We start from the raw sequence: 57,671 nt of genomic DNA on the forward strand, positions 1-57,671 counted from the left end.
CTGTACAAAATGGTGGTGTGGTAACTTCCATTTTACACGAAGCCTTCATGGGCCTTTTGTTTTTTTAGGTGTCGCACTTCATTTTACAATCCGTCTTAAGAAAAAAGAAAAACCTGCGGCTATCGCAGGCTGTTGATTAAATGAAGAACATATCCATAAACTGCGGGACCGAGGTTTCCTCGAGCCCAGCTTGATTCTGGCATAGCTCCATAATCAGTTGAGTCTGTTTGACAGGGAAACGGCTTCTTAGGTTGGCTTCGAATTTGTGCCAAAGCAATGGGATGCCTTCGCTCCTTCTTCTACTATGGCCGACAGGATAGGCGATTTCTATACGCTCTGATGAGGTGCCGTCAAGGTAAAACAGCTGAACGGCATTGGCAATTGAACGTTTATTCTCATCCAAATAATCAGCGGAGAACGATGGATCCTCTTTTGCAATCATTTTTAGGCGAAGCTGATCAATTCGTGGATCTGCAGCTGCAAGGTCTTCATAATGGTCCGCGGTCAAGCCTCCATAAAGCAGACCGATTGCAACCATGTATTGCAAGCAATGATCACGATCAGCTGGATTGTGGAGCGGTCCTTGCTTATCGATGATCCGCAATGCGGACTCATGCGTCGTCAGCATGATGTGATCCAGCTCATGAAACCGAAGAGCGGCTTCCGGATGCAGAGCGATTGCCGCTTCAACAGCTGTTTGCCCATGGAATTCAGCAGGGAATGATAGTTTAAACAAAATATTTTCCATCACATAGCTTTCGAATTTCCGTGCCTGCTGCAGCTTCTTTCCTTTGAACAGCACGTCACTGAACCCCCACTCAGGCGTGGACAACACGGAAGGATAGCCCATTTCACCGTTTAGAGCGAGTAATGCAAGCCTGACAGCACGGCTCGTTGCATCGCCGGCAGCCCAGGACTTGCGCGTTCCCGTATTGGGTGAATGCCGATAAGCTCGAAGGGAATGCCCATCAAGCCATGCATGCGAGACGGCATTGATAATTTCCGATTGCGTCCCGCCAAGCATAGCAGTGACGACGGCGGTTGAGGCGATCTTTACGAGAATAACATGGTCTAAGCCAACGCGGTTGAAGCTGTGATTGAGCGCAAGCACGCCTTGAATCTCGTGTGCTTTGATCATAGCCGTCAATACATCGCGCATCGTTAACGGTAATTTGCCTTCCGACAGGTTTCTTCTGCTTAAATAGTCCGCAGCGGCTAGAATGCCTCCAAGATTATCCGAAGGATGCCCCCATTCCGCGGCAAGCCAAGTATCATTGTAGTCCAGCCAGCGGTTGATACAACCGATATTGAAAGCCGCGGTTATGGGATCGAGCATATACGATGTACCCGGAACGCGGGCACCGTGCGGTACGACCGTACCGGGAACGACAGGTCCGAGCAGCTTTGTGCATTCCGGATACCGCAGGGCAAGCAGGCCGCAGCCTAACGTATCCATGAGGCAGTAGCGTGCCGTCTCGTAAGCTGCATCACTCTCAATCTTGTACGCAGAAGCATATGAGGCAATATCCACTAACAGCTGATCCGGCTCAGGCTTAGCGTTGAAGACCGGCGACGACATCGGTGCATCAGCCTCCCTTTCTTCACGATCGATGATCAATAGGCAGCCAACTAGCTGTCTCCGGACCTATATAATCGGCATTCGGGCGAATAAGTCGGTTATGGCTGCGCTGTTCTACTAGATGAGCCATCCAGCCGCTAATGCGTGAAATGACAAATATAGGCGTAAACAGAGAGGTTGGAATGCCCAATAAGCGATAAGCGGATGCGCTGTAGAAATCCAAATTGGGGAATAGCTGCTTCTCCTTGCGCATAATTTGCTCGATTCGCTCAGACACATCATATAAAACCCAGTCCTGTGCATCATCGGATAGCTTTTTGGACCAGCGCTTAATAATATCCGACCTGGGATCACGGACTGCATAGACACGATGACCGAAGCCCATTATTAATTTCTTCTCTTGCAGCATGTGCCTAACGGCGGCTTCGGCTTTGGCAGGATTCGGGAAAGCTTCAATCAGCGCCATGGCAGCCTCATTGGCGCCTCCATGTAGATTGCCTCGTAAGGTGCCGATACCGGTGGTAACTGAAGAATAAGCATCAGACAAAGTCGAAGCCGTCACTCTTGCGGCAAAGGTTGAGGCATTGAACTCATGTTCAGCATAAAGAGTCAACGATACATCAAGTGCCTTTTCGTGCAGCTTGCTTGGAGAATGGCCATGGAGCAGCTGAAGGAAATGTTCGGCGATGCTGTCACAGTCCGACTCGGTATCAACACGGATGCCCTGGGAGTGGTAATGATGCCAGTACAAGAGCATGGAAGCAGAGCAGGCAAGCAGCCGATCGGTCACGGCATGGTGATCAGTTGCGGAACTCTCAGGCTCAAACGTGCCAAGCGCCGAGACGCCTGTGCGCAGCACATCCATCGGATGTGCGGCAGCGGGCAGCTGCTCCAGAATATGAAGCAGCCCTGCCGGAAGCTTACGCAGCTTGCGGAGTTTGATCTTGTATGCCTGCAATTCCGGCAGAGTTGGAAGCTTTCCGTAGTTGAGCAAATATGCCGTTTCTTCAAACACGGCGTTTGCAGCGAGATCTTCGATCGAATAGCCCCGATAAGTAAGCCCCATCCCTGCTTTACCAACCGTCGAAATGGAGGTTTGCCCGGCAACCACATCGGCGAGCCCGCCACTTTTTTTAACCGTCATCGCTGCTTCCCCCCTTATTGAAGCCGTACAGCTGATCCAGCTTTTTTTCGAAGTCGTAGTAGTTGAGGTAATCGTATAGATCGGCTCTTGTCTGCATGCGGTCCATTACGTTCCTTTGGGTCCCTTCGCTTCTTATTGCCTGATATACATTCAGTGCCGCTGCGTTCATCGCTCGAAATGCGGACAGCGGATAAAGCGCCAAGCCAACACCGGCTTTGCCAAGCTCCTCTACCGTGAATAAAGGCGTCTGTCCGAACTCTGTCATGTTGGCAAGGATGGGAACTTGAACCGCATTCGCAAAAGCTCGGTAATCATCAAGCGAAGTGACGGCCTCTGGGAAGATCATGTCCGCTCCGGCCTCCACGCAAGCACAGGCGCGTTCAATCGCAGCTTGCAAGCCTTCTACGGCAATTGCATCGGTCCTCGCCATTATGACAAATGACGAATCCATTCTGGCATCCGCTGCGGCTTTGATGCGGTCGACCATCTCCTCCTGCTTTACGATCGTTTTGCCTGGGCGGTGACCGCATCGTTTGTCTGATATTTGATCTTCAATATGAATGCCAGCTGCGCCGGCTCGATTCATTTCCTTCATCATTCTTGCGATTTGGAAAGCTCCGCCAAACCCCGTATCGACATCTACGAGCAAAGGTAGCTCCGTCACGCTTGTTATGCGCCTCGTTTCCTCCAAACAATCCGACAGTGTCGTCATACCAAGGTCCGGAAGCCCGAATGAAGCGTTGGCTACGCCTGCGCCAGACAAATACAATGATCGGAAGCCCACTCGTTCAGCCATTATCGCGGAATAGGCATGTATAGCACCTGCAACCTGAAGCGGCACTTCAGCCTGAATGGCTTCCCGCAGCCGCTGGCCTGGAGCAGCAGACATTTCACCACCGCCTTTCATCGTAGAAACATTATTTCAACAATTGGCCGCTAATAACGATTCTATGGATTTCATTTGTCCCTTCATATATTTGCGTAGCTTTAGCATCACGAAACATTCGTTCAATTCCAGAGCCACTCAAGCAGCCGTCCATATCCAAGATAGCCATCGACTCATTTGTAACCCTGACTGCGGTATCGGCTGCATACATTTTGGCAGCGGAAGCCTCCTTCGTGCAGGGAAGTCCTTGTTGTCGCAAATATGCAGCGCGGTATACGAGCATTCTTGCAGCTTCGACTTGAACGGATAGCTCAGCCCATTTAGCTTTGTAATTGCGATGCAACGGAGCGGTTCTTCCAAACGGCATGAAACCTTGATTCATTCTATCAATTGTAAGTTGCAGTGCCGCCTCCGCGATGCCGAGCGCCTGCGCCGCAATGCCGATTCTGCCGCCGTCTAGCGCTCCCAGTGCTATCTCAAAACCACTTCCTTCAGTGCCAAGGCGCTGAGCAACTGGAAGCTGGACCTGATCAAACATGATCTCGCACGTATTGGAGCCATGAAGCCCCAGCTTCCTCTCTTTCCTTCCGATTGCAAAGCCGGTTGTATCCTGCTCAACGATAAATGCACTGATTCCATAGGAGCCTTTCGCGGCGTCCGTTATTGCAAAGGTCACATACGTTTGGGCGACACCTGCATTCGTTATAAAAAGCTTGCTACCATTCAGTATATAATGATCGCCGACCAAATCGGCTGAGGTACGAATTGCGGCTGCATCCGAACCAGCCTGCGGCTCCGTCAAAGCGAATGCGCCCAAGGCTTCCCCAGCGGCTAGTGAAGGCACGAATTTTGCGATTTGTTCGTCGTTCCCATACTTTAAAATGGGCATGGTTCCTACTGAGGTATGAACGGATAGGATTACGCCGACAGCCGCGCTCACTTTGGATATCTCATGGATAGCTATAATATAGGAAATAAAATCGAGTCCGGCTCCTTTCCATTTTTTCGGTATAGGAATGCCCATCAATCCTTCTTGCGCCATATTTGCTAAAAGCGAGGACGGGAATTGATCGGTTTCTTCCATCTCATGTACGACCGGTGCGATTTCTTGCTCTGCAAACTGCCTGACTGCATCCTGCAGGTCTACTTGTTCCCGCGTAAAACGGAGCTCCATCGCCATGCACCCTCTCCGATGCAGCTTTTGTCATGCTATGGATAGATATAAAAGCCGCGTCCTGTTTTCCGGCCAAGCCAGCCTGCCTTTACATGTTGGCTAAGCAAGGGGCATGGTCGATATTTGGAGTCGCCAAATCCATGATGGAGTGTCTCCATAATCGCCAGGCATGTATCCAATCCGATGAAATCGGCCAGCGCAATCGGTCCCATTGGATGCTTCATGCCAAGCTTCATCACTTCATCTACCGCTTCAGGAGTGGCTACCCCTTCATAAACCGTAAATATGGCCTCATTAATCATGAGCATGAGAATACGGTTGGATACAAAGCCGGGAAAATCTCTGACTTCGACCGGCGTTTTGCCGATCGCGAGCGAGAGCTGTCTAATTTGATCATAAGTGGCATCGGAGGTTTCCAATCCGCGGATAATTTCAACGAGCGGCATCACGGGTACCGGATTCATAAAGTGCATGCCAATGACGAGTGATGGTCTGCCGGTTGCGGACGCCAGCTCCGTAATGGAGAGAGAAGAAGTATTCGTTGCCAATATGGTATGAGGCGAGCAGACACGGTCAAGCTCGGCGAGTAGTTCTTTTTTGATAGCCATTCGCTCGGGTGCTGCTTCAATGACAAGATCCGCAGCTTGCGCATCGGCAAGCTCTGTGGAGATCGTGATCCTGGACAAAAGCAGGCTGCGCTGCTTATCTTCCATCTTTCCTTTGCCGATGAGCAGGTTTAACGAGTCGCCAATCCTTTTTAGACCAAGCGCTGCGGCATTCCGATTCAGATCATATAGCAAAACAGCAATGCCGCTTCCAGCAAGCGTCTGCGCGATGCCGCTTCCCATCTGGCCTGCACCCAGTACCGCTGCTGTCTGAATGCCCATACTTGATCTCCTCCCTTCGCTTCATTACCGAACCTCGATGAGAATCGCGTCACCTTGCGCGCCTCCGCTGCAGATCGCTGCTATGCCGAGACCGCCGCCTCTTCGACGCAGCTGGTGCATCAAGGTGAGCACAATTCTTGCCCCGCTTGCACCGATGGGATGACCAAGCGCGATGGCTCCGCCGGCAACATTGACCTTGCCGTCATCCCATCCGAGAATATCTCCGCATATGAGCGGAACCGCCGCGAAAGCCTCGTTCACTTCGAACAAATCAATATCCTTCAGCGAGAGGCTCTGCTTGTGCAGCAGCTTCTGTATGGCGAGTGCAGGCGCTGCCGCTAAATGGGGGGCCCTCGTTCCGATCGAGGCATGTGCCGCTATTCGCGCTAACGGTTTGCAGCCCTTCCGTGCAGCCGCTTCCGCTGACATCAATACTAAAGAAGCTGCTCCGTCATTCACGCCTGGCGCATTGCCAGCCGTAATCGTTCCGTAAGCGCCTGCAATAGATTGGAGCATGGCCAGCTTGCGTGCACTCGTGTCGCGGCGGGGACATTCATCTTGGTCGATCATAACGCTCCCAAGCGTGGCAAATGCTTCGATTTCCTCCGCTAACAATCCAGCGTCCATGGCCGAGCACGCCCGGGCGTGGCTCCTTAAAGCCCATTCGTCCTGCTCGGTTCTGCTTATGCCATATTCCGCAGCTGCTTGATTGCCATGAACCGCCATCAGAACGTCATGAAACGGGCAGAGAAGTCCATCATGTATCATTAAATCGGTCAGCTCCGCATGCCCAAGCTTATTCCCCCATCTTGCTATACGCGCAGCGAACGGGGTTTGGCTCATGCTCTCCATTCCTCCGGCAATCATCACCTCCGCATCGCCCGCGCGTATCAACTGCTCAGCAAGTGTAATGGCCCGCATGCCTGAAGCACACACCTTATTGATAGTGTCCGCTTGGATACTCCAGTCCAGTCCCGCACGAATCGCGGCTTGGCGCGCTGGATTTTGCCCATTCCCGGCTTGAAGCACCATTCCCATTATGATGCCGTCAATCTCGGCTGATGCCAATTTGCATTGCTGCATGGAACCGCGGATAGCTGATGCGCCTAGCTGGACACCGTCTACATTTTTGAATGTTCCGCCAAGTTTTCCGAATGGCGTTCGTTTCCCGCCGACGATAACCGCATGGGCCATCCTGTATCACTCCTTATGCCATGACGATATGTGAGAAGCAATCGATGTCCATACCGCCGGTCCCGAGCTTGGATGCCAAACATTTCGCATCCCGCAAATAACGTTCCATGCGGAACTCCTGCATGTAGCCGTAGCCTCCTAATATTTGAATGGCTTCAATGGCAGCTTCTACCGCACAGTCCGCTGAATATTTCCGTGCTATTGCCGCTTCCCTGCTGCAGCTAAGACCTTCGTCTCTCCGCCATGCGGCTTGATAGACAAGCAGCCTGGCCGCTTCAATTCGCGTCCACATATTCGCGAGCTTGAAGGAAATGCCTTGATGCTTTCCAATGAGAATTCCGAATTGTTTGCGCTGCTTGGCATAGGCTGCCGCAGCTTCGTAAGCGCCTTGCGCCATGCCGACCGCTTGCGCTGCAGCGCTAATATGCGCCAGCTGCGAGAGGGAGGTGAGGAATTCGGACATCTCTTCCGATTTGCTGAGCAAGCATGCTTCCGCTGCCGAGCAATGCGCAAGATGCATGGAATTAAACATGAGCGATCGAAGCCCCATTTTATGAATGTTTTCACCAATGAATAAGCCAGGCGAATTCCGCTCGACAATAAAGGCAAGCGATTCGTCCTTGCGCTTCTGCCTGCGCGATTGAGCGAAAACGAGCAACAGGTCTGCGACGCCTGCCTGCAAAACCGTGCTATGGCGCCCGTTAAGCTCCCTTCTGTTCTTGCTGCCGCTGTACGCAAGGGTGTAATCGTTTATCGCGCCATGCCGCTTCACGCTGGGCAAAGCGCAGCCGCCGAGCAGCTGTCCGCTGGTAAGCCTGCTCAAGTAAGACTCCTTCAAGCCTTCATTGCCGAATGCATAAATCGGCCAAGCCGCAAATAACGTATGAGCTGCCAACGCTGCAGCGGCGGATGCGCATACTCGGGACACTTCTTCTATCACAATGGCAAACGTCAACCAATCTCCGCCTGCGCCTCCATATTGCTCACTGATCGGGATAGCTGCCAAGCCCAGACTAGCCATTTGTTCAAACAGCTTGCGATCGAACCGTTCATGCACATCTCTGTCCGAGGCATGCGGCGCAACCTCGCACTCTGCGAACTCACGAACGAACGCCCGCGTCATGTCCTGTTCCGTACTTAACGAAAACTGCATCGCCCTCCCCCTTTACGCTTGAACGGAAGCAAGTGGACAAAGTTCGACGGTATCCGCATTTGCTGTAGTATATGTGCACGACTTCGATAATAATGCCAGTTAGCATTCATTTGTAATTGCCATCCGATTCTAAACAAAAAGAGGCTGCTCCGTGTCATTTTGAATGACATGCGGAGCAGCCTCTTAAGTTTAAGTCGTTCGGTAAACGTAAGGATCCTTTGGCGCATCGATTGCACGCCATTCATTAACCTTCAGCACGGGAATCGTTTGTTTAAATGGCTGGTAATATTCCCATGTGAGCTTGCCTGATACGCGGACCCAATCATCGTCCTTGATTTCGGTATTTTTCGGAAATTCAACTAACATGCCAAAGACGCCGGAATCCGCCACGCAGTGGATAAAGCCAAAGCGGAAGACGAAAAAATGATTGCCGTCCACTTGCTGCCCTTTATAGGCGAACCCGTCGAAGCTAATTGTTTTCCCCATGAAAGCTTCTGGCGTATTGTAGATGACCTCCATGCCCTTTAAATAATCGGCATCCGTTAAGGCAACGCTAGGGCGGTTGATGTACTCTGCCAATTGTTTGTTTTTTACGTTGTCGTAATCGTCCTTGCGGTAAAAAACGCTGGAATCCGGCTTCAAAAACTGATGAGCTCCTGGGTTATTTGCAATGTTTTCTTCAAAAGAAGGAAACGAGAAGCCTTTTGCCTTCACAAAACTTGAGTCCAGCGCGTAAGCCGGAAGAAACAGGCCCGTCATAATGGGCACAAACAGAATGAAATAGCTGACAAACCGTTTCGTTCTCGTATTGTTGCCGTGCGCATGATCATGTCCATGATGGGAATGCGAATGTTCACGCTGCTCATGATCATGGCAGGAGCAGTCAGGGGGTGAGTCCTCTGCTGCCAGCTTCTTCTCTGCTGCGATTTGCTCACGGGATACACGCACAAATTCAAAAATACTAAGCAGTCCCATGATGACAACAGCGCTTATCGACAAATAAGCATATTTCATATTGATAAATTTATTAATGTCTCCGGTGTAGTGAAGCATAAAAAACATGAAAGAAAATCCGAATAAAATGATGAATCGAATCATCCGAATAACCTCCCGACCAGCAATGAGCCTACTAATGTAAATACCGTAACGAGCGCAATAAGTGTAAAGACAAACTTGCTGCGGTAGGTTCCAAGCAGCATGAGCGTGTTTTTAATATCAATCATCGGCCCGAATACGAGAAAGGCTGATAGAGAGCCAACCGTGAACGTGCTTCTGAACGATGCGGCAATGAATGCGTCCGCTTCCGAACAAAGTGAAATGAGAAACGCTAATGCGATCATGACGAGAGAAGATGTTACCGGATTGCTTCCAAGATGAAGCAGATACGAAGTCGGAACGAACGTCTGCATGCAAGCCGCGATAAAAGCACCCAAAACTAAATATTTGCCGACCGAGAAAAATTCATCAACGGCATGTACAATCACTTCGTACAGTCGCTTGCGCATCGGAATGCGTACCGATGCGATACCGCTGGCATGCTCGTGTGCAGCCGCAGCTTGACCGTCCTGTATGCGGAACGGAAGATCCTTGAACAGAAAGGAAACGATGATCGACACCGAAAAAGCAACAGCGATGGCTAAACCTGCACGTATGCCGACCATTTCCCAATCGTTCCCGAACGCGATATACGTCGAGAACAAGACAATCGGATTAATAATCGGACCCGTCAGCATAAAGGCGATGCCGGCATGCAGCGGCATGCCCTTGTTGATCAAGCGTTTCGTGATCGGTACGATTCCGCATTCGCAGGAAGGGAAAAAAATCCCGATCCCGCAGCCGAATATCGTTGCGAGAAATCGGTTTTTGGGCATGATCCTAGCAATCCATTGATCCTTCACGAAAGTCTGGATCAATCCGGAAATGAGCACGCCAACCAGCACAAACGGGATCGCTTCCATCACCATGCTGATAAAGATGGTATTCATTTGGTATAAGGTAGTCCAAGTCAACCCTGCTCATCTCCAGAACATAATGTGAAACGGGATTACAGGAGCGCCAGCAATCAGTGAGGCTATACGCTCTGTTGAACGATGCTGCCGCCGGCTTCGTACGTTAGCAGCTTTGTGGCGATTTTATCGATAAAGAATCGGTCATGGCTTACGGTTACGACCGCGCCGGGAAAATGAATCAGCGCCTGCTCCATCACTTGTATGCTCGTCAAATCAAGATGGTTGGTCGGTTCATCCAGAATGATAATCTCCGCACCTGACAAAAGGCATTTGGCTAATGCAACCCGTGCCTGCTGACCGCCAGACAAGCTTCCGATTACCTTCTGAAGATCGGCTTCCGAGAATTGCAGCATGGATAAAAACTTAGTAACCTTCTTGCGAGGAGCATCGAGACCTAGGCCAAATACATTTACGGCATGACTGACTGTGTCCTTCTGATCCAGCTCATCCCACATCCGGTTGAAATACGCATAGCTTACGCCTTTCCCGAATCGAACGACGCCGGCATCCGGTTCTTCTTGCCCGGTCAGCACTTTGATTAAAGTCGACTTTCCGCTTCCGTTTGGGCCAATGATCGCAATCCGGTCCTCTTTCTGTATATCAAAGCTAACGTTGTGGAAGATCTGCCTGTCCCCATAGCTCTTGTGGATAGCTTCGACCGAACATAAATTGTCTGGAAACCGTAAATTCTCATAAATATCCGTAATAAGAACATTCACCGGATGAGGCTCGATCCTTTTCTTCATATCTGCAAGCTTGCGCGACAGGCGATCTTTGCCCGATTTTCGTTTGGAACGGTTATCGAGCTCCTCGGATTCCATAAGAAGAAGCTCTTCTTCCCATTCGAATTGCCGATCAAGCTCTTTCTTGCGCAGCTTCTTCTTGCGGATATAATCGGTATAGTTGCCTTCGTATTCCTGAAAATGATAGTTTTCAATCTCGATCGTACGCGTAACGACTCTATCGATAAATTGCCTATCATGTGAAACGAGCACCATCGTCCCGCTGAATCGGTTCAGCCACTGCTCGAGCCAAGCCAGCCCGTCCAAATCCAAAAAGTTCGTCGGCTCATCAAGCAATACGACATCCGGCAGCTCGATTAGCAGCTTCGCCAGCGCAGCGCGGTTGCGCCAGCCGCCCGAGAGTTGATCCACGGGCTGCTGTCGAGCATGCTCATCGAACCCTAGCTTCGTCAGTACCGTATCGATTTCTACCGCGGCATTCCAGCCGTCATGATGCTCCATTTCCTCGAACAGCTCAGCCTGCCGATTGAGCAGCTTTTCCATTTCCGTGTCGTCGGTTGCGTAGCCTAGCTTTTCTCCGATTACGCTTAGTTCACGCTCAATCTTCCAAATATGCTCATAACACAGCTCCAGCTCCTCACGGACCGATCTGTTGCCGCTTAGCTCCGAGAACTGGGAAAAGTAGCTTACCTTTACTTTCGGGTCGACCTCAACCTTGCCGTTTGTTGGCTCTTCCCTGCCTAGAATCAACTTGAACACGGTCGACTTTCCTGCACCGTTTCTACCAATGAGACCAATTCGCTCTCCCTTGCTTATCCGAAAATAAATATCGCGGAATATAAGAGTATCTTCGTATTTTTTCGTAACATTCTCCAACCGAATAACGCTCATGTCTTTCACCTCTGTATATGGTTGTAAACCACGAGCAGGCTCTATGTCAAGCCGGGACGCGCGAGAGGACCGATCCACATCGCTGCAGCGACATGTATCGGTCCTCTCATTAGGGATAATGAATGCCTTAATCTCACAATTACGGCATCAAATCATAAGGTGTGCCAATGGCTTGAGTCGCAAAGGCGTTATCGACACCGTCGAGGTTTTGAAGCCAGGCATCTTGCAATTCGGGTCGAGCTCGGGGCTCGTTGCTTTATTTACGTTTTGTATGCCGCCCCAGTGCATGGGCACGAATAGCGTATCTTCCCTGATTTTGTCAGAGAACCGGCTGCGAACGCTGAAGCTGCCTCTCCGCGATGTAACCTCGACCCATTCACCATCGATGATATGATGCCTTTTCGCCGTTTTAGGATGAATTTCGATGTAGTTCTCAACATTTCGGGCTGCCAATGTATGGCTTCTTCGCGTTTGGACACCGGTTAAATAATGCGACAGTACACGGCCGTTCGTCATGGTTAATGGGAATTCCTCGTTCGGCGTTTCTTGAGGGGTCCGGCTGGCAACAGGAAAAAATATAGCTTTACCATCGGAGTGGGCAAACGCATGCTCGAACATCATGCCTTGATTCCCATCCTCTTCCGTTGAGGTGCAAGGCCAATAAATACCGCCTGACGTTCTTAACCGATCGTAAGTAATCCCGTAATAATCGGCTAATCCCCCTTTGCTTGCTACCCTTAGCTCATTGAATATTTGCTCTGCATTCACGAAGGGGAAATATTTCTTTTTCCCAAGCCGTTCAGCGATATCGCATAAGATTTGCCAATCATGCTTCGTTTCGCCTGGCGGCTCGATTGTCGATTCCCGCAATAATACCCGCCCTTCCAAATTGGTCAAGGTGCCGTCATTTTCCAAATATGCAGTGACGGGCAACACGACATCCGCCATGACGGCAGTCTCGGATAGAAACATATCGGCAACGACAAGAAAATCCAAGTTGCGAAGCGCTTCTTCTACCAAATCTGCATTCGGATTGGATACAACCGGATTCGAACCCATGACAAGCAGCGTCCGGATTTCGCGATGATGAACGAGCTCCATCATCTCATAGGCTGATACGCCTTTGCGCGGAAGCTCGTCAGGATGGATGTCCCATACGCTGGCGACATAAGCACGGTCGTTCTCGTCTTCAATATTGCGATAGCCGGGCAATTGGTCGCTCTTCTGCCCATGCTCCCGTCCGCCTTGCCCATTTCCTTGTCCGGTTACAGCACCATAGCCGCAGCCCGGTTTTCCGATTTTACCAGTCGCTATCACCATATTCAAAAAATTCCGGACCGCGACATGCCCATCGGTCTGCTGTTCAACGCCTCTTGCCGTAAGCACGATGCCTGTTTCCGCGGCGCCGTAAGCTCTTGCGGCATTGCGGATCAAGTTTTCCTCAACCCCGGTTAGCTCGGCAATGTCTTTGAGCTCCACTGCTGCCAAATGCGCTGCAAGCTCAGCAAATCCATTCGTCCGCTCTGCAATAAACGCTTCATCGATCAGATTTTCTTCCAGAAGCACCTTCAGCATGCCGTTAGCCAGGGCAGCGTCGGTTCCGGTCTTCAGCTGTAGATGCATATCCGCAATGGCGGCCGTTGCAGTAGCACGCGGGTCAATTACGATTATGGTGGCGCCGTTCTCTTTCGCTTTGTTGAAATAGGGCATTAAGGTTGGCTGGCATTCCGCGATATTAGTGCCGGCCATAATAATGCAGCGCGCTAGAGGAATATCGGCAAGCCTGCACGTAAGCCCCCGGTCAATGCCAAACGTTTTGTTGCCTGCCGAAGCAGCGGCAGACATGCAGAATCTGCCGTTGTAATCGATATATTTGGTACCCAGTGCCACTCTGGCGAATTTGCCAAGCAGATAGGCGGATTCATTCGTCAGCGAGCCGCCTCCATAAACACCCAGCGAATGAGGGCCGAAAGCCCTGCTGCCTTCTTGGAAGCGCTCCTCGATGAGTGACATCGCTTCCTCCCAAGTGGAGGGTACGAGCTCACCGTTTTTTTTGATTAACGGCTGCATAAGGCGTTCCTTGCTCGTTGCATGCTGGTGCGCATTCATTCCTTTCACGCATAAACGTCCCTCAGAAGCCGCATTCGGAATCCCTTCGATCGAATAAGCAAATCGCCGTGAGCCCGGAATCGGCAGTTCCTTCGTAATGCGCATTTTGCATTGAACGCTGCAAAATGGGCACTGCGTATCCATCGTGTAGCCTGCATTCACCTCAGTCGCTGCTAGCAGTTGCCGCATATTCCTCACCTTGCCTTTCGTCTGTTCTTACCCTAAGGGATGATGCTTCAGCCCGTTCTACCAGCTCATCCCGGTATTCGGGGTCGAGCACCCTCTCCCGTATTTCCATAAGGCCTTCTCGCTCGATCCACTTCCACATCGATTCGCCGTACTCTGCTTTTTCGCGGTACAGCTGAAGCAGGGAAACGGATAAGGATAGGGCAAGCCCGTCAGTGTCGGCTATTCCGATCAGATGTGCCTGCTTGACCGGGTGCTCGGAATGACCGCCGGCATAGATTTCCCATCCGGCAGGTGCTCCGGTAATGCCAAGATCATGAACCAAAACGCCTGCTGGCTGATGTAGGCCGGATGCTATGGCCGTCCTTACGACAGCAGGGTATGACAATTCACTGCAAGAAGCTTGGAGCAAGCTGCCCATTGATTGTGCATCATAGGTCGAGCTGCTACGAATGCCAAGCTCATCATGTGTGTTAACATGCAGCCGATTGGCATGACCGATCCATGCATCTGCCTTACCGTCCATCATCGCCTTTTGGTTGTGGAGCGAAGCATAATATTGAATGGCAGCTCTGCAAATGGTGCAGCCGGAAGTTCGGCTCCATCCCAGCATAGCCATATGTTCGTTAGGCGCGGAGTCCGGATCGGCAGCGATAGCCGCTTTTAGCGTCTCGTGACTGGTCTCTGTACAGCTGCAAATAGGATCAGCTTGTATGGTCATGCCTGCTTTCCCATGTTGGAGCGCATACTGCACAATTGCGTCTACCATTGGGCGACAGCCGCCGCAGGAGCTCGATGCCTTTGTACAATCCTTCACTTGGTCGGTCGTTTGCAAGCCTTCCTCTAGAACCGCACACATGATCGCTCCTTTGCTTACCGCGTTGCATGCACAAACCGTTTCGCGATCGGGCATATTTGCGATGAGCTCTTCATTCGCGCTGTTCCCGCCCGAAGTCGCTTTCGAAGCCAGCTCGGTGATCGATGCCTGCTTTTTAACGAGATTCAATAGCTGCGTGCCTTCTGAGGAATCGCCGAACAATATGGCACCTTTTACGATTCCATCCTTCATTGTAATCTTCTTATAAGTGCCTCTTATTCCGTCGTAGATTTGGACAGCGGTCTCTGCTTGGTCGGATTGGATGTCTCCTGCGGAAAAAACCTCAACGCCTGACACTTTTAGCTGCGCATAGGGGACCGAGCCTTGGTATGGCTCCGTTGACTGTCCGCATAATGTACTAGCGAGCACCTTTCCTTGTTCGTATAGCGGCGCTACCAGCCCATATGCAACACCGCGATGCTCTGCACATTCACCTACTGCATATACATTTCGCATACTTGTTCGCATATAGTCATCCACGACAATGGCGCGGTTCGTTTCAATTCCGCTTTTTTTGGCAAGCTCAGTATTCGGGCGAATCCCGACAGAAACGACGATGAGATCAGCGTCAAGCGTGTTCCCGTTTGTGAATCGAATGCCTTTGGCACGATTTAAACCGATAATGCTGTCGGTTTCTTTGCTCAGCCAGAACCTCATGCCCTGATCTTCCAATTCCTTGCGCAATAAGTCTGCCGACATTCGGTCAAGCTGCCTATTCATTAAATAAGGCGCATTATGAATGACATCGGTTTCCATTCCTAAGTTAAGCAAGCCTCTCGCGGCCTCTAAACCCAGCAATCCGCCGCCGATGACAGCAGCTTTCTTATACTTTTTGGCATATGCCATCATCGTTTGGCAATCGTTTATATTTCGGAAGGAGATAACCCCTTGTTTATGGATACCGGCAATTGGCGGGATAAATGCGGAAGAACCTGTCGCTATAATGAGATGATCATAATCTGTTCGGATGCCCGATACGGTTTTGACAAATTGCGAATCTGTATTGATTTGGGCGACGGTTTCGCTCGTGTACAAGCGAATCCCCTTTTCCTCATACCATGACCAATCATTGATGACAATGCTCTCTATAGATGAATCGCCTTGAAGAACCTTAGACAACAATATTCGATTATAATTGGGATGCGGCTCATTGCCAAACACCGTAATTTGATATTTGAGAGGAGCTAGCTTGATTATTTCCTCCACGCATCTGATACCCGCCATGCCGTTTCCGATAACGACTAATTTTTCTCTACTCATGTATGTTCACATCCACTCGCATGTTTTTGCTAAATCGTTAGAGAAACAAATCGGACTTCTTGACCTGCTTCGGTACCTGCCCCGCCGGCCTCTATAATGACGAGCGCATTCGCTCTCGCAAACGCGGCAACATTGCCCGACTTGTCGTTGCGCAGCGGTTCAACCATCCACTCTTTTTCCCCTCGATATACGAATGCACGCGCATATCTCGGGTATGGCGAAGGCTTCTGGATGCCATCGATCAACCGGCCATCTAACCATACGGATCGGTATTCATTTCTGCCTGCCGCTTTCAATACGACGGGACGAAGGAGAAGCTCAAGTCCCGCGAAGCAAGCTGATGGATTGCCAGATAAGCAGACCAGCAGCTTGGATCCGAATTGGTACGCTGATGTCGGAGTGCCTGGTCTCATTACTACTTTGGTGAATAAGGGAATGCCGCCAAGATTTTCTGCGACAAACTTTACATAATCATAATCCCCAACTGACACCCCGCCTGTAGTGACTACGATATCGGCTTGCTCCAGAGCATTAGCAAGATAAGCTTCCAACGTTTGCGGGCAATCCTGCACCGGATTGTGCCGGATGACTTTGGCGCCGAGCTCGCGGAGCCTTGCCGAGACCATAAAACCGTTCGCGTCATATATTTGTCCTGTGCTTCTTTGATCGCCGGGAATAGTCAATTCATCTCCCACAGGTATGACAGCAATGACAGGCTGTTTATATACCGTTACCTCCGTTTGTCCAAAAGAGGCTAGCACGGCGATTTCCTTCGCTCTAATCGCTGCGCCGCGATATAGTACCTTCATTCCTTGAGGGACGTCCTCTCCTCTTTCGGCGATATGCTGGCCGCGCGGATACGGGCGATCGATTTGTACGGAAGGTTTGCCAATGATACTTTTTCGTTCAACAACTGTTTCCTGCATAACGACGCAATCATAGCTTAGCGGTACCGGTGCTCCCGTGAATATTCGAACAGCATTCATGATGCCGTCATCCATCGCATAATCCGTTTCAACATACCCTGCGCGAATCTCGTCTCTTACTTGCAGCAATACCGGCCGCTCTTTGCTGGCGCCTGTTGAGGCTGATGCGCAAATCGCATAGCCGTCCATGGCCGCTCGGCGAAATGGGGGAAGCGGAAACGGGCTTTCAAAGTCGGATGCAAGCACCCTTGATAAGGCTTCTTCTAATGGAACCTTCTCGAACGACGGTTCTTTTCTATCTCGTGTCAACTTCATGACGGCTATGGAAACAGAAGCTGTAAGCGGGTTTTGCACGCTAATGACCGACATTTAATCCCCCCCAGCCCGTTGTTTATTAAAAATGAACAGAAAAAACCCTTTCCCGCGTTTGGGGAAAAGGCATCGTTGCCGTTTGAGCTCGCACGCCACTGTGCATGACTCGTTCTATAGAATATAGATTAGTTGATGACTGAGTATATGTCAATATATATAACACCAAATCTCGAATTTGCGATGCCGCGAAAAATAATTGTGTAAGGTATATTGACATGCACATTACGTGATCTTATAATTCGAGTTGGGATTACAATTTTGTGATCCGATCATAAACAGTAATTAGGTCGCACAATGACGTGTAACCAATGGCAATGAGGCCGCATTTCGTTCCTATTCAAGGACGATTTGCGGCTTTTTAGGTTTTATTACAGAGAATAAGGGAGAGATTGGGATGGAGAAAAAAGGATTTTGGCAAAGCGGGCATAAACCTACGTTATTCAGTGCATTTCTTTATTTTGACATGAGCTTCATGATTTGGGTGTTAATCGGACCACTAGCCGTTATAATTGCAGCTGACTACCCTATGGATCCCGTTCAGAAAGCGAACCTTGTTGCGCTTCCTATATTAGGAGGCTCCATTCTAAGATTGGTGTTAGGTTTCATGACCGATTATATCGGACCGAAACGAACGGCTCAGTTCGGTATGCTGTTTACCCTTGTCCCATTGATTATGGGCTGGAAATTTGTTGATTCCCTAGATCAACTCTATGTCGTTGCTTTGTTGCTCGGGGTTGCTGGCGCTTCATTTGCTGCTGCCTTGCCTTTGGCTAGTCAATGGTATTCAAAGGAGCATCAAGGACTCGCGATGGGTATCGCAGGAGCCGGCAACAGCGGTACCGTTATTTCAACTTTGTTTGCGAATCGGATCGCGCAGCATTATGGAAGCTGGGAGGTTGTATTCGGACTAGCCATCATTCCGATCGTTCTAGTATTTATCATATTCACGATATTTGCGAAAAACAGCCCCAATCGTCCTGCTCCAAAAAAGCTTTCACAATATGCTCAGGTGCTTAAGCAAGGTGATGCATGGGTATTCTGCGCATTCTATTGTGTAACATTTGGAGGTTTTGTAGGACTGTCAAATTACTTAACCATTTTCTTTAATACGCAGTACGGTCTCTCCCCTGTTCGGGCAGCCGACTTTACTACCTTTTGCGTGATCGCAGGCAGCTTCTTCCGCCCTGTTGGCGGCTATTTGTCAGACAAAATCGGCGGCGCGAAAATGTTAACCATCCTTTATGCAGGAGCCGGCTTGATGCTCGCAGCCGTTGCTTCCCTGCCTGCATTGCCGATCGTGATTACGATGCTGTTCATCGGCATGATGTGCCTCGGAGCCGGCAACGGTTCGGTATTCCAGCTCGTTCCGCAGCGCTTTGGCAGCGAACTTGGCCTCATGACCGGCATTATCGGCGCAGCAGGCGGACTTGGCGGTTATGCTTTGCCTCTCATACTCGGTCAGCTGTATCAATCCACCGGTTCCTACACATCCGGTTTCCTCATATTAAGTGCGGTGACGTTAGGATCACTCGTCTTGTTAACTGTCATGCAAGCGAGATGGAAAAACAAATGGATGGCGAGAGGCGGAAAAGCTCAGATGGACGGCATGTCTGACGTTTCTCATGTTAATGTGTAACGGTAACAAAATGTTTAAGTAGCATACCAAATACCCTTAGACTTGGAACGACTAGTCTAGGGGTATTTTATTTTCCTCTAAAAATTGCTTCATGAAAAGTCGTTTTGGGTTTTGCAGCAGCTTCGACATGGATTCGGTCCAGCGGTCATTTCGCGCTCCATTCGTTCTCTCGGCATAATAACTGGATATGTCTCGATCGTAGTCGCGCAGCTGCTGATCGAGTTGTTCTTGATTCTGAATGTAGCTGTTCTCGTGATACACATTTAATAAGGGCAATCGCGGCTTTATGTCTGAAAGGTTTGCCGGGTATCCCACGCTTAATCCGAACAATGGGATGACGCGCTTCGGCGTTTGAAGCAGCTTGGCTACTGCGGGCAGCTCATTTCTTAATCCGCCGATATAGCAAATGCCCAGTCCGATTGACTCTGCGGCAACTGCCGCGTTCTGGGCTGCCAAAGCGGTATCGATAAGACCAACCATAAACATTTCAGTGGAACCCAAGGTTTGCTCCGCCTTTTCTGTTAACTCGCCATTCAGCTTGGCAGCTAGCTCCAGTCGATGCAGGTCCAAGCAGAACACGAAAAAATGCCCGTTCTTGGCTACATAAGCTTGATTCCCTGACAGCTCAGCCAGCTTATCTTTCACCTGTTGGTCTGTAATGCCGATGATGGTGTAGGCCTGCACGTAACTGGAGGTTGCCGCAGCTTGCGCGCTTTGCACGATTGCATGTATTTGTTCCTCTGTTAGTGGCTTGTCTAAGTAGGAACGAATGGAGCGGTGATTCAATAACAGCTCGATGGTTGCGTTCACCTGATCACGTCCTTTTTATTGAAAGATTATTTCTGACATCATTAGAATACTCCCAATAATGATACTAAACCAACCTAAAAATTTTGAAACTTTACGCTCTTTGTTTAGGCCAGCTATTTCAAAGCTGCGGACATCTATAACAAGGATCAAAATCCCGCTCAGCAAACAGAGCAATATGACGTAATTTAAATAACTCATCGTATAACTCTCGCTAATCATCCCGTAACGCCTCCCTTTTTTATGGATATTATTGGGCTTTCATTCCAATGCGTCGAATTTTCAACGAAACTTTGACTTCGAATTTGCTTTCCTTGTACATGCTTCGCCAACCTTCTGCTGTCTTGACATGTGCATGCCAGAATTGAGGCTTGAAGGCCCGGACATATTCGCCAAAGCCGAATATATCGGCCCCCTTCACCTGCGTTTTCTTAATTAAATTCGAATAAAACAGAACCGATAATCCCTCTTGCTTTTTTTCGATCGACTGCAAGATTCGGGGATCATTGATCTTTACATTTTCGTTTAGCTTCGCTTCTAAATTAAGCTCGATGGCAATATCAATCGTAAACTGCGGAACGTTATCAATAATGCTCACTTTAATTTTTGATCTTCGATGCGTCGCATTGGTCATGACGCTTTCCTGTGCGCCGTCCAGCTGGATGTACACGCGGTATCCTGCTGGATTCACGCCTTTCACACCTAAATATCCGGCAATTTCCAGCGGTTTGGTCGCGCCAACCATCTTGGCATCATTGAAGTAAGCAAGCCCGATAATCCCGACATTCTGTTCCTTTTTCATTTCCACGTATGGCAAAAAACCTTCCTGGCCTTTTTTGGATACGTTGCTCCAGAATATACCGATGTAGTCCTTTGGAAATTTCCCCATCCGAATGCCTTCATCCAAGGTGGACATGAGATAGAGAGCAGGAACCCTCTCTAGCTGCGGAGTCGCGGTCATAAACTTAATCGCATTCCCTTTCGCTACCATCAGCCACGCCATACGTCTTACTTCGGGGTTTCTGCGAAAATAATCGTTTACATTTTCAAGCCCTCTTCGCGCTAATTTCTCAGAGACCACGATTACGCGCAAATGTCCGAAAAACAGCTTGCTGGAAACTTGCTGTTGTAAATTCATGAACGCATCATCAATGCTATGGCCAACCACGTCGATTACCCATACGGTCTCGCCTGCAGAGCCCTTTCCACCGCCGCCTTCACCTGGTCCGAGCGGTATTCTGCCAGGCAAGGCGATTTGTACCGCAACGCGCACCATTCCCTTTGATGGTGCCGGGATCGATCCGCTGATATGGCTAACCTCATCTTCTTCCTCATTGGCATCATCGGATGAAACGGCATCGATGGACACACCTAACACAACTGCTCTTTCCTCTATTTCGAGCCGATCCCAGCAGCCGGTCAGGAATGGAACAACTAGGCATAAGCAGCAAATTGCTTTAACGATTGGGATCCACCATTTGATTCGCAATGGGATTACCTCTCTTCTTGCGAAGGATTGAAATGAATAGCAGCAATGTAGGATAAACGATCGTAATATACAAGCCGATTCGGCCGACGCTTTCGATAATTTCATACATTTGAACGATGTTTTGCGGGAGCATCGCCGTGACGAATACAAAAGGCAGGAGAAAATACGAGAATTGCTTGTGCTCGCGCAAACGGAATAGATGGCTGATGAAATAAATCGTTAAATAATAACTGGAAAAGAGAGTCGTAAATACAGCGGTTACCCAAACGGCCAAAAAGGCAGCGTCCAGCCTCTCCAAAATATTCGCCGGCAATGATGTCGCTTTGGCTAATTCAAGCGTCGGCCACAATAGCTGCTTAATTTCCTCTGAACCAAATACGCTGACGGCTGCAGCTACAATGATGACATAAAGACCACCTGCAATCAGAATGCCCCATAAGCTTGCTTTCATTGCTTTGCTTGGTTTTTTCATCGCGGGAATGACCGCTGTCAACACGAAGGTACCCTGAAACAAGGCTGCTATCGTAAGCATTCCTTTTAACATCTTTTTAGGATCAGTCCCCCAAACCGGCAATAAATTAATCACTTCTGCGTTTTTCAAGGAAAGAGCAGCAATTAGCAGCACAGGCACGAGGAGCAATGGGAAATAGAAAGTATGGATGTAGGCAAAAGTGATGATGTTATTCCGTGTCGATATGGCAGCGAGCAGCAGCATGACGATTACCGTAACCTCTACTGGCGTTGATCTTAAGACGGAAGTTACGACAACTTCTCCAAACTCTCGTGCCGTAAGCGAGGTCAGTATGGAGAAGAATATAATAATGAGCACACTGCCAATTCGAGCCAAGCTTTTGCCGATAATCAGCTCGCTATATTGAATGAAGGTATGGTTTGGAAATCTCATGCTTAGCAAGGTTACTAGAACCAAGCCGATAACCGCGAGCAGCACACCAAGCATCGTAACTAACGGGGCGCCTGAATCCGCTGCTTGCACGGCAAAAAGCGGAAGCGCCAGCACCCCGACGCCAATGATCGTACTAACGAGAATTGCCGCCGCTTGAATGACGGTTATTTGACGAGACTCCATTTCGTTATCCTCCCTGCTGGTTTTTATCATTCTTCGGATCAAGCGCATTCGTAGTGGACGCTTCAAGCTCTTCAAATGATTGCTTATTGACCCGATCCGTATCCACGGGCTGTAGAAATGACGGCCGTTTGTTCATCCACCATAACGGACCTCTTATCAATAAATCCTTCATGCCTTGGAACTCGGCAGGCACAAGCGGGCTCAAATAAGGGACTCCGAACGATTTCAGCGACAAGAGATGATTGGCGATTAAGATTAGCCCAATCATGACGCCGTATAGTCCGAATATGCCAGCCATTATAATCAGCGGAAAACGCAGCAGCCTAAGTGCCAATGCAGCGTTATAAGCTGGCGTAGCGAACGATCCAATTGTCGTTAGGGCAATAATCACGATCGTAATCGGACTGGAAAAGCCCGCAGATACTGCGGCCTGCCCGATAACGAGGACCCCTACAATTGAAAGGGCTCCGCCGACCTGCTGCGGAAGCCGAATCGTAGCTTCGCGCAAAATTTCCATGGAGATTTCAATAATTAATACTTCAACGACCGCCGGAAAAGGTACTCCTGCTCTTCCTCCTGCTACGGCAACGGCAAATTCTGTCGGAATCAGCTCCGGGTTGAAGGAAATGATGGATACATATATAGCAGGGAAGATAAGCGAGAACATCAACGCGATAAGCCTAGCCAACCGGATTGAGCTCATAAGCAGGAATCGTTCTGTGTAATCTTCAATCGTTTGATAAAATTGGCTAAATACGGTAGGTACAAGCAAAGCTAAAGGCGATCCATCCACGAGGATGGATACTCTGCCCTCAAGCAGATTAGCAACAACCTTATCCGGGCGTTCCGTATATTGCACCTGCGGGAAAGGCGAATAATGATTGTCCTCGATAAATTGTTCAATATAGCCAGAGTCTAGTATGCCGTCTATATCGATTTTTGATAATCGCGCATTCACTTCCTTGACAAGCTCTGGATTTGTAAGGCCTTCCATGTAACAAACGGCAACCTTCGATTTCGTTCGCAATCCGAGCTCCATCGTCTCAATTCGGAGATCAGGCGATTGCAGTCGATATCGAATTAACGATATATTCGTTCCTAGCGGCTCGATAAACCCTTCACGTGGTCCTCTAATGACCTGTTCGGTTGCCGGCTGGTCAATAGATCGTTTGTCGATGCTTCTCGTTTCAAATAGAAATACTTCTTCAAGCCCATCTACCGCTACTAAGGTTCCTCCTCTTAGAATACTTTCGATCAGCATCGAGAGATAAGACTCGTATTTGCAATCGCTGTGGTAAAGCGCGTCATTATGCAGCACGTCTTTAAGCTGATCAATTGGAATGTGTTTGCCCTGCAAATGAGGTGGCATATACATAAGCGGTTTCAGAATATCAAGATTAATGACGTTTGGATTAACCATATTGCAGAAATAGATGATGACTGCATCATATTGGCCAAAAACATGGAATTTACGAATTGTAAGATCTACGTTTACGCCTAGTATTTCATCAATAAAGGCAATCGTCTTATCGATGTCGGCAGTTATTTTTCTATCTTTCAACTTTTCCAGCGTCTGGCTTGGACCTTTCTTAATAGGCATAGCCTGCTTTTTCTTGTTCCCGCGTGTAGGCATGTTTCACCAACCGATCTTTGTAAGATGACTTTAGGCAAAATGAGATTGGTAATATTGCTCACTTTTGTAGCTTTTACCATTCGTTTCGAAATTAGTCATCGCTTTTTATACGGCTCAAATGCAACAAAAAAAGCCCGGAGAGACCGATTGGTCGGTCTCTCCGGGCTTTAATGCAACAGTTTTACTTTTCTAATTGCTTGGCAGTACCGTTCATATAGCCGACAATGACTTGACTAGCCATTCCGATAAACAATCCATTATCCACTACTCCTGGTATAAGCTGCAGCGCGGAATGAAGCTCCTCGGCATTCGGTATGCTGCCGATATGGCAATCGGCGATATAGTTGCCGTTATCGGTTACGTAGGGCTTAACGCCGGCTTGCCGCAAGATTGGTTGACAACCAAGCTTCTCCAGCTTGCGCATCGTTATCTCAAAACCAAAGGTTATGATTTCTACGGGCAAAGGGAATCGTCCCAATTCAGCAACTACCTTGCTCTCATCAACGACAATAATGAGCTGCTTGCTGGCTGAAGCTACGATTTTCTCGCGCAGGAGTGCCCCTCCACCGCCTTTAATTAGATTCCAACGGGAATCGACCTCGTCAGCGCCGTCAATCGTTATGTCGATGTAATCGATATCCGATGCCGCAATCAGCGGAATGCCAAGGCTTACGGCGAGCTCCTCTGATTGCTTGGATGTCGCGATGGCTTGAATAGCAAGTCCTTCTTGGACTCTTTGTCCGATTTTTTGAATGGCATAATAGGCGGTTGAACCGGTTCCTAAACCAATAATCATTCCGTCAGCAATAGATTCCGTCGCTTTCTCAGCAGCCAGTTTCTTCGATTCCATTACTTATCCCCTCTTCTTCCGATTACAACGTTAAATAGTAGTGAAAATACGTTTCATCCTTCTCATAGCCGTTGCGCTCATACAGACGCTGCGCAATGGCGTTGTCGCACGCCGTACTGAGTTCTAAGCCCTTCGCGCCGTTCTCTAGCGCGTAAGTCTTGGCGCGATCGAGAAGCAGCTCTGCGACGCCTTGCCCTCTATCGCTCTCAATGACATAGAGATCATTCAATATGAAAGCTTTTTTCATCGACACGGATGAAAAAATCGGATATAGCTGAGTGAAGGCGATCATCTTCGAGCTTTCGGGCTTGATCGCTTTAAAAATAATCGATTGCTCCAATTGAATCCTATCCGCTAAAAATTGTTGGGCTCTAAGTACGTCGGACAACTGCTTATAAAAGATTCGATATTCATTAAATAAGGTTGCCAATTGTTCAACATCCTTAATCGTCGCTCTTGAAATTTCAATATCCAATGCTGCACCTCCAGCCCAATCTATTGTACCCATTAGTATAGCAGTCCTAATTCAGGTTGAATACTAGAAAATCAAAGCGCTATTTATGTCGTTAATTATTAGGGTGATGCTACCAATAACCGACAAACATCACATCTTCTATCTGCTAGAATTTTTAATAGGTTATCCCATCACAGACTAGGAGCGCTGATCATGAATACGATATCGAACGAGCATTTCCAGAACGAAACGATTGCATTTGATGGTTTTAGCTTTATCGGCTGTACGTTCACTAACTGCGTAATCATAATAACGACATTGGATTTCAATTTCGAACACTGTTCCTTTTTCGAGTCCTCACTGCATGTCAATCCGAATCTATCGATATTCTCTATCTCGCATAAGCTCTCTCAATCGACTTACGATTCAGATACGACCTGTGTTCGCAATGATTACAAATATCCGCAAACCGTAGTTGAATTGCCAGCGGCAATAACTCAGCTGTAATCCATCCAAAGAGGCTGCCGCAAAAATCGGTTTTGGAAATGCGAGTTACCGCGTGTTGTGAAATGTCAGGCTAAAAAGAACCATCAGCGCCATTTTTGAAAGTGGCGCTGATGGTTCTTTTTGTGCATTTTAAGGGATAGGCTTGCTTTGCTTACCCTTTTTGGACAACTTTGCTGCAGCTAATCGTTCATCATTCGGCTTGCCAAGCGTTCAATTCTCAGCATCAATTCCTGCATATGGAACGGTTTAACGACGTAATCGTCTGCGCCGATTTCCAAAGCTTGAATGATGTCCTCCTTTTGATTGCGGGCTGTCAGCATGACAATAAGCAGCTGCTGCTCGGGATAGCTTTCGCGCAGCTCTCGCAGGACATCCAAACCATCAAGCTCAGGCATGGATCCATCCAGAAGTATAATATACTTCTCGCCATCTCTATACCACTCTGAGGACAAGAACGTCTTGCCGTCTTCGAACCCAAAAGCATTAACTTTCGTATGGGTTGTCGGCCTCCAATCAGAGAACCGACTAATGAGAATATCTCTAATCAGCGGATCATCATCTACAACGACAAGATTAAGCAAAGCTTCCGATTTCTTTTCTTGCATATCCGTTGAATAGACGATAGTTTGGTTTCGGCCAGCCCTTTTGGCACTATAAAGCGCGTGGTCTGCTTGTTCGATCCATTTTTCAGGCTGACTGTTGTTTTCTGCTAGCTGTGCGATGCCTGACGAGAAAGTAACTTGAAAAGTTTCTTCCCCGGCCTGGAATTTAATGCTGTTAAATGGTTTGCGGAGCTTATCGACTACGCTGGCCGCTCCAATGCTGTCTAAGTGAGGTAGTATGAGCGCAAACTCCTCACCGCCATACCTGCAAAATATCCCTTTGCCTGCGGTGGCTTCCCGAGCCGTTGCAGCAAAAGCCTGCAGTACTTCGTCTCCTTTTAAATGGCCGTATTCGTCGTTGACATGCTTGAAATAATCCAAATCAAGCATAACTAGCGAAAATAGATCTTTTTTGTGATTGAAAGCATCAATTTGTTGTTTGATCACATGATTGAAATGTTTGCGGTTGAACGCACCGGTTAACTCATCGAGCGTGATAGACCGATCCCAGTCCATTTTCATCATGAAACGATTATCAATGAGCGCTGTCAGCAAGTCTACATCAAATGGCTTCGCAAGGAAGTCCATTGCACCTGATCGATATGCGTTGATCTGGTTTTCAACGGTAAAATTACCGCTAACCATCATGATTGGAATATGCTCAAGCTTTGCTTTCTCAACGATCTGAAGAAGCACTTCCATCCCACTTTGATCAGGCAGCACAATATCCAGAAGGAGGAGACATGGTTTCCATTGATAGAACAATTTCAAACCGCGTTCGGCAGTTAGCGCAATGGACACCTGGTAGTCGCTTTTTTCCAAAACCTCTTTGACATAGGTGACAAATTCCACATCGTCGTCTATGACCAGCACACGTTTGTGATCGTTCAGGCTATCTTGGCTGGTTTTCAAGTAAACGTCATTCACATTGCTGTGATTGAGGAGCTCTACCTTTGCTTGCACAGGTGTGATCATGCTTTTTAAAGGAAAAAGATGCTCAGACCATTCCGTGCGCGAAAATGTTTTATCGCTTTTTTCAGCGAATAGATGTTCTTTGGACTCCGAGAACTTTTCTATCTCTACTAATCCAAGCGTTCCGCTCGTTCCCTTAAGATTATGAAAAAAACGATGGATTTCCTGTTCCTCCACGACCGTCTGGCTCGTCCATTCATCAATGGTTTGGATGATTCGTTGCTGAATGAGCTGTATATATTTTTCCGTTTTCATAGCCTTAAGCTCCTTCAATTATCGCAGCAAGCGTGAAATAGCAGCACTTAGTCTTCCCGGCAAATAGGGCTTCACTAAAAATTCTGTAATTCCCCATTGCGAGGCTTTGTCTTTTTCTTCGAATGCGCTTGATATGATGATCGGTAAATTCAATAAGAGATCCGTTTTTTTTATTTTGCTAATCAAATCCCAACCGGTTACGCCGGATTCAAGCATGAGATCCACGACTACAATATCAGGGTTCAGCTCTTCAATGGCTTCGATAGCTAATGCACCTTCTTTGAATAAATGAACCATATAACCACTTGCGAGAAGCTCATCGCTAAGAAGCGTTGCTAAATTATTGTCATTCTCAACAAGCATGACTTGTATGGAGGTTTCATCCCATGCGGCTATGTTACTCTCTTCGCTTATAATTGGGTTTGGCTGCTCGGCAATGGGCAGTGTAACGGTAAAGATGCTTCCTTTGCCGAATTCGGATTGCACCTCGATTTTACCCTCATGCTTCGTGACGATTTCCTTTACGATAGCCAATCCTAATCCCGTTCCTCCAATTTCCCGGCGATCGGTATTATCCACTCTATAAAATTTATTGAATAGATTTTTCATTGCTTCTGTCGGGATGCCCAGTCCATGATCCTCGATTCGAATATAAAATTGATTATGATTAATGCCGCTAACAATATCGATTTGACCGCCGTTTGGCGAATACTTGATGGCGTTGCTAAGCAAATTAATGATAACCTGGTGCATTTTATCACGATCTGCAAGCACTATAGTGCTCGGTGCCTCATGTCTCACTTGTATGTGATGGTTTGGCGCCGATAACTGCTGCATGTCAACCGCTTCGGTTATTAACGCCGTTAATGATAATAGCTTAAGCTCATAGGTTTGTTTGCCCGACTCCATCCGCTGCAAGTCTAGAAAATCGTTAATTAATGTCGTTAACCTTCTTGCTTCCTGATGAATCGTGGTCATGTATTTGCGCTGGCGTTCTGGTTTGAGCTCCCTATGCAGCAAAAGCTCGGCAAATCCGAGTACGCTGGCAAGCGGCGTTCTAAGTTCATGGCTTACGGTGCTCACGAACTCGGATTTCATCCGGTCGACCTCATATTCCTTCGTAATATCCCGGTGTACGAGCAGCAGCCCGAATTTTATGCCATTGCGGTAAAGCGGTTCGCAATATAGCTGGATAAACCGTCTTTCCGGCTCGATCACTTCATAGGTAATGCTGCGCATACCCTGGTAATGACCGGATTGGACCAGACCCTCGATAAACGGAATAAGCATTTCCGGTTGAGCGACAACGGTGCGAATATGGTTTTTTAATTGTTCATCCGTCATCATCACCGTTTGCTCTGCATCTGTGAAAAAAGGCAAAATATCAGACATTTTACGGTTAATTTGGCGCGTTGTACCATCCAAATCAAGCAATTGAATACCTTCTTGAATCGTATCGAGCATGTCGCTGGTCATTAAACGCTGCTTCTCCGATATTTCGTAAAGCTGAAGCTTGTCAAAGGCTAAGGACACTTGCGTCATCAACCCTGCGATCTCGACCTCTTCCTGCATGGATATTTCGCGATTCACTTTCGTAATGACAACGCATGCTACGATTTCTTGGCTTGCATTCAGAATAGGCAGCACAAGATCAGTCGCCTTCATCGGATTATCATGGTATCCTTTTTCGCCGGCATAACAATCCCTCGTAATGCTGTACGACTTTTTCGTTTGCAATGCTCTCAGCAATATGCCATCATTCCTGTTTTCAATGAACTGCAACGCCGCATCCTCAGATATGCCGACGGATGCATATTCATGCTCTCTATCCAATTTAACGATGATGCCTTTTTCGCTTTCGGTAATGGAGACGATATTGGTAATAATGCTTTCTAGAAGCTCAGTCTGATCAAGCGTACTTGAGAGCGATTGAATGAATTTATTTCGCTTCAGCAAATATTTTTCATTCTGCTCCATCACTTCAACAGCTAACTGCAGTTCTTCCTGCTGAGCCTGCAGCTCATCCTGCTGGGCAATAAGCTCCTCATTCTGTGCAACAAGCTCTTCTTCATTGCTTTGAATTTGAGTCAGCATCATATGGAATGTACGTGCCAGCTCGCCTAGTTCATCTGCTCGATCTTTCAGATCGACTTCGGTATATTCCCCGTTAGCAAAGTTGCGAGCTTGGCTTGTCAGCGTCAATAAAGGAACGCCGATTGCCTTCGCAACCCTTCTCGTCAACAATGAGGATAGCACTAATATAAATACAATATAGGCAATGAATAATAATGCTTGATACGATAGCCGTTCGATCAATTGATCATTTTTTTGTTCGGCAATAAGCCTTACTTGGGATTCCAGATCATGCGAATATGTAATGAGCTTATTCACAGGATTATCCTCGCCTGCGGATATAAGGACTCGCAACGCTTGATAATCCTGAGACTTCGAATATTCAATCGCTTTGGGTAAAAGTTCATCAAAATAATTAGTGAAAAAGTCTTCGATGTTCCGCATGACTTCTTCTTCCGAAGCGGTTAGCTTCAGTTTTTTTATGTCCACCAAATTTTTATCCAATAGCACTTTTTCAGCAAATATTTGATCATACTCATAATCCGATAAATAAACATAATAACCTCGGGCTCTTAATATAACTTCGTTGGAATGATCGGCGATTTCCGAGACGAGCTCTTGCTTCTGTCTTAGCAATGTTGTTTCAGCTGTATAACTCTTCAAGGTTAATACTGCGCTTACCAAAACAAACACGGCGCCAAACAGTATTAGAGACAATGAGAGCACCATCATGGCCACAAATTGTCTTGTAATTCGTTTATTCAAATAGCGGCGCAGCTTTCCCACGAAGCATCTCCTCTACTTTGTCGATAAGCTCCAAAGGGCTGAAGGGCTTGGACATGAAGCCATCTGCGCCTGCATGAAGCACCTTCTCCTGCTCTGACTGCTGACTCTTCGCGGATAACATTAATATTTTGGCGTTCTGCCTGTTCTCTAGCCGCCTTGTATGTTCGATTACTTCGATCCCGGTCATTTTTGGCATCATGTAATCCAAAATGATCAGATCAAACTTTGTATCACTTATTTTTTGCAGCGCTTCTTCCCCGTCCGCCGCTTCTTCAAGCTTATAGCCTTCATCTTCGAGCGTATCTGCTATGAGCATCCGTAAGATCGGCTCATCCTCAGCAATAAGCAATGTTTTCATTTTGGTATCCTCCGCTATTTTCTCGTTCGTTTTTCGACATATCACGCCAAATTACAACAATCTCATACTCATTCGACATTTGGTCGTGAATTCCTTCGTTTTTCACTTCCTTACTTGCAGGAATCCGTAAAACTCCTCCAACATAAGAAAAAACAGGCCGTCATGACGGCCTGTTTTCAATCATTCAGCGGACTCCACTTGTTCGTCACCTGGATTTCACGATAATCTTGCGGATGCTCTCGCCTGACAAATGATATTTCCGCTCCAAGTCAGCGACTGACCATCCGTTTGAGTAATAAAGATAAATTTCCTTATTTCGCTCCGCCAGAAGCTTGCGTGTTCCGCTCACCTCGCCCCAATGGGCTCTTTGCTCCGCGAGCTTAGGTACATAGATCAAGTCGCCTTGAATGTATTTTTGCAGCTCTTGCAATAAGCTAGGGGGAAGCACATCTCTCCCATTTTTGTAGTTCACTATAAACGTCCTCCTTGAAGATGCTCATCTTTGTAAGATTATTGGATTTCGTTGTCATCAACATTTTTTACTTCCTCCCTTCGATTTTTGGTAAACCTCATCTACATATAAACAAAAAAAGCGATGGATGACGATCCCGTCCTCTCAGCTTTTTTCGCCTTGCACTCTGTCATTATATTGTAAGCCTTTTCGGTTGACAAGAAATGTTTTCCAAACTTTCCATCCAAGCGCGATAACGAAATAAAAGGAGACCTTTCGGTCTCCTTCGTATGGGTGATCTCCGTCTAAACGGAGATCACCTCCATGTTGTTAATCAATTCGATCAGCTCCTTTCCTATTCATTTGTCGGCCCGACTTCATCAGTATATATCCTTATGACCAGCTCTCGATAGTGAAAAAACAGCTATAAATAATCTTTACCAGCGATCCCGCTGTCAAGTTAAAAATTGCCGTTTATTTATCATCACTTTTTAATAAATACGATTTTTATCAGTAATAGCAAGGCTTTGTTTCCTCATAGGTAATTGTTGGGTTTTTAATCTATGTTATGGTATTTCTAGTCGATTCACTAGATTCACAATCCAAGGAGGAACAACATGATTAACTTGACGAACAACCGTATGAAGAAAGCCGTCGCAGGTATAGGAATTAGCTTGTCTATCGCTATATGCGCAGGATCCATTGCAATGCCCCAATCGGCGCACGCAGCGACAGCATCAAGCTCCTCGAAAGTAAGCAGCGTGGTTTCCATCGGGAAAAAATATATCGGCGTGCCTTATAAATTCGGAGCCAAATCAGGCATAACAAGCTCCTTTGATTGCTCATCCTTTACGCAGTACGTGTACAAGAAAGTAGGAGTCAGCCTGCCTAGATCCTCTAAGCAGCAAGCGAAGTCGGGCTCTTACGTGTCTAAAAGCAATCTGAAAGCCGGAGATCTTATATTCACCGACACGAACCGTGACGGCATTATTAATCACGTCAGCATTTATATTGGCAGCGGCAAGCTTCTGCACACGTATAGAGTCGGTGTAGGCGTTACGATCTCCAATTTCAAGGGCAGTACATGGGACAAGACCTATGTAACGGCGAGAAGAGTCATTAGATAGGTTAAGAGGGTGCTCTCCCAGCGGACAGCACCCTCTTGGTCTACGATTTAAGCAAGCCGAGCATTCTTAATCCATACATAATTCCGTCTTCCGTTACATCCTTTGTTACATAACGGGCAGCCTGCTTCACTTCATCCGGAGCATTCCCCATCGCGACGCTATGATGAACATGCTGCAGCATCTCCAGGTCATTGATTCCGTCGCCAAATGCATAGATATCTTCGCTTTTAAAGCCGGATTTTTCAACCAGTGCCTGAATGCCAATGGCTTTCGAGCCTCCTGGAGGGAGAACATCGCTCCCAAACCTATGCCAGCGAATGAAGCCAAGCTCTGCAAAGCCTTCTTTGTAGCAGCCTTCATCCTCCTCTTTGCAATAAAGGAGACATTGGTAAATGGATTTATCAATGTGGTAATCCGGCTCCAGTGGCGGCAGTCTCTTACGCAAGCCCTCGTCAGCTTCGTACGGATAGGCTGTTTGATGCGTGCTTGAGCGCATGCCTTCCGGCGTCATATAGACCAAAGGGTGATTATTTTCTAGCGAAAGCTTGGTAAGCTCTACAATTCTGGCGGGATCAATGGGGTGGCTGTATACGACTTCGCCATTGTAAACGGCGTACGAACCGTTAAAGCTAACATATGATTCGATTTTTAATTCTTCGGAAACAGACTTTAACATAAAAGGTCCTCTGCCCGTGGCAATAACCAGCTCATGTCCCGCCGATTGCAATTGCTCAATCGCATCCTTGGTTGAAGGCGGGATTTTTTTTTCGTGATCAACCAAAGTACCGTCTATGTCAAAAAAAATCAGCTTTTTATTCATCCTATTTGCCTCAGCTCTCGTTTGCTTTTGTTCTATTATAGCTTATTTCATGTAAACGGATGAATCCGAGGCAAACAAAAAGCTGATGCCTGCATGCATCAGCTACTTCGATAGAGAGACATGATCACGCTGCGTACGACATGAATGAGCTTTTTAGGTATTGCGGCTGCGGCTTTTGGCGAGCCGTTTTATTGCGTGTCGTTTTGCCCATTAACAAAGGTGCTTCCGCAATATCTCTTTGAACCAGCTCGATTAATAACGCAATGTCACCGGCATGATAAGCTATTGTCATTACGCGCAGCCATTGCGTCCACTCCTCTTCCTTAGGAAGCGATATTTTACCGGACTCAAGCTCGGCTCTTGCTGCTGTTAATGCATCACGAGCCCGAAATAAAGCAGCTTTTACGGCACCATCCGTTGTGCTCAGCATCTCAGCGGTCTCTGCTATGGAATAATGAAACACCTCGCGAAGCAGAAATACCTTCCGCTGTATGGGGGACAAATGCCGAATCAATGCATATAGCGGTACTTCGCAATCCGTTAAATATTGATCCTTTATAGCATCCGAATTTATTATTCGCTCTATAGTCATCCGATACGAATGATTTCGCCGCCATTGATCCGTCCAAACATTTTTGGCAATACGCAGAAGAAACGCTTCCGGATTGGCATGCGTGGCATTTAAAAGAGTGGGCATGCCCCTTAACCATGTCTCCTGTACGAGATCATCGGCATCCCAGCTTGATTTCGTAAGTGAGAGGCAATAGCGATGCAAAGTCGTATATAACGCTTCTAATATGCTTTTTTGTTCATTCACTTCGATCGTCGGCGAACCATCCGCTACCTTCATACACCTGCCTCCTTCTATTAACGTTATTTCCATCCAACGGATAGAAACGTGCTTATGATGTAAACGAATGAAACGGCCGAAAGGATACGCAATCCGTGAAAAAAAAGCCGTATCTTTTAGCTGCCATTGATCGTTTACCTTACGAGTGCAAATGCAACCAAGGAGGAACAACGAATGAACAACTTTATTCCTTATGTAGTCGAACAGTCCAGCAGAGGTGAAAGATCCTATGATATTTATTCCAGATTGCTGCGGGATCGTATCATTTTTCTCGGTTCAGCGATTGATGACTCTGTTGCGAACAGTATCGTTGCCCAACTGCTGTTTCTGGCTGCCGAGGAGCCGGATAAAGAAATATCGATGTACATTAACAGCCCCGGCGGCTCTACTTCGGCTGGCTTTGCTATTCTGGACACGATGCAGTTCGTTAAACCGCCAGTTCACACAATCTGTACGGGGTTTGCTGCTTCCTTCGCGGCAATTCTGCTGCTAGCCGGTGAAAAAGGACATCGCTCTGCGCTGCCGAATAGTGAAATTATGATTCATCAGCCGCATGGCGGCGTTCAAGGGCAAGCAAGCGATATTGCGATCAGCGCTGCCCGTATTTTGAAGATTCGCGCGAAGCTGAACCGGATTAGTTCGGAACGCACAGGTCAGCCGATTGAAAAAATCGAAAAGGATATGGATCGAGACTATTATATGTCATCGGAGGAGGCGTTGGAATACGGGATCATCGATAAAATCGTTACTTCGATGTAGCAATCAGGCTCTTATGGATCCAGACGGCAGCCTGACTCCCGTCTCCCATCGCTAACGTGACCATTTCGGAGTGGGCAATGACATCGCCTGCTGCCCAAACATTGTTAACGTTAGTCTGCTTCGTACGAGGGTCAACGATAATGTGGTTGTTTTTCATGAGCTGAACACCCAGCTGCTTGGCCAAACTGGAGCGGACCTCATTGCCGCCGAATGCGAGGAAGCAGCGAGACCGCAGGATGATGGAGCCGTCTTGAAGGGCTACTCCGTTGAATTGCTCATCGTTTGCCAGCACCTCAAGAATGGCTTGATTATGATAAGTAATGCCTCTCTCCTTCAGCTTCGCCAGCAGCGAGTCATCAATCGGTGCCAGCTCATGATTCACATAGATGATGTCGGCCGTCCAGTGCGTAAGCACGAGAGCCATTCTCGCGCCTGCATTGCCAGAGCCAAGCACCAATATGGCCGAATCGCTTACCTCATACCCATCGCAATCCGGACATACAAAAACACTGATTCCCATGCATGGAATCAGCATGGGGAAATCAGGGATGCGGTCTTTAACGCCTGTAGCAAGCAATATTCGTTCTCCACGGAACGAACGACCGTCTGCTGTTTCTAATATCCAATCATCGCCATCGCGCATTGCTTGAGAAACCTTGCCTTGTATGAACACCGTTCCAAGCTGCTCTGCTTGCAGTTTCCCGGAAGCAAGCAGCTCAGGTCCACTCACGCCTTTTGGAAATCCGATTAGATTATGATAGTTTTTGCAAAGGGAAGATCTGCCGTCGCCAGCATCGATGATTGCAACAAGGTGACGATATCTTCCCAATTGTATGGCTGCCTGGAGACCGGCTATCCCTCCGCCTATGATAATGCACTCGAACTTCATCGGTTCCCTCCATTCCCCTCGAAGCCCTGGGTAAGATGATATCAGTAGATCCATCTAGTATCCATGCGAATGCAGTCCCTTATTCAAGAAAAGCCGTTTATCCTTAAACAGAAATCCCTGTACGACGATTTAACCCGTTTTTTCTTCGTTTAATCAGCTCCGGCAGTGCCACACCGACTAACACTACGATCACACCGATCCATTGGAGTGCGCTAACATGCTCGTTAAGTACGAAGGATGACAGCAAAACTGCTACCGGCAGCTCTGAAGCTCCTAGGATACCTGCCATGCCTTCTCCGATATGAGGAACGCCAATCGCAAACAGGACAGGCGGAATAAAGGCTCCGAACATGCCGAGCAGAAAGCCATACAGCAGCAAATCTCCCCATAACTGGCCGTTAAATAAAAATGTCGGCGGGAATACAATAAACACAAGAACCAATCCGCCTGTAATCATCCAAGCGCTGCGATATGCAGGGTGGACGGAAGGTACTGCTTTGCCGCTGAACAAAATAAACATGGAGTAGCTAACTGCTGACAACAGGCCTAGGACGACACCCATAACATTAAAGTTTCCCGTTCCCTGCTCCATAATGCCAGCTGCAAGCATCGTTCCTCCAAATAAGATGGCAATGGTGAAAAACATGACGCCGCTTGGACGTTTCCGCTGTCCGATCGCTTGGATCAAAACGCCGATCCATGTAAATTGGAACAACAATATAATAGCGAGCGACGCCGGGATATAACGCAGTGACTGATAATATAGCAGACCTGTAATCGCTGTAGGTGCTCCTGCTGCCATTAGAAGCAGCCTCTGTTTCCAGGTTAAACGGGTGGAAACCGCTGTAGGCTTAACGCGCGACTCCATCCTTTTGCTGATGTTCCTTTTCTCGCGCCATTTCATGATGAAGGTGAGAATCCAGGCAAGGATAAAGCCAGTCAGCAATTGACTTCCGACTACTTCTCCAAGCTCATAACCTTTACCATATGCAAGCACTACGATTGTGGATAAAATCCCGTAGCTTGCCGCTCCCATAAATACAGATAAAATATACTTCATCTTGCTGTCAACACCTCTCTTGTTCGCTTGAATCAATGACTTAAACGCAAAAAATCCTAACTAGGAATACAAGATCATCGCGTAATGATCGCATATTCGTAGTTAGGAAGTTAAGGCTCCCCGTAGAAACCCTCACCCTGCTTGATCCAAAAATGTCGTGAGGTTATACGAAGCTATTCAGTTGGTAATCGATTTCTTAAGCACTATGAATGTTACATGACAAGTAAGGTTAAGTCAATAGGTGTTTCACTGGAAAAGCTATGTTCCCTCTCGATCCGCCAAAATTAACGGCATGACCACCCGCTTCTTATGCTATGATAGGAAAACATAATTTCGGATATCGGATGGAGTGAGATTGCATGAGTACTATTGTTCAGAATGGAACAGTTCGTTCTGTTTGCCCCTTTGATTGCCCGGATACATGCGGGCTCAGCGTAACGATCGAAGAAGGAAAAATAACGAAAATTACTGGCGATGCGGCACATCCTGTGACTCGCGGCGCTATATGCAATAAAGTCAGGCAGCTAAACGACCGCGTGTACCACCCTGAACGGCTTCTTTACCCGATGCGGCGCAAAGGGCCAAAAGGAAATATGGACTTCGAGAGAATAACTTGGGAAGAAGCCTACGATGAAATCAACATCCGCATGACAGCCATTATTGCGAAGGATGGGCCGCAAGCGATATTGCCGTATAGCTTCTATGGCAATATGGGCGTATTGAATGCAGAAGGAATGGATCGGCGTTTTTTCCATCGAGTCGGCGCAAGCAGGCTTGACCGGACCATTTGCAATGCGGCAGGATCAGCAGGTTATGCTTATACGATGGGTGGCTCCATCGGAATTGACCCGGAAGAAACGGTTCATGCGAAACTATTTCTTATCTGGGGCTGCAACTTAGTATCAACGAATATGCATCAAGCCATGCTGGCAACCGAAGCACGAAAGAACGGCGCTACGATCATTCATATAGACGTTCATCGCAACCGAACCTCGGCGTGGGCAGATCAGTTCATCCATTTGCGCCCCGGAACAGACGCTGCGCTCGCACTCGGAATGATGCATGTCATTATTCGAGACGGGCTTGCGGATCAAGCATTTCTAGAACAGCACGCCATAGGATACCATGAGCTTGCAGCTCAAGCATTGGCATATACGCCTGAATACGTTGCAGGGATTACTGGTGTACCAGCTGAGCAGATCGAGGAGCTTAGCCGCTTGTACGGGAAGACCACTCCTTCTTTTATTCGAATCGGCAACGGCCTGCAGCATCATGACAATGGCGGCATGGCTATAAGAACGATAGCATGCTTGCCTGCTCTGACGGGCCAATGGGGTGTTCGCGGCGGCGGCGCAATAAAGGGCAACAGCTGGTATTCACGACTTAACGCCGACCAAATCGAAAGGCCGGACTTAATGCCGGATCCTGGCGTGAGAACGATAAGCATGAATCAGCTTGGCGATGCCCTTCTAGATTCCGCATCCCCGGTCAACTTGCTGTTTGTCTATAACAGCAATCCAGCAGTCGTGGCTCCCGATCAGAACCGGGTTCGCAAAGGTCTTATGCGTAACGACCTATTTACCGTCACGCATGATTTATTTCTGACCGACACCTGCAAATATTCGGATATCGTGCTGCCGGCTACATCCCATTTCGAGAATCTGGATTTATACACCTCCTATTGGCATCTCTATTTACAGCTTCACGAGCCAATAATGGAGCCTATGGGAGAATGCAAGTCCAACTTTACGCTGTTCAAGGAGCTGGGGCTGCGATTGGGCTTTGAACATGAGGCGTTTGATATTACGGAGGAACAAATGATTCGAGAAGCGTTGGACAGTAAGCATAATTCATTCCTTTCGGGGATTACGTTCGAAGCGCTGCAGTCGCATTCTTGGATGAAGGCCGGCGGGAAATCGTTGCCTGCTGTAACCTCTGTCATTCCAACGCCGTCTGGCAGAATCGAGCTTTATTCCGAGCAGATGCTGCAGGACGGTTATTCCCCCCTTCCAACGCACTCACCCTTGAAAGAGCCTGAAATCTATCCTTTCTTGCTTATGACGGGACCGAACCATAGCTTTATCAACTCGACCTTCGCGAACCAAGAACGGCTACAGAAGCTGGAGAAGGAGCCGCTGCTGCATATGCATAGCGGCGACGCAGAAGCTTTGGGCTTGCTGGACGGAGAGCGGGTGAAAGTACGAAACGGCCGTGGCGAGGTCGAGATCAGGCTGCGCATAGGAAGTGACGTGCTTCCCGGCGTTCTCGTAACACAAGGACTTTGGTGGGATGATCATCGAAAAGGACATCAAGCCGTCAATGCACTCACGCCTCAACGTCTGGCGGATATGGGCGGTGGAGCTACTTTCTTCTCCAATCGCGTCGCAGTTGTCAGACTGAAGGCAACTTAATGGGACAATAATCGATGTCACCAAACAAACAACCTGTATGCCGCATTCATGCGGCATACAGGTTGTTTGTTTCGATCTCATTCAGTAAGCAATGCCTACACGCTCGCGGATGTGCTTCTCATTCATATAAACATCAACCGCAAATGCAGCTGTGTCGGCAAACGAAATAGCAGTCCCGCCAGTTGGCAATACATCCTTGCGAACACGGTATTCTCCTGTACGCTCTTCTTCTACGAGCCTAGTTGGACAAATGACTGTCCAGTCTAATTGCTCCGATTGAAGGAGCATGTTATAGACGGATTCATGCTCTATTGCCGCTTCGTGGTGGATCCGTTTATTTTCAACAGATAGATATCTATACAGATGGGGCTGTACTTCACTTTGAAGGATACCCGCGGTTCCAATCGTAATGAGCCTTCTGATCTTATGCTTCTTCATTGCCTCGATTATATGCCCCAGTCCAGATGCTAATGTGCCGTTTCCTTCGGTATTGAGTGCGCAAATGACGCATGTAACGCCGGTCATCGCTTGATCTACGTCTTGCGGAATACGTACATCCCCTAAAAAGCTTCCAGGCAGCATCTGCTCCGCAGAGCGCACAAACCTTCGATATGAAACCTGCTGCTCCGTCAAATAACGTGCGATATATTGCCCGGTTTTACCAGTAGCGCCAAATAATAAAAGCTCAATAGTAACCAATCCTCTTTTCTATCCCTTGGATGAACCATTCCTATCGTATCATCATGATCAGCCAAAGCCAAAAAGTAAAGCTTGAATGAGTATGAGCATGAGTATAAGTATGAGTACTGGAGCTGCACCATAAGGGTTATGCAGATCTGGCCAATCTCATTACATGGACAAAAAACCTTCAACGCTACTGTAAAAATGGCGCTGAAGGCAGTTTTAAACCTATCTCACGTAAATGAATCGGAACTGAATTTCCACAACTAATTTGGAAGTAGTCCTATTTTATTCACATTTCCACGGATTGAGCTTCATACTGGATCGGATTGACGATTTTTCTCAATAGATGCATAGGACCGTCCCCGTTTTCAAAGTCAAAAACATGCAGCCTTTCATACCCTCGCCTCTCGTACATCGCAAGAAGCCATGGATGCTTCTCGGCAGTTGCAAGCGTTACTGCGGCAGCTCCGACTTTCTCCTTTATTATGGTTTGCTCAAGCCAGCTAAGCAGTTTGTTGCCGATGCCCACTCCTTGATAGGCGGGGTCAACGGCAAACCATTTAATAAACGGAAATGGCGTAATCGACTTAACCTCATCGCCTTTAGATAAAGTAACCGTCGCAGCAATTTCACCGTCAACATCCAGAACATAACACTCATTTGAAATAATATTATCTTGAATCAATGCCAGATCGGCATGAGCAGCCGGCCAATGCAGATCAAGCTCTCTAATCGTTACATAAGCCTCATATACTACATGAAGAAGTCTCTCTGCATCTTCTAATTGAGCTAATCGATATACCTCGCTCATCATGCCACCTCTTTGTTCAATGAAATTCATAAATCCCGATTCGAATAATCGGAATGACGATGAATTCACTTTATCACTTCATTGGATGAGTAGCAAATAGAGATCTTCTATACGTAAATAAACAATATGAATGCGAATAAGAAGTTTATCGAAGCTCGGCGACAGTATTAGTCGGGGTTTGTCCCGTTAACGCATGCACAAGATTCCGAGCGGCCAGCATCGCCATGTTAGCTCTAGTCGCTTCGGTTGCAGATCCGATATGCGGAAGCGTAAGGACATTATTCATGGTCAAAAAGGGATGGTTCTCTGGAATAGGCTCCTGCTCGAACACATCAAGGCCAGCAGCCGTTATCGTTCCAGCTTGCAGCGCTTCGATCAAAGCAGCTTCATCAATCGTTTGCCCACGCGAAACATTAATAAAAATCGCTGTCGGCTTCATTAGCTTAAATTGTTCTTGTCCGATTAGCTTGTTGGTCTCAGTCGTTAATGGCGCCAGCATAACGATAAAATCCGATTCAGCGAGCAGATCATTAAGAGATAAGTAGCGGACGCCTAATTGCGCTTCAGCCTCCGGCTTGCGGCTGCGATTGAAATAGGCGACATCCATGTCGAAGCCAAACCTCGCCCTGCGCGCCACGGCTTCGCCAATTCGGCCCATACCGATTATTCCGAGCTTAGCATGATGAACATCTTGTCCAAACCATGTATTCCCTATACCAGCTTTCCATTGACCTTCCTTTACATACCGATCCAGTTCGGCAACTCGTCTTGCCGTACCCAGCATAAGAGCCAGAGCTAGGTCTGCAACCGTATCATCAAGAACATGTGGCGTATGCGTCCCAATAATACCGTTCTCCCTCATCGCGTCTAAATCGAAATGGTTGTAACCTACACTGATGCTGCTTACGGCTTTTAGCCGAGGTGCATTTTCTATCAGTTCGGCGTCTACTTGGGTTCCGGCAGTCAAGAGCCCTTCCGCATTCTCCAGCTTCTTCAGCAAAATTTCGCGAGGTATAGGGGAAGACTCTTCCCATTTGTCGACCGTGCAGTATTGAGCCAGGTAGGCCTCTACCTCGCTAGACACATTTCGGTCAATAAAAACGTTTGGTTTCATGGATGGTCTCCTCTCGTGCGCGTTATTATAAATAATCATAACATAACAAGAGTTTCCGAGCACCAAGCTCGGTTTATTTCAGCATTCGGTCAATCCTGCCATTTCTAGAATGTAATGCTCATGCTTATGCTCATGCATGCATAGCTGCTTGACGCTTCAATAAATCCTCGACAACGATACAAGCCATCGCTTCTACGACAGGAATAATGCGCGGGCAAATGCATGGATCATGCCTGCCAATGGTTTCAATCATTTTTTCGTTGCCGTGGATGTCAACAGTATGCTGAGGCAACGAAATCGAAGAGGTAGGCTTAACCGCGATCCGGAATACAATCTCCTCCCCCGTACTAATGCCGCCTATAATGCCACCTGCAAAATTGCTAAGGAATCCTTCTTTATTCATCTCATCGTTATGCTCGCTGCCAAGCATGCCCGCAGCAGCAAAGCCAGCTCCGAATTCAATGCCTTTAACCGCCCCGATAGAGAGCATTGCTTTGGCAAGCTCCGCATCGAGCTTATCGAAGACAGGTTCGCCGATGCCGGGTTGCACGCCTCTTATACGGCACTCTACGATCCCGCCGCAGCTGTCGCCAATCTCCGCCAAACGCTCGATTTTTTCGATCATCTTTACGGCAGCCTCGGGGTCACATGCTCTCACGGCATTTTGTTCAATTGATTCCTCCACGAACGTTTCGCATTTAATGCCGCCGATTTCGGTCGTGTAAGCAACGACGCTGATTCCCTTTGCTTCAAGCAGCTTGCGGGCTACTGCACCTCCTGCAACTCTTCCCGCCGTTTCGCGTCCGGATGCTCGCCCGCTTCCCCTGTGGTCACGGATGCCGTATTTCTGCAAATACGTGTAATCCGCATGACCTGGCCGGAACGAATATTGAATATCACTGTACGCATCCGGCCTCATATCTTTATTGTGCAGCATAATAAAGAGCGGTGTTCCTGTCGTTTTTCCTTCGAACATTCCCGAAAGTATGCTGATGACATCATACTCCTTGCGTGGAGACGTGACGGATGATTGGCCAGGCTTGCGTCTGTCCATCTGGGTTTGTATGTATTTTTCATCCAGCTCTACCCCTGGGGTGACGCCATCGACGATAACCCCGACGGCTTCTCCATGTGATTCTCCAAAGGTCGTAATTTTAAAACTTTCGCCATAGGTATTCCCTGCCATGCTAATTCCTCCCGAATGAATGCATTGACGCATTCTTTATCTGTCCATTATAATTTCGTTAATGAAATAAATGAAATCAAAAAAAAACACTCTTGCCATAGAGAGGGATTATATCATGCAAGCTAACACGGATTGGTATCGCATATTTATGCATACCGCGAAACTCGGCAATTTAACGAAGGCGGCCCAAGATCTCCATATCACACAGCCTTCCGTTAGCTATGCGATCAAGCAATTAGAAGCGCAGCTTGAGGTGAAGCTGTTCGATCGGCTCTCCAAAGGAGTGAAACTTACCCCTGAGGGTGCAGCCGTACTTGAGTATGCTGAGAAATCATTCGCTATCCTGCAGCAAGGGGAGGCGAAATTACTGGCGCTCAAGCAAATGAGCGCAGGCGAATTAAAAATTGGAGCCAGCGGTCCCGTCATTAAGCATCTGCTGCTCCCTCTACTTGATTCTTTCCAGGCGGAATATCCGGCCGTTCGCATTCGCTTACTTCAAGGCAAAACGGCTGACATTCGGCAAAGGCTAAAAGCGGGGATCATCGACATCGGCTTCGTACATTTGCCATTCTCAGACCCTGAGCTGACCGTGCAGCATGTGACAGACATTCAAGAATGCTTTGTCGTAGGCACCGCGTATCAGCATCTGTCCGGCCAAACGATCACGGTGGAACAGCTGGCAGATACCCCGCTTCTGCTTCTATCCGAAGGAAGCAGTACGCGAATGTTCGTGGATCAATGGTTTTTGTCGCAAGGGATAAAGGCCGAGGCCGATATGGAGCTAAGCAGTATGGACATGTTGGTCGAGCTCGCCATTCGAGGTTACGGCGCAGCATTTGTCACTCAAACCTTCATACAGGAACTATTGAATGATGCGAAGCTCTTTGCGCTTAAACCAAGCGAAACCGTGCCGATCCGTTCCATCGGGTTAGCCTTCAAACGTGAGACTTCATTATCAATTGCCGCCAAACGATTCGTAGAGCTGTTGTTTTAATGCCAAGGAGCATCTCCTTTGCCTGAGAGGCTCAAATACATGTTTTGCTGGTTAACGGATTAGTATGCGCACTCAAAATGCTTAGGCGCTCAGATTCACCCAATGCACCCTGAGCTGAAGCGTTTTGGACATCTGATTTCATAAGTCTTTCTATTGAAATTATGATACCAGTCAACTATAATATAGTATGCTTTTATTTGTTTACCGGAAAGGAACGACTATGATGAACGAAGCTAAACCCTATCGCGTTTTATTGTATTATAAATTCGTAGCTGTACCCGATGCTGAGCAGTTTGCCGCAGAGCATCTCGCATATTGCAAGGAATTAAACGTGAAGGGCCGCATTCTTATTGCTGACGAAGGCATAAATGGCACCCTTTCGGGAACCGTTGAGCAGACGGAGCAATATATCGAGCATATGCATGCCAACCCTTTGTTTGCGGATATGGTGTTCAAAATCGACGACGTAGATCAGCATGCGTTCAAGAAGATCTTCGTAAGATACAAAAAAGAGCTCGTAACCCTTCGTTACGACAAACCGCTTGATCCGAATACATTAAGCGGCACTCGTCTCTCCCCGAAGGAATTCCATGAGTACTTGCAGCGGGAAGATGTTATTGTGCTGGATGGCCGCAGCGACTATGAATATGATTTGGGCCACTTCCGCAACGCGATCCGCCCAGATCTTGAGACATTCAAGGAGTTTCCGGAATGGCTTCGCGAGAACATGGCCGCATTTAAAGACAAGCCTATTCTTACGTATTGCACGGGCGGCATCCGCTGCGAGAAGCTGACCGGCGTCATGATGAGCGAGGGCTTTAATGATGTCTATCAGCTTGATGGCGGGATCGTAACCTACGGCAAGGACGAGGAAGTGCAAGGCAAGCTGTTCGATGGCAAGTGTTATGTTTTCGATGAGCGTACCTCCGTTGTCATCAATCAGACCGATGAAGCGGTTGTCGTAGGCAAATGCCATCATTGCAGCGAGCCTGCTGACACGTATATCAATTGCGCGGATGATTCCTGCCATTTGCAGCATATCGTATGCACGGATTGTCAAGAAACGAAGCACGGCTATTGCTCTACAGCTTGCGAGGAGCATGTTGTCGGCGTTAAATAAGGATACCGTAATTCATACTAAGCTTGGCTTCCTCTTTAAGGAAGCCAAGCTTAGTTTTATGTTTGATTCATTTTAAACCGCAGTTTCATTCGAGCAACGAAAAAAATGCATAACGGAAAAATCAAATTGCCGGCGAGGATATACAGCGTTCCGGATACCGCTATGAAATCCCCTACCGTCTGAAAATCCTTGGCGAGCCAGAAGGTTGATGTAAACAAGAGCACACACACGGGCAGGACCAATGCTTCAGGCTTGGATACCCTACAGGTTTCTTCAAGTCCTTTACAGATCGCGTAGTAATAGAAGCTGATTTTAAAAAACTCTCCAAGCACCCATACCATCATGACGACAGCTTCAACATGCTCGAAGAATTCGGCGTAAGCAATATAGCGTGAAGCGGTTAACAAGGGATAGTTGAAAAAAGCGGTGCTCTCCCCCATCAGCAAAAAAGCGGTAAGGTTAGCTATCAGCATCATCAGCATAATTCCCGTCACGGCAAGGTAACCCCATTTGCGTACTTCCTTTACGTCTTTCACTAGTGGCAAAATGAACAGAATGAGCGAAAGCTGGCAGAACCATCCTGCCACGACGACCGTTCCCTTTGCAATCGGGGCGGCCCCTCGTTCGAATATAGGCAGAATCTCGGTGGGGTCAAGCTCCGGTATTAGCAATATACAAATAACCAATGTACATAAAGTAATAACTGGGATGAATATTTGACCGGTTCTTGCCATCACTTCGATACCGCTCTTCACGACCCAAGCGCACAAAAGCAGCATAGCGCCAATGATCACTTGGACAGGTGTTTTCAAAAAGAAATTCGTAACGATAAATTCGCCGTAATCTCTAATTGTAATAGCTACAATATGAATTTGGAAAAGAATAAAAGCTAAACTGAAGCATTTGCCTACCCATCGCCCACATGTTGTCTCCAGCAGCTCTAAAAACGATCCATTAGGAGAGATTTCATGAATTTTAAGCACCATCCAGATTGTAAAGAAACCAAGTGCCGAGCTGAGAATCGGTGTCATCCACATATCCTTGCCCGAAAGAGCAGTAGAAATCGATGGCATCAATAAAACAGAGGAGCTCAGTATAAGCTGAAACATCAGAATTGATAATTGAAAGGCGGATATCCTGCCCTGTACCATAGCATCCATCTCCTTATCTGAACCGTCAATTCGTATCCATTCGTAAAAGCATTTATTTTAGCTTACGGTGTTAACCAGCTTTTAAAGGGGCTAAGCAGTGCATTTACCCCTTCTGTTAACCCAGGAAGCTTCGGGTTTATGCCGAGACAAACAGATAAAAGCAATGATAAGCCAAGTAGGCTGAAGATGAGCAACTTATCATGCCTTGTGTGCTTCTTCCATGACTGGTTCACCAAGCCGTATACACCGATCGTTCCCCATACAATTGCTATTGTTGTCCAAGGCATTTATTTGCTCACATCTTTCATTTGAACGATCGATTTATTTAGAAATCCAGGTCGCGGGATATCAACCATGACATCTAATTCAAGCTGCACCTGCTGGAAGGCTGTACTCCAATTGGGCTTCACTTTTTTCCATTGCTTCGGGTATTTTTTGCGGAATTCATCGCCGAATTGAACGACATCTACCTTGTATTTTTTTTGTAAAATTCGCATCGTATTCGTAATGCTGAATTTTACCTCTTCATTAGCAAGCTTGACCATTTCTGCATGCTGCTTCGGACTCATGAAATCAATGGCGGACGTATTTTGCAGCAGATTGCCTTCGCTGCGAACCTTAACCTTCATTATCCATTTCCCATCTGCGGTAATCCGCGGTGTTAACGTCGTTTTACTTCCCGTGAGAAGGATGGCAATCGTTTCGTGGTGAGGCATGTCGAGCGCAATAATCGTATTGCCTTTAATATTATTCGTCATCCAGAAATATCCCCAAGTAACGTCCGTATTCAAGCTTCCGATCATCTTTGTCTTTTTAAAAAGACTGACGCCCTGAAAATAAGAAACGTTTGGGTTTCGATTATGTTTTTTGTCCGTAACAAGCGTGCCACGGTTGATATAGGGTATAGAAAAGGATTCGTCAGGCGTTTCTACGATCTGCTGGACCACTTGTTTTAAATCGACAGTCGTGCTGATTTCCGTTTTAGAAAGCTCGCTTAACGCTTCCATCGAATTCGGTTCGAGCTTAGGGATAATGCCGAGAATGTCGAATGCTTTTCCTTCCGCGACATACACATTGGCTCTCTCGCGCATCCGAACATATCGTAGAATGAAGTCAAGGTCATCCTGAATGCCTTTCTCTGCGCGTTTTTGCCCAAATACGAAAATATCATTATGGCCCCAATAGAGCTTTCGCGATAAACGCTCTTGCAGCTTGTACATGGCTTCAGCCATCGAGGAGCCTGTAGCGCTTGAAACGAATGTTTTGCCATTTCCGCTATTCGTAGTGACTCCTCCCCCGCTCTGAGACTCCGAATTATTCTCCTCGGGAATATAGATCTCAGCGGAGAGCTTCACCTGATTCGTACTTGCTTGATCGATGCCAGCCCCGACAATAATCGCAATATCGTTGACTTCCATCCGATCCCAGCAGCCGGTTAGCTGCACCATGCTTAAGAAGCATAGGCAGCATAGAAACACATGAGTTCGGAAACGATTCATCGCTGTTTACTCACTCCTTATTGCTTGCAGTGCCTATATTTTTGCGTCTTGCTCCTTTACGAAAGCCTCCCCCGCTTCTTGTGAATTTTGGCCTTTGCCTCGAAACCCAGCCAGGAGGCCGCATGACGACGTCTTTCCATTCACCGACCATCATTGGCGCTATCGGCGACAGGTACGGGACACCGAAAGAGCGCAGGCCGCTCAGGTGGATAACTATTCCGATCACGCCGAGCAATAAGCCAAGCAATCCCAAAACACCGGCCATAAGCATGATCGGAAATCTTAGCAAACGTATGGATATCCCAATCGAATAATGAGGCAGCAGAAAAGAGGCAATGCCTGTAATCGCCACAACCATAACCATTGGCGAGGAGACCAATCCTGCCGAGGTAGCAGCCTGTCCAATTACAAGCGCGCCAACAATACTGACAGCAGCGCCAACCTGCTTCGGAAGTCTCACACCCGCTTCCCGCAGCGCCTCGAACATCGTTTCCATAATGAAGGCCTCAACCAGCGCGGGGAAAGGTATCGATTCTCGTGATTTCGCTATGCTGAGTAGAAGTGCAGAAGGAATCATTTCTTGATGGTAGGTAAGCAGAGCAACGTAAGCAGACGGAACTAGCAGTGCAACCAAAAAGAACAAATAACGCAGCCAACGGATAAATGTAGAGATTAGAAAGCGTTGGTAATAATCCTCTGGTGATTGAAGCAGTGAAAATAAGCTGATTGGCGCCACCAATGCAAAAGGCGTATTGTCCGTGAAGATGACGGCTCGTCCTTCAAGCAAACCCGCAGCTACCGTATCTGGACGTTCAGTCGAGATCATTTGCGGAAACGGCGAATACGGCTCATCTTCAATATATTCTTCAATATTGCCGCTCTCCAGTATGCCGTCCACCTTAATGGCTGACAGCCTCTCTTCGATTTCTTTAATTAGCTCCGGGGCGGCAAGCTCCTCAATATAACCGATTACGATCCTTGTTTTGGTGAAATCACCAATTACCATCCCTTTCATTTTCAAGGATGATTTGCGAATTCGCCTCCTTAGCATCGCCATATTATCATCAAGGGACTCCGTAAAACCTTCCCGCGGTCCTCGGATGACGGATTCCGCAACCGGATCCTCGATCGCCCGTTTCCGCCAATCCGACAGCGAGAATACAAAGCCGAAATCAAAACCGTCGACCAGTAGAATCGAATTGCCAAGCGTCATTTGATCCATCATATCGGTAAACGATTCCATTCTTGTGCAACTGAAAGACGTGACTTCCTGCTCCACTGACTCCAACCATTTCTCCGCATTCCCGATATCCCAATCTGACATTTCAAATCTAATTTCATTCAATCGTTCTTCATTCGTTAGACCGTTGAAGTAACAAAATATGCCTTTTACTTGCCCGCCAAGCTTGCATTCCAAATAAGCGGCATCGCTGCAGTCTTTCAGCAAAGCCTCCATTTGAACGCGTGACTTCTCGATATGCGGTGAAATAGTCTGATCATGATCAAAGGCTATTGCATTCATTTCATAGGTTCCCTTTCATGGAACTAGGTTGGATTATTATTTTCCAGTCCTTCGTTTTCTATCCAATCAGCGATTCCTGCAAATGAAATCCACCGAACATGGTTAACCTATGTTTGCTTTCTAAGACGAGCATATGAACAAGTGGAGGTTATCAAATGGCAAAGCACAAAAACCAATCCATACCTGCAAAAAACGAGGCTTACGCAGCAAGCTCAAGCGAAGCTGAGAATAACACAGCTGCTTCGACTGAAGAAAACCGAAATCAGAAAGGCCATGTGCCAAACAGTCCATCAACTGGCTAGAATTTTGTTGCATAAGAAGAAACGCCTGTCGGCGTCCTTTCAATAGACGCCATCGTTTCAGCGAAACGTATAGAGAAAGTAGGAGCAAACCCATATACTTTCCTATACGTCAAAAAAAGAGCTGTCCGCGACGATGTCTGCGGGCAGCTCTTTTCTATTTTTTCACAATGGATTCCCATCTATGCTTGTTTGCGATCAGCTTCGGATGCAAGCTGGAGGGCTCTTCCGTTAGCAGCAATCTGATTTTGATGATCCATTCATCGAAGGATGAATAGGATGCGAACAAATTAGCCAACTCGCCCGTCATGAGCAAAAACAATGGTTTCGGATAAGTCTCTGCCAAATGTCTCAGTGCCGAATCGATCGGCGTATATTTTTTTCGTTTAATCTCCAGTCTTTCAACGACAACATCGGCTGCTCCGCGCTCCTGTTTCCATAAATGCAGTCGATCCTCCCTTTTGTAGAAGGGCTTAACTTCCTCTTTGGACATCCGTTTCATGCTTTGCTCGTGCAGGGGATAAAGCACCAGCTTGCGAAAAGAACGCTCCTTGGCAATCGAAGCTGCGAGGTCCAGCTCTCGATCTGTTGTATGCTCGAAGGAATCATAATATACGATTGTGCCTTTCCGCTCATCTACTGGCGGTTCATAGCCGAAGGGCATTTTTTGAACCATATCGCTCATAGCGGCAGCCTCCTTTGGTCAATGATCTTATTCAATCACCTAGAAGTTGAAAATACCATATTGGCTGTAAAATTGCCATGCTACAGCTTTCGATAATCGCTTTTCATAATGGTTTTGACTAAACTCGACCACTTGGAGTTGGCAGGACAATATTTCCGAGCCACCTTCTCGATGGTGGTAAGACCTTTGCCTACGTAGTTTTTGGAGAGCAGTTGGCCGAATTTGCGTACGCTGTCCCCTTTCGTTTCGAAGCTGAACGCTTTGTTGTACTTATCTCCATCAATGGCGTTTAAGCCAAACAAGTTATTTTTGCTTTTAGCCAAACGGCTTTTTCCGTTCCCGCTCTCCAGCTTCATAACAGCGATCGTAAAGTAAGCATTGATGCCGTATTCATCCTCGATTTCTAGGATAGCTTGTTCCAAATCATGCCCCGATAGCGCCGTCCCTTCAAATATGGTAGCGATATGCTCCTCCGTTAGACCGGAATCGGATTCGACGATCGAGGTTGGCGCGTTCAGCTTCTCTTCAGCGCTCTCCTCGTTCTTTGATTCAATGCTCTCATCTATGCTTTCAGACTGCTGCGCAATTTGCGCGCCGTTGTCTAGGATTGCGATTGTTGGCTGTCTGTTGCTTGAATCTGGGACAGACAGAATGGAAACTTCTTTTTTCATTTTTTTGGCATACCCGCCATGGACGAATCCGCCGTCTTTCAGCGCTAACCAACCATTTGCTGTTTCTTTTGTAATCATCAATGGCGTTCCCTGTTTCACGACGCTTAGAATTTCGGATTTGGCATTCGGCTCTTTCCGTATGTTTAAGTAAAAGGCAGTAACTTCATATGTAGGCAGCGGCTTTTCAATAATGTCCGCCGAGACTGGCTTGTTTTCGGTAGTTTGCTTTGGCTCAGGAGGACTGGTCATGGAAAGGGTTGGTTTAATGACTGATGCATGATGCTGTGTGGAGGGTGGCGTATATGCGGGGATTAAAGCTGGAGATGGTTCAATCGCCGGAATCTCAAGTACGGGCTCCGATACGGCAATCAGCGTTTCCTCCGCCGGCAAGGTGCTGCTGACAGGCGCTTTAGCATCATTATTCAAAGGTTGCACGTACATACCCAATGTGACGATTAACGACAATATAAGAAAATAAACAAATAAATGCTGACTCAACTTTTTTCGCATGATTATACCTCTCCCTTAAGTTAATGAAGTATACCTGTTACGATATAAGTTAGATCACGATTATAAGCAGGCATCGAGAAAAAGTGGACGGTCTGTGATGAGTATATGTCGGTCCGTCCATCAAAAGACGAGGTTTCGGCCATATTTTCCGTGAATTGCGAATTATGAGGAAATTTTCAGTAAATGATCCAAGCTATTTTCTTCATTCCTGAGGGTAGATTCAAACGCAAAAAAGCTCCTATTCCCTAAGGAATAAGAGCTTTTTTCAAATATGGACAGACGTTTGCGCTTTATTTTTTAAAGCCGGATTCATGTGCAGCGATAATGGCATCCATCTGTAGGTTCCATGCTTCATCCTCCGTACACCGGCTCGGATGGGCCTCAAACCAAGCAACGGTACGCTTGATTCCTTCTGCAAAGGATAACGCAGCATCGAAATCAGGAACCAGTGCTTTAATCTTGCTATTGTCAAATACGCTCGTAACTGATTTGTCCCCGAGCAATCCGCCTTCCAGGTCCGGATCATGGGAGATCAGAAACGAAGACGCGATATGAACGAGCTTAGGCGCTTCACCGGCAGCTGCCCCTATTGCTTCATAGATCTGGTTCCAGGTTAATACTTCATCCGATGTAATATGATAGGCTTGTCCAATGGCTTCTTCTTTGCCTAATAGTCCGACAAAACCTTTTGCAAAATCCGTATTATGTGTCATGGTCCATAACGACGAACCATCGCCGTGTACGATTATAGGCTTGCCTGCACGAATTCTAGCAACGATTGACCAAGGATGCTGCCAGCTGTTAAGAGAAGCCGGAATCATCGTATCCCCATACGTATAGGATGGCCTAACAATGGTGACGGGATAGCCGCTACTAGCTTGCTCTTCCATTAAGAGCTTCTCGCATGCGATTTTGTCGCGCGAATATTGCCAATACGGATTTTCAAGCGGCGTTGACTCCTCCGTAATGATATAATGCTGCGGAGGTTTTTGATAGGCGGAAGCGGAGCTAATAAATACGTATTGTTTCGTACGCCCACGGAACAGCTCGATGTCAACGCTTACATGCTCCGGCGTGAAAGCGATCCAGTCTACGACAACGTCGAACTGCATATTCCCGAGTGCTTCGGCGGCCCCTTTCGAGTCTCTTATATCACCTGTAATGACTTGGGCCCCTTCTGGCACGAATTCATCGCGCTTGCCCCTATTAAACAGAAATAGCTCTATGCCTCGCGCAATCGCCAGCTTGGAAACGGCTTCGCTAATTAATCCAGTTCCTCCAATAAATAATACCTTCATCGTTTATCGCTCCTTATCGTTTTGGGTATTTGAGACGATGCCATGGAATCAATGCCTATACGCTGAAACGGCGGATCTTACATCCATAGTAGCATAAGAAGCATATTTTTAATATTTTCATATTACCTGTTTCTTTGAAAAGATGAATGCTGCATGATTCATGCATTCGTCCAGTGTACGGTTTGCAAAAAAACAAACAAAATCATAACTTTACGGCATCGCCACCCGAGGGGCAAACTCACTAAGATTAAGCTATGATTTCATCTCGTTTTCCAGTATGCATGTTGGAGGGGATCTATGCTCTTGTCTACTTATGTTGTTTTTATTACAGATTCGGATAGCGCCAGCGGCAAAGCGGCTATTCGCAGATTCATTGCTGAAGGGGCGCACTTCCTATTGAACAGTGAATCCGGAGGCGCAGCCCTCTCTGCAGAGCTGAAGCTCGTCGAGGAATCGGGTAAACAAGCGATTGTCGTCAATATTGATCTTTGCAAGCATGCTGATGTAATGGATATGCTGCAATACGCCGAGCAGCAGATTGGTACGGTAACCACTCTTGTCCATAACAGCAAAGTGGTTTTACCAAGCTCAATCGAGTATGCGGATGAGGAACAGTTCTCCCAAAGTATAGCTGTCAATGCCAAATCAGCGTTTATTTGTACGCAAGCCGCCGGGAAGCTCATGAAGGAGAAGCAAGCAGGAACGATCATTTACGTCTCTTCCATTCATGCGGAGAAACCTACCGGCTCAGCATTTACCTACAGCATCGCCAAGGGAGCTGTCAACATGCTGGCGAAGGAAGCCGCTCTTGTCCTTGGCCGATTCGGCATCCGCGTAAATACGATTGAAACAGGACCGATCGAAGGAGATTCGCAGCTATTCGATAGCACGATTTCGACGCTATATAACGACTATGAATACAAGGTTCCGAATGCTGTCCTTGGGACGCAGGAAGATCTAGCCGAGCTCATCTACTTTCTCTCGTCTGATGCCTCCACGTATATAAATGGCGCGGATATTAGACTGGATGGCGGCTTTCTGCTCCATTATATGAATGTCAAAATGAAAAAACCTTAACCGCCGTTCTGGAGGTGTAGCATGAGTATCGCAGGCAAAATCGCATTAGTTACAGGCGCCGGTACAGGTATCGGCAAGGGCGTAGCCGTTGAACTGGCTAGGCGCGGCGTTCAAGTCGCCGTGCATTACAACCAAAGCGATGCTGGCGCGCTCCATACCAAGCAAATGATTGACGAGTTAGGCGGAAGCTGCCTGCTCGTGCAGGCTAACGTTGCCAATAAGCTGGAAATAGAGCGAATGGTCAGCCGTATAGCTGAACATTATGGCGGTGTCGATCTTTTAGTCAACAACGCTGCGCTTCAGCTTAACCATCCTTTATTCGACTATAGTGAAGCTGATTTTGACCGCATGTTCAATATTAATCTAAAAGGATACTGGCAGTGCATACAGGCTGTCGTTCCTTATATGAAGGCAAAGCAGTTCGGCCGGATTATTCTGATGTCTTCGGTTCATAGCAAGCGGCCTACCGACTTCGATGTGGTCTACTCCATGACGAAAGGCGGCATTCGCATGCTGGGTAGAGAAAGCGCGATTGAGCTGGCCCAATATGGCATTACGGTTAATACGATCGAACCTGGCGCAGTCGACGTAGGCAAGCAAAGCGCGCGTGAATCGAAACCATTCATGACAGCTGAGGAAATGGATAAGCACAAAAGGCAGTCTCGTCCCATCCGCGAGAAATTCCCGCTCGGACGCGTGGGCCGCCCGCTCGATGTTGCCCAGCTCGTTTGCTTTCTCGCATCCGATGAAAGCGAATTCATGACTGGCTCTGCTATCAGGCTTGACGGCGGCAGTATGCTGCTTTAGCCCGAGCATTTTAGAACAATCCCATTCTACTTACCAAGGAGTGACCTTTGTGTCCAATAATCCGTCTTTTGAGGAAACGCTTGCCCATGTCAGCAATTTTTCCAGCCCTTCCACGCTTCGCATTACCGATATTCGGTTTACGGACATCGTTGGCGGCCCTTTCCACAGCAGCTTGATCAAAGTGTATACCAATCAGGGGTTGGTTGGTTTTGGAGAGGTACGCGATGGTGCGGATAAAGTGTATGCGCAAATTTTAAAAGGACGTTTATTAGGTGAAAATCCTTGCAATATTGATAAAATCTTTAGGCGTATCAAGCAGTTTGGCGGCCATGCCCGACAAGGCGGCGGTGTCAGCGGCCTTGAGATCGCGCTTTGGGATTTGGCAGGCAAAGCATACGGTATACCGGTATATCAAATGCTAGGCGGTAAATTCCGCGAAAAAATCCGTATGTACTGCGATACGGAGGTTGTTGGCAAGGACACGGGAACCGCAATGGGGTTAGCCCTTAAGAAACGAATGGAGCAGGGCTTCTCCTTTCTCAAAATGGATTTGGGCATCGGTCAAATTATAAATGAACCGGGCACCTTAAGCGCACCAGTCGGTTTTATCGACGAAATGCGGAACGCCTCTAAAAACAGGTACAGCAATAATCACGATACACTGACCGACGAAGAAATTCGCGATATCCGCAATCAGCACTACGATATTCACAATATTCCCCATCCGTTCACGGCGATCCACGTGACGGAGAAAGGATTGGATATGCTGGAGCAGTATGTAGCGGATGTTCGTGCCGTAATCGGTTATGAGGTTCCGCTGGCAGTCGACCATTTCGGTCACATTGGACTTGAGGATTGCATTAAGCTTGGCAGGCGAGTCGACAAATTCAACCTTGCGTGGATGGAGGATATGCTCCCTTGGCAGTATACTGATCAATATGCCAAGCTTTCACGAGCCGTGGCCACTCCGATTTGTACCGGCGAGGATATCTATTTGAAGGAAAATTTCCGCCCACTTCTTCAAGCCGGCGGCGTATCGGTCATTCATCCAGATGTGCTCACGACTGGCGGTATATTGGAAACAAAGAAAATCGGAGATATGGCGCAGGAGTATGGCGTGGCGATGGCTATTCATATGGCGGAGAGCCCTATTGCCTGCCTAGCCGCCGCACATGTTGCTGCAGCTACAGAAAACTTCCTTGCTCTCGAATTCCATTCCTGCGAGGTGCCTTGGTGGGATGATATCATCATCAGCAGCAAGCTCCCGAAGAAGCTCGTCCAGAATGGCTTTATTCATATGAGTGACGCCCCGGGTCTCGGCATAGACGATCTGAACGACGAGGTTCTTGCGCAGCATCTGCATCCAAAAATTCCTGGTCTATGGGAGTCCACCGATCAATGGAATCACTATCATTCCAATGACCGTCTATGGAGTTAGTCAAAGGACATGCATGACAGAAAGAGGAGCGCTTTCCGGCGCTCCTCTTTTCTTATGTCTTTTTGGAGCTATCATCCTATAGCCATCATATACCTGTAAATGCCAATATCCCGACAAATGTCTTAATCTTGAATGACTACTCAAATCATTTTTCAGATGACACATAGAATCGTAAAGAGCATCCTCCGCCGCCCCGCATGCAGGGAAGCAGAAGATGCTCATTTGAAATGCGATATTCTGCAAGGCCTTTAGATCGAAAGGCTTCCCGCGATTACTTTCACAGCCTTATCCGACGAAGCAGCCTCCATTAAGCCTCGAATATATCCGATGCCATACAGCCGGCCAAGCAGCTCATAGCCCGGATTTGCATTATCCTCGCCTTCCATCGTAGGGACATGATCCGGTCTAGCAGGACCATTGAAACCGACGTCGTAATAAGTACGCATAGCTTGCAGCATATCGGTTTTACCGTCATCATGGAAGGTTTCCTCGAACTTTTCAGGCGTGCCGAGTACATCGCGAAAGTGTACGAAGAACATTTTGTTCTGTTTGGAGAATGAACGAATGACGCTTGGAATGTCCTCCCCTGCCGTAGCAAGCGTGCCTTGGCATAAGGTAATGCCATTATACTCGCTAGGGACAAGGTCAATGGCCCGCTGCAGCGCCGCTGCGCTCGTAAGAATACGGGATATGCCGCGAATCGGTGTAATCGGCGGATCATCCGGATGAAGCGCCAGCCTTACTCCTGCCTTCTCCGCTGCTGGAACGATTCTCTCCATAAAATATTGCAGGTTCTCCCACAGCAGCTCCTCGCTTACCAGTCCCGCATCCGTCAACGGGGCATCCTTCATCAGACTGTGGTCATAACTGGAGACGAGCGCTCCGCCGCGCGTACGAGTCGTCGTCGAGGTACGGAACCAGTTGAACTGCGCCATAAAGTTATAGCAAAGTACGGGAATACCCGCAGCTCCCATATTTGTAATGAATTGCTCGAACACTTCGATTTCCTGATCGCGTCCCGCCGTACCGAGCTTGATCTCATTGCTTGGCGGCATGGATTCAATGACCGAAAGGGTAAGGCCGGCGTCGGCGTAACGCTGCTTCATACGAATAAGCGGCATAAGATCCCAAGGTTTTTCATGCTTCTCCTCCCATGGCAATCCTCCCACTGCATGGTTTACGCCAAGCTGCTTGGCAAGCGTCCATAATCGATTGGGCTGGGAAGAAAAAAATTCTGCAAGCTGCATGCTATGAGCACCTCTTTCTACTTGTATTATTTGCTGCCAGCCTTAGAGGCAAGCTCCTGGCCCATTTTTTCGAGCTTATTAAATGCATCTTCAATGGATTGCTGACCGAATGTAACAGCCTCCATTTCTTTCTTGTACGTGTCGACCCATTCCGAGAAACCAGCTGCTGGCGGATAGAATGGCAGCGCCTTATCGAGCGACAGATCATAAAGTTCTTTGCCCAGCTTATCCTTGTTCTCGAGGGTCGGCTCAAGCTCCTTATAAATGTCGGGATTAATCGGAATGCCTCGCG

At 47.6% G+C, this 57,671-nt stretch carries 51 protein-coding genes and 1 riboswitch (1 of these 52 running past the window's edge); of the genes, 11 read left to right on the top strand and 40 right to left on the bottom strand.

What is annotated here, in order from left to right; all coding sequences use genetic code 11:
- Nucleotides 1-136 precede the first annotated feature (136 nt).
- From FHS16_RS07560 to FHS16_RS07620, 13 genes are all read right to left on the bottom strand, one after another.
- Nucleotides 137-1,579 carry a bifunctional 2-methylcitrate dehydratase/aconitate hydratase gene (locus FHS16_RS07560; protein WP_183560564.1) on the bottom strand — a complete coding sequence of 481 codons (1,443 nt, stop codon included), beginning with the start codon at nt 1,577-1,579 and terminating at the stop codon, nt 137-139.
- A gap of 22 nt (nt 1,580-1,601) precedes the next feature.
- Nucleotides 1,602-2,723: a bifunctional 2-methylcitrate synthase/citrate synthase gene (gene prpC / locus FHS16_RS07565; RefSeq protein ID WP_183560566.1), complete on the bottom strand. Its 1,122-nt coding sequence runs from the start codon at nt 2,721-2,723 to the stop codon at nt 1,602-1,604.
- Nucleotides 2,713-3,612: a methylisocitrate lyase gene (prpB, locus tag FHS16_RS07570; RefSeq protein ID WP_183560568.1), complete on the bottom strand. Its 900-nt coding sequence runs from the start codon at nt 3,610-3,612 to the stop codon at nt 2,713-2,715. The genes prpC and prpB overlap by 11 nt, the downstream gene beginning before the upstream one ends.
- Before the next feature lie 28 nt (nt 3,613-3,640).
- Nucleotides 3,641-4,783 carry an acyl-CoA dehydrogenase family protein gene (locus tag FHS16_RS07575; protein WP_183561342.1) on the bottom strand — a complete coding sequence of 381 codons (1,143 nt, stop codon included), beginning with the start codon at nt 4,781-4,783 and terminating at the stop codon, nt 3,641-3,643.
- A 35-nt stretch (nt 4,784-4,818) separates the two neighbouring features.
- Nucleotides 4,819-5,670, bottom strand: a complete 852-nt coding sequence (locus FHS16_RS07580) for a 3-hydroxybutyryl-CoA dehydrogenase (RefSeq protein ID WP_183560570.1) — start codon at nt 5,668-5,670, stop codon at nt 4,819-4,821.
- A gap of 24 nt (nt 5,671-5,694) precedes the next feature.
- Nucleotides 5,695-6,864, bottom strand: coding sequence for an acetyl-CoA C-acetyltransferase (gene mmgA / locus FHS16_RS07585; RefSeq protein WP_183560572.1), 1,170 nt, complete (start codon nt 6,862-6,864; stop codon nt 5,695-5,697).
- A 13-nt stretch (nt 6,865-6,877) separates the two neighbouring features.
- Nucleotides 6,878-8,017, bottom strand: a complete 1,140-nt coding sequence (locus tag FHS16_RS07590) for an acyl-CoA dehydrogenase family protein (protein WP_183560574.1) — start codon at nt 8,015-8,017, stop codon at nt 6,878-6,880.
- Nucleotides 8,018-8,206: 189 nt separating this feature from the next.
- Nucleotides 8,207-9,115, bottom strand: coding sequence for a TIGR03943 family putative permease subunit (locus FHS16_RS07595; protein ID WP_183560576.1), 909 nt, complete (start codon nt 9,113-9,115; stop codon nt 8,207-8,209).
- Nucleotides 9,112-10,002 carry a permease gene (locus tag FHS16_RS07600; RefSeq protein WP_183561344.1) on the bottom strand — a complete coding sequence of 297 codons (891 nt, stop codon included), beginning with the start codon at nt 10,000-10,002 and terminating at the stop codon, nt 9,112-9,114. Before FHS16_RS07600 ends, FHS16_RS07595 begins: the two co-directional genes overlap by 4 nt.
- An 86-nt stretch (nt 10,003-10,088) precedes the next feature.
- A complete protein-coding gene (locus tag FHS16_RS07605; RefSeq protein WP_183560578.1) occupies nt 10,089-11,660 on the bottom strand; it encodes an ABC-F family ATP-binding cassette domain-containing protein in 1,572 nt (523 codons plus the stop codon).
- 147 nt (nt 11,661-11,807) lie between these two features.
- Complete coding sequence (gene nasC / locus FHS16_RS07610) at nt 11,808-13,958, bottom strand: assimilatory nitrate reductase catalytic subunit NasC (RefSeq protein WP_183560580.1); 2,151 nt, start codon at nt 13,956-13,958, stop codon at nt 11,808-11,810.
- Nucleotides 13,933-16,092 carry a nitrite reductase large subunit NirB gene (gene nirB / locus FHS16_RS07615; RefSeq protein ID WP_183560582.1) on the bottom strand — a complete coding sequence of 720 codons (2,160 nt, stop codon included), beginning with the start codon at nt 16,090-16,092 and terminating at the stop codon, nt 13,933-13,935. The genes nasC and nirB overlap by 26 nt, the downstream gene beginning before the upstream one ends.
- 29 nt (nt 16,093-16,121) lie before the next feature.
- Entirely contained in the window at nt 16,122-17,387 is a 1,266-nt protein-coding gene (locus FHS16_RS07620) for a molybdopterin molybdotransferase MoeA (protein ID WP_183560584.1), read from the bottom strand.
- Between the two features lie 397 nt (nt 17,388-17,784).
- On the opposite strand from FHS16_RS07620, the gene FHS16_RS07625 reads away from it, so the two are divergent.
- A complete protein-coding gene (locus FHS16_RS07625) occupies nt 17,785-19,026 on the top strand; it encodes a nitrate/nitrite transporter (protein WP_183560586.1) in 1,242 nt (413 codons plus the stop codon).
- A gap of 51 nt (nt 19,027-19,077) precedes the next feature.
- Here the strand turns inward: FHS16_RS07625 and nfsA are convergent, their stop codons facing one another.
- The 7 genes from nfsA to FHS16_RS07660 form a co-directional block, all read right to left on the bottom strand.
- Entirely contained in the window at nt 19,078-19,836 is a 759-nt protein-coding gene (nfsA, locus tag FHS16_RS07630) for an oxygen-insensitive NADPH nitroreductase (RefSeq protein WP_183560588.1), read from the bottom strand.
- 15 nt (nt 19,837-19,851) lie between these two features.
- Nucleotides 19,852-20,055 (bottom strand): CLC_0170 family protein, encoded by a 204-nt coding sequence (locus tag FHS16_RS07635; RefSeq protein WP_183560590.1) that lies wholly within the window; start codon nt 20,053-20,055, stop codon nt 19,852-19,854.
- 28 nt (nt 20,056-20,083) lie between these two features.
- A complete protein-coding gene (locus tag FHS16_RS07640) occupies nt 20,084-21,322 on the bottom strand; it encodes a Ger(x)C family spore germination protein (protein WP_183560592.1) in 1,239 nt (412 codons plus the stop codon).
- The gene (locus FHS16_RS07645; RefSeq protein WP_183560594.1) at nt 21,291-22,409 is read right to left on the bottom strand and encodes a GerAB/ArcD/ProY family transporter; all 1,119 of its coding nucleotides are present in this window, start codon (nt 22,407-22,409) and stop codon (nt 21,291-21,293) included. The genes FHS16_RS07640 and FHS16_RS07645 overlap by 32 nt, the downstream gene beginning before the upstream one ends.
- 4 nt (nt 22,410-22,413) lie before the next feature.
- Nucleotides 22,414-24,042: a spore germination protein gene (locus FHS16_RS07650; protein ID WP_183560595.1), complete on the bottom strand. Its 1,629-nt coding sequence runs from the start codon at nt 24,040-24,042 to the stop codon at nt 22,414-22,416.
- Between the two features lie 181 nt (nt 24,043-24,223).
- Nucleotides 24,224-24,892 (bottom strand): ribose-5-phosphate isomerase RpiA, encoded by a 669-nt coding sequence (gene rpiA / locus FHS16_RS07655; RefSeq protein WP_183560597.1) that lies wholly within the window; start codon nt 24,890-24,892, stop codon nt 24,224-24,226.
- A gap of 22 nt (nt 24,893-24,914) precedes the next feature.
- Nucleotides 24,915-25,361 carry a GNAT family N-acetyltransferase gene (locus FHS16_RS07660; RefSeq protein WP_183561346.1) on the bottom strand — a complete coding sequence of 149 codons (447 nt, stop codon included), beginning with the start codon at nt 25,359-25,361 and terminating at the stop codon, nt 24,915-24,917.
- Between the two features lie 198 nt (nt 25,362-25,559).
- On the opposite strand from FHS16_RS07660, the gene FHS16_RS07665 reads away from it, so the two are divergent.
- Nucleotides 25,560-25,853 (top strand): hypothetical protein, encoded by a 294-nt coding sequence (locus tag FHS16_RS07665; RefSeq protein ID WP_183560599.1) that lies wholly within the window; start codon nt 25,560-25,562, stop codon nt 25,851-25,853.
- A gap of 179 nt (nt 25,854-26,032) precedes the next feature.
- On the opposite strand, the gene FHS16_RS07670 is transcribed toward FHS16_RS07665, so the two are convergent.
- The 4 genes from FHS16_RS07670 to FHS16_RS07685 form a co-directional block, all read right to left on the bottom strand.
- Nucleotides 26,033-27,682 (bottom strand): GGDEF domain-containing response regulator, encoded by a 1,650-nt coding sequence (locus FHS16_RS07670; RefSeq protein ID WP_183560601.1) that lies wholly within the window; start codon nt 27,680-27,682, stop codon nt 26,033-26,035.
- An 18-nt stretch (nt 27,683-27,700) separates the two neighbouring features.
- Nucleotides 27,701-30,541 (bottom strand): ATP-binding protein, encoded by a 2,841-nt coding sequence (locus FHS16_RS07675; RefSeq protein ID WP_183560603.1) that lies wholly within the window; start codon nt 30,539-30,541, stop codon nt 27,701-27,703.
- Nucleotides 30,513-30,899, bottom strand: a complete 387-nt coding sequence (locus FHS16_RS07680) for a response regulator transcription factor (protein ID WP_183560605.1) — start codon at nt 30,897-30,899, stop codon at nt 30,513-30,515. Before FHS16_RS07680 ends, FHS16_RS07675 begins: the two co-directional genes overlap by 29 nt.
- Before the next feature lie 205 nt (nt 30,900-31,104).
- The gene (locus tag FHS16_RS07685; RefSeq protein WP_183560607.1) at nt 31,105-31,371 is read right to left on the bottom strand and encodes a CD3324 family protein; all 267 of its coding nucleotides are present in this window, start codon (nt 31,369-31,371) and stop codon (nt 31,105-31,107) included.
- Between the two features lie 596 nt (nt 31,372-31,967).
- On the opposite strand from FHS16_RS07685, the gene FHS16_RS07690 reads away from it, so the two are divergent.
- Nucleotides 31,968-32,477 carry a C40 family peptidase gene (locus FHS16_RS07690; RefSeq protein WP_183560609.1) on the top strand — a complete coding sequence of 170 codons (510 nt, stop codon included), beginning with the start codon at nt 31,968-31,970 and terminating at the stop codon, nt 32,475-32,477.
- Between the two features lie 40 nt (nt 32,478-32,517).
- On the opposite strand, the gene FHS16_RS07695 is transcribed toward FHS16_RS07690, so the two are convergent.
- Nucleotides 32,518-33,297 carry a Cof-type HAD-IIB family hydrolase gene (locus FHS16_RS07695; protein ID WP_183560611.1) on the bottom strand — a complete coding sequence of 260 codons (780 nt, stop codon included), beginning with the start codon at nt 33,295-33,297 and terminating at the stop codon, nt 32,518-32,520.
- A gap of 124 nt (nt 33,298-33,421) precedes the next feature.
- Nucleotides 33,422-34,147 carry an RNA polymerase sigma factor gene (locus FHS16_RS07700; protein ID WP_183560613.1) on the bottom strand — a complete coding sequence of 242 codons (726 nt, stop codon included), beginning with the start codon at nt 34,145-34,147 and terminating at the stop codon, nt 33,422-33,424.
- A gap of 174 nt (nt 34,148-34,321) precedes the next feature.
- Between FHS16_RS07700 and clpP the strand changes: the two genes are divergently transcribed.
- On the top strand, nt 34,322-34,906 hold the full coding sequence (gene clpP / locus FHS16_RS07705; RefSeq protein WP_183560615.1) for an ATP-dependent Clp endopeptidase proteolytic subunit ClpP: 585 nt from the start codon (nt 34,322-34,324) through the stop codon (nt 34,904-34,906).
- Here clpP and FHS16_RS07710 read toward each other — a convergent pair.
- Nucleotides 34,893-35,795, bottom strand: a complete 903-nt coding sequence (locus FHS16_RS07710) for an NAD(P)/FAD-dependent oxidoreductase (protein ID WP_183560617.1) — start codon at nt 35,793-35,795, stop codon at nt 34,893-34,895. The genes clpP and FHS16_RS07710 overlap by 14 nt on opposite strands.
- A gap of 103 nt (nt 35,796-35,898) precedes the next feature.
- Nucleotides 35,899-36,855: an EamA family transporter gene (locus tag FHS16_RS07715; protein ID WP_183560619.1), complete on the bottom strand. Its 957-nt coding sequence runs from the start codon at nt 36,853-36,855 to the stop codon at nt 35,899-35,901.
- A gap of 79 nt (nt 36,856-36,934) precedes the next feature.
- A riboswitch (purine riboswitch) is annotated at nt 36,935-37,046 on the bottom strand.
- Between the two features lie 168 nt (nt 37,047-37,214).
- On the opposite strand from FHS16_RS07715, the gene FHS16_RS07720 reads away from it, so the two are divergent.
- A complete protein-coding gene (locus FHS16_RS07720) occupies nt 37,215-39,266 on the top strand; it encodes a molybdopterin-containing oxidoreductase family protein (protein WP_183560621.1) in 2,052 nt (683 codons plus the stop codon).
- Nucleotides 39,267-39,347: 81 nt separating this feature from the next.
- On the opposite strand, the gene FHS16_RS07725 is transcribed toward FHS16_RS07720, so the two are convergent.
- The 4 genes from FHS16_RS07725 to aroC all read right to left on the bottom strand — a co-directional run bounded on the left by FHS16_RS07725 (nt 39,348) and on the right by aroC (nt 43,061).
- Nucleotides 39,348-39,965, bottom strand: coding sequence for an NAD(P)-dependent oxidoreductase (locus tag FHS16_RS07725; protein WP_183560623.1), 618 nt, complete (start codon nt 39,963-39,965; stop codon nt 39,348-39,350).
- A gap of 274 nt (nt 39,966-40,239) precedes the next feature.
- Nucleotides 40,240-40,761, bottom strand: a complete 522-nt coding sequence (locus tag FHS16_RS07730) for a GNAT family N-acetyltransferase (RefSeq protein WP_183561348.1) — start codon at nt 40,759-40,761, stop codon at nt 40,240-40,242.
- A 145-nt stretch (nt 40,762-40,906) separates the two neighbouring features.
- Entirely contained in the window at nt 40,907-41,875 is a 969-nt protein-coding gene (locus tag FHS16_RS07735) for a 2-hydroxyacid dehydrogenase (protein WP_183560625.1), read from the bottom strand.
- A 130-nt stretch (nt 41,876-42,005) separates the two neighbouring features.
- Entirely contained in the window at nt 42,006-43,061 is a 1,056-nt protein-coding gene (gene aroC / locus FHS16_RS07740) for a chorismate synthase (RefSeq protein ID WP_183560627.1), read from the bottom strand.
- 115 nt (nt 43,062-43,176) lie between these two features.
- Here aroC and FHS16_RS07745 point away from each other — a divergent pair, with 115 nt between their 5' ends.
- Complete coding sequence (locus FHS16_RS07745) at nt 43,177-44,055, top strand: LysR family transcriptional regulator (protein WP_183560629.1); 879 nt, start codon at nt 43,177-43,179, stop codon at nt 44,053-44,055.
- 223 nt (nt 44,056-44,278) lie between these two features.
- Nucleotides 44,279-45,175 (top strand): oxygen-dependent tRNA uridine(34) hydroxylase TrhO, encoded by an 897-nt coding sequence (gene trhO, locus FHS16_RS07750; protein WP_183560631.1) that lies wholly within the window; start codon nt 44,279-44,281, stop codon nt 45,173-45,175.
- 56 nt (nt 45,176-45,231) lie between these two features.
- Here the strand turns inward: trhO and FHS16_RS07755 are convergent, their stop codons facing one another.
- The 3 genes from FHS16_RS07755 to FHS16_RS07765 form a co-directional block, all read right to left on the bottom strand.
- The gene (locus tag FHS16_RS07755; protein ID WP_183560633.1) at nt 45,232-46,326 is read right to left on the bottom strand and encodes a GerAB/ArcD/ProY family transporter; all 1,095 of its coding nucleotides are present in this window, start codon (nt 46,324-46,326) and stop codon (nt 45,232-45,234) included.
- 287 nt (nt 46,327-46,613) lie between these two features.
- Nucleotides 46,614-47,825, bottom strand: a complete 1,212-nt coding sequence (locus FHS16_RS07760; protein ID WP_183560635.1) for a Ger(x)C family spore germination protein — start codon at nt 47,823-47,825, stop codon at nt 46,614-46,616.
- Nucleotides 47,826-47,835: 10 nt separating this feature from the next.
- Entirely contained in the window at nt 47,836-49,347 is a 1,512-nt protein-coding gene (locus FHS16_RS07765; RefSeq protein ID WP_183560637.1) for a spore germination protein, read from the bottom strand.
- 155 nt (nt 49,348-49,502) lie between these two features.
- Here FHS16_RS07765 and FHS16_RS07770 point away from each other — a divergent pair, with 155 nt between their 5' ends.
- The gene (locus FHS16_RS07770; protein WP_183560639.1) at nt 49,503-49,649 is read left to right on the top strand and encodes a hypothetical protein; all 147 of its coding nucleotides are present in this window, start codon (nt 49,503-49,505) and stop codon (nt 49,647-49,649) included.
- Nucleotides 49,650-49,803: 154 nt separating this feature from the next.
- Here FHS16_RS07770 and FHS16_RS07775 read toward each other — a convergent pair whose 3' ends face one another.
- From FHS16_RS07775 to FHS16_RS07785, 3 genes are all read right to left on the bottom strand, one after another.
- Nucleotides 49,804-50,331: a hypothetical protein gene (locus FHS16_RS07775; RefSeq protein ID WP_183560641.1), complete on the bottom strand. Its 528-nt coding sequence runs from the start codon at nt 50,329-50,331 to the stop codon at nt 49,804-49,806.
- An 80-nt stretch (nt 50,332-50,411) separates the two neighbouring features.
- Complete coding sequence (locus FHS16_RS07780) at nt 50,412-51,512, bottom strand: glucosaminidase domain-containing protein (RefSeq protein WP_183560643.1); 1,101 nt, start codon at nt 51,510-51,512, stop codon at nt 50,412-50,414.
- Between the two features lie 290 nt (nt 51,513-51,802).
- On the bottom strand, nt 51,803-52,810 hold the full coding sequence (locus FHS16_RS07785; RefSeq protein WP_183560645.1) for an SDR family oxidoreductase: 1,008 nt from the start codon (nt 52,808-52,810) through the stop codon (nt 51,803-51,805).
- Between the two features lie 297 nt (nt 52,811-53,107).
- On the opposite strand from FHS16_RS07785, the gene FHS16_RS07790 reads away from it, so the two are divergent.
- The 3 genes from FHS16_RS07790 to FHS16_RS07800 are packed head-to-tail and all read left to right on the top strand — an operon-like array spanning nt 53,108 to nt 56,132.
- A complete protein-coding gene (locus tag FHS16_RS07790) occupies nt 53,108-53,887 on the top strand; it encodes an SDR family NAD(P)-dependent oxidoreductase (RefSeq protein WP_183560647.1) in 780 nt (259 codons plus the stop codon).
- 21 nt (nt 53,888-53,908) lie between these two features.
- Nucleotides 53,909-54,694, top strand: coding sequence for an SDR family NAD(P)-dependent oxidoreductase (locus tag FHS16_RS07795; RefSeq protein ID WP_183560649.1), 786 nt, complete (start codon nt 53,909-53,911; stop codon nt 54,692-54,694).
- Between the two features lie 49 nt (nt 54,695-54,743).
- The gene (locus FHS16_RS07800) at nt 54,744-56,132 is read left to right on the top strand and encodes a mandelate racemase/muconate lactonizing enzyme family protein (RefSeq protein WP_183560652.1); all 1,389 of its coding nucleotides are present in this window, start codon (nt 54,744-54,746) and stop codon (nt 56,130-56,132) included.
- A gap of 248 nt (nt 56,133-56,380) precedes the next feature.
- Here FHS16_RS07800 and FHS16_RS07805 read toward each other — a convergent pair whose 3' ends face one another.
- Both FHS16_RS07805 and FHS16_RS07810 read right to left on the bottom strand, forming a co-directional pair.
- Nucleotides 56,381-57,379 carry a mannonate dehydratase gene (locus FHS16_RS07805; RefSeq protein ID WP_183560654.1) on the bottom strand — a complete coding sequence of 333 codons (999 nt, stop codon included), beginning with the start codon at nt 57,377-57,379 and terminating at the stop codon, nt 56,381-56,383.
- A 26-nt stretch (nt 57,380-57,405) separates the two neighbouring features.
- Nucleotides 57,406-57,671 carry the end of an extracellular solute-binding protein gene (locus tag FHS16_RS07810; RefSeq protein WP_183560656.1) on the bottom strand. Its footprint extends 1,078 nt past the window's final position, so 266 of the gene's 1,344 nt are visible here — the last part of the coding sequence; its start codon lies off the right edge, out of view; its stop codon occupies nt 57,406-57,408.

The organism is Paenibacillus endophyticus, assembly GCF_014192395.1.
GTDB lineage: Bacteria > Bacillota > Bacilli > Paenibacillales > Paenibacillaceae > Pristimantibacillus > Pristimantibacillus endophyticus.

What these genes read in the sequence shown, in the direction of transcription:
- rpiA (WP_183560597.1), bottom strand. Translation starts at nt 24,892, where the DNA reads ATGGAATCGAAGAAACTGGCTGCTGAGAAAGCGACGGAATCTATTGCT.
- FHS16_RS07590 (WP_183560574.1), bottom strand. Translation starts at nt 8,017, where the DNA reads ATGCAGTTTTCGTTAAGTACGGAACAGGACATGACGCGGGCGTTCGTT.
- mmgA (WP_183560572.1), bottom strand. Translation starts at nt 6,864, where the DNA reads ATGGCCCATGCGGTTATCGTCGGCGGGAAACGAACGCCATTCGGAAAA.
- FHS16_RS07580 (WP_183560570.1), bottom strand. Translation starts at nt 5,670, where the DNA reads ATGGGCATTCAGACAGCAGCGGTACTGGGTGCAGGCCAGATGGGAAGC.
- nasC (WP_183560580.1), bottom strand. Translation starts at nt 13,958, where the DNA reads ATGCGGCAACTGCTAGCAGCGACTGAGGTGAATGCAGGCTACACGATG.
- FHS16_RS07595 (WP_183560576.1), bottom strand. Translation starts at nt 9,115, where the DNA reads ATGATTCGATTCATCATTTTATTCGGATTTTCTTTCATGTTTTTTATG.
- FHS16_RS07700 (WP_183560613.1), bottom strand. Translation starts at nt 34,147, where the DNA reads ATGAAGGTAGCGGATGGTTCGCCGACGATCGAAGTGAATGAACAAAAA.
- FHS16_RS07780 (WP_183560643.1), bottom strand. Translation starts at nt 51,512, where the DNA reads ATGCGAAAAAAGTTGAGTCAGCATTTATTTGTTTATTTTCTTATATTG.
- FHS16_RS07785 (WP_183560645.1), bottom strand. Translation starts at nt 52,810, where the DNA reads ATGAAGGTATTATTTATTGGAGGAACTGGATTAATTAGCGAAGCCGTT.
- clpP (WP_183560615.1), top strand. Translation starts at nt 34,322, where the DNA reads ATGAACAACTTTATTCCTTATGTAGTCGAACAGTCCAGCAGAGGTGAA.
- FHS16_RS07760 (WP_183560635.1), bottom strand. Translation starts at nt 47,825, where the DNA reads ATGAATCGTTTCCGAACTCATGTGTTTCTATGCTGCCTATGCTTCTTA.
- FHS16_RS07805 (WP_183560654.1), bottom strand. Translation starts at nt 57,379, where the DNA reads ATGCAGCTTGCAGAATTTTTTTCTTCCCAGCCCAATCGATTATGGACG.
- prpB (WP_183560568.1), bottom strand. Translation starts at nt 3,612, where the DNA reads ATGTCTGCTGCTCCAGGCCAGCGGCTGCGGGAAGCCATTCAGGCTGAA.
- FHS16_RS07635 (WP_183560590.1), bottom strand. Translation starts at nt 20,055, where the DNA reads ATGATTAGCGAGAGTTATACGATGAGTTATTTAAATTACGTCATATTG.
- FHS16_RS07745 (WP_183560629.1), top strand. Translation starts at nt 43,177, where the DNA reads ATGCAAGCTAACACGGATTGGTATCGCATATTTATGCATACCGCGAAA.
- FHS16_RS07710 (WP_183560617.1), bottom strand. Translation starts at nt 35,795, where the DNA reads ATGAAGTTCGAGTGCATTATCATAGGCGGAGGGATAGCCGGTCTCCAG.
- FHS16_RS07765 (WP_183560637.1), bottom strand. Translation starts at nt 49,347, where the DNA reads ATGAATGCAATAGCCTTTGATCATGATCAGACTATTTCACCGCATATC.
- nirB (WP_183560582.1), bottom strand. Translation starts at nt 16,092, where the DNA reads ATGAGTAGAGAAAAATTAGTCGTTATCGGAAACGGCATGGCGGGTATC.
- FHS16_RS07795 (WP_183560649.1), top strand. Translation starts at nt 53,909, where the DNA reads ATGAGTATCGCAGGCAAAATCGCATTAGTTACAGGCGCCGGTACAGGT.
- FHS16_RS07755 (WP_183560633.1), bottom strand. Translation starts at nt 46,326, where the DNA reads ATGGTACAGGGCAGGATATCCGCCTTTCAATTATCAATTCTGATGTTT.
- FHS16_RS07600 (WP_183561344.1), bottom strand. Translation starts at nt 10,002, where the DNA reads ATGAATACCATCTTTATCAGCATGGTGATGGAAGCGATCCCGTTTGTG.
- trhO (WP_183560631.1), top strand. Translation starts at nt 44,279, where the DNA reads ATGAACGAAGCTAAACCCTATCGCGTTTTATTGTATTATAAATTCGTA.
- FHS16_RS07670 (WP_183560601.1), bottom strand. Translation starts at nt 27,682, where the DNA reads ATGAAAACGGAAAAATATATACAGCTCATTCAGCAACGAATCATCCAA.
- FHS16_RS07695 (WP_183560611.1), bottom strand. Translation starts at nt 33,297, where the DNA reads ATGAATAAAAAGCTGATTTTTTTTGACATAGACGGTACTTTGGTTGAT.
- FHS16_RS07790 (WP_183560647.1), top strand. Translation starts at nt 53,108, where the DNA reads ATGCTCTTGTCTACTTATGTTGTTTTTATTACAGATTCGGATAGCGCC.
- FHS16_RS07775 (WP_183560641.1), bottom strand. Translation starts at nt 50,331, where the DNA reads ATGAGCGATATGGTTCAAAAAATGCCCTTCGGCTATGAACCGCCAGTA.
- FHS16_RS07720 (WP_183560621.1), top strand. Translation starts at nt 37,215, where the DNA reads ATGAGTACTATTGTTCAGAATGGAACAGTTCGTTCTGTTTGCCCCTTT.
- FHS16_RS07575 (WP_183561342.1), bottom strand. Translation starts at nt 4,783, where the DNA reads ATGGAGCTCCGTTTTACGCGGGAACAAGTAGACCTGCAGGATGCAGTC.
- FHS16_RS07650 (WP_183560595.1), bottom strand. Translation starts at nt 24,042, where the DNA reads ATGCCTACACGCGGGAACAAGAAAAAGCAGGCTATGCCTATTAAGAAA.
- prpC (WP_183560566.1), bottom strand. Translation starts at nt 2,723, where the DNA reads ATGACGGTTAAAAAAAGTGGCGGGCTCGCCGATGTGGTTGCCGGGCAA.
- FHS16_RS07680 (WP_183560605.1), bottom strand. Translation starts at nt 30,899, where the DNA reads ATGAAAACATTGCTTATTGCTGAGGATGAGCCGATCTTACGGATGCTC.
- FHS16_RS07625 (WP_183560586.1), top strand. Translation starts at nt 17,785, where the DNA reads ATGGAGAAAAAAGGATTTTGGCAAAGCGGGCATAAACCTACGTTATTC.
- FHS16_RS07620 (WP_183560584.1), bottom strand. Translation starts at nt 17,387, where the DNA reads ATGTCGGTCATTAGCGTGCAAAACCCGCTTACAGCTTCTGTTTCCATA.
- aroC (WP_183560627.1), bottom strand. Translation starts at nt 43,061, where the DNA reads ATGGCAGGGAATACCTATGGCGAAAGTTTTAAAATTACGACCTTTGGA.
- FHS16_RS07645 (WP_183560594.1), bottom strand. Translation starts at nt 22,409, where the DNA reads ATGGAGTCTCGTCAAATAACCGTCATTCAAGCGGCGGCAATTCTCGTT.
- FHS16_RS07605 (WP_183560578.1), bottom strand. Translation starts at nt 11,660, where the DNA reads ATGAGCGTTATTCGGTTGGAGAATGTTACGAAAAAATACGAAGATACT.
- FHS16_RS07730 (WP_183561348.1), bottom strand. Translation starts at nt 40,761, where the DNA reads ATGAGCGAGGTATATCGATTAGCTCAATTAGAAGATGCAGAGAGACTT.
- FHS16_RS07560 (WP_183560564.1), bottom strand. Translation starts at nt 1,579, where the DNA reads ATGTCGTCGCCGGTCTTCAACGCTAAGCCTGAGCCGGATCAGCTGTTA.
- FHS16_RS07665 (WP_183560599.1), top strand. Translation starts at nt 25,560, where the DNA reads ATGAATACGATATCGAACGAGCATTTCCAGAACGAAACGATTGCATTT.
- FHS16_RS07735 (WP_183560625.1), bottom strand. Translation starts at nt 41,875, where the DNA reads ATGAAACCAAACGTTTTTATTGACCGAAATGTGTCTAGCGAGGTAGAG.
- FHS16_RS07715 (WP_183560619.1), bottom strand. Translation starts at nt 36,855, where the DNA reads ATGAAGTATATTTTATCTGTATTTATGGGAGCGGCAAGCTACGGGATT.
- FHS16_RS07770 (WP_183560639.1), top strand. Translation starts at nt 49,503, where the DNA reads ATGGCAAAGCACAAAAACCAATCCATACCTGCAAAAAACGAGGCTTAC.
- FHS16_RS07690 (WP_183560609.1), top strand. Translation starts at nt 31,968, where the DNA reads ATGATTAACTTGACGAACAACCGTATGAAGAAAGCCGTCGCAGGTATA.